At 71.7% G+C, this 57671-nt stretch carries 46 protein-coding genes (2 of these 46 running past the window's edge); 29 read left to right on the forward strand and 17 right to left on the reverse strand.

Annotation, left to right across the window (positions count from 1 at the left end; all coding sequences use genetic code 11):
- Window positions 1–635, forward strand: partial view of a methyltransferase gene (locus ACWCV9_RS11020; protein WP_450785601.1) — the 3' portion only. The gene continues 193 nt to the left of window position 1, outside the view; 635 of the gene's 828 nt are visible here — the last part of the coding sequence; its start codon lies beyond the left edge, outside the window; it ends in the stop codon at window positions 633–635.
- A gap of 287 nt (window positions 636–922) precedes the next feature.
- Window positions 923–1306, forward strand: coding sequence for a DUF3040 domain-containing protein (locus tag ACWCV9_RS11025; RefSeq protein ID WP_385843968.1), 384 nt, complete (start codon window positions 923–925; stop codon window positions 1304–1306).
- A gap of 92 nt (window positions 1307–1398) precedes the next feature.
- Here ACWCV9_RS11025 and ACWCV9_RS11030 read toward each other — a convergent pair whose 3' ends face one another.
- The 4 genes from ACWCV9_RS11030 to ACWCV9_RS11045 form a co-directional block, all read right to left on the reverse strand.
- On the reverse strand, window positions 1399–3780 hold the full coding sequence (locus ACWCV9_RS11030; RefSeq protein ID WP_450785603.1) for a transglutaminase TgpA family protein: 2382 nt from the start codon (window positions 3778–3780) through the stop codon (window positions 1399–1401).
- Window positions 3777–5138 carry a DUF58 domain-containing protein gene (locus ACWCV9_RS11035; protein ID WP_450785605.1) on the reverse strand — a complete coding sequence of 454 codons (1362 nt, stop codon included), beginning with the start codon at window positions 5136–5138 and terminating at the stop codon, window positions 3777–3779. The genes ACWCV9_RS11030 and ACWCV9_RS11035 overlap by 4 nt, the downstream gene beginning before the upstream one ends.
- Window positions 5138–6178, reverse strand: coding sequence for an AAA family ATPase (locus ACWCV9_RS11040; protein ID WP_450785607.1), 1041 nt, complete (start codon window positions 6176–6178; stop codon window positions 5138–5140). Before ACWCV9_RS11040 ends, ACWCV9_RS11035 begins: the two co-directional genes overlap by 1 nt.
- A 246-nt stretch (window positions 6179–6424) precedes the next feature.
- Window positions 6425–6973: a beta-class carbonic anhydrase gene (locus ACWCV9_RS11045; protein WP_385843962.1), complete on the reverse strand. Its 549-nt coding sequence runs from the start codon at window positions 6971–6973 to the stop codon at window positions 6425–6427.
- A gap of 419 nt (window positions 6974–7392) precedes the next feature.
- Here ACWCV9_RS11045 and rsmH point away from each other — a divergent pair, with 419 nt between their 5' ends.
- The 16 genes from rsmH (at window position 7393) to ACWCV9_RS11125 (ending at window position 25147) form a co-directional block, all read left to right on the forward strand.
- Window positions 7393–8349 (forward strand): 16S rRNA (cytosine(1402)-N(4))-methyltransferase RsmH, encoded by a 957-nt coding sequence (rsmH, locus tag ACWCV9_RS11050; RefSeq protein WP_385843961.1) that lies wholly within the window; start codon window positions 7393–7395, stop codon window positions 8347–8349.
- 73 nt (window positions 8350–8422) lie between these two features.
- Complete coding sequence (locus tag ACWCV9_RS11055; RefSeq protein ID WP_385843960.1) at window positions 8423–8980, forward strand: septum formation initiator family protein; 558 nt, start codon at window positions 8423–8425, stop codon at window positions 8978–8980.
- Between the two features lie 5 nt (window positions 8981–8985).
- Window positions 8986–10950 (forward strand): peptidoglycan D,D-transpeptidase FtsI family protein, encoded by a 1965-nt coding sequence (locus tag ACWCV9_RS11060; protein ID WP_450785610.1) that lies wholly within the window; start codon window positions 8986–8988, stop codon window positions 10948–10950.
- Window positions 10951–11142: 192 nt separating this feature from the next.
- A complete protein-coding gene (locus ACWCV9_RS11065) occupies window positions 11143–12663 on the forward strand; it encodes a UDP-N-acetylmuramoyl-L-alanyl-D-glutamate--2,6-diaminopimelate ligase (RefSeq protein WP_450785612.1) in 1521 nt (506 codons plus the stop codon).
- A 4-nt stretch (window positions 12664–12667) separates the two neighbouring features.
- Window positions 12668–14074, forward strand: coding sequence for a UDP-N-acetylmuramoyl-tripeptide--D-alanyl-D-alanine ligase (locus ACWCV9_RS11070; RefSeq protein WP_450785614.1), 1407 nt, complete (start codon window positions 12668–12670; stop codon window positions 14072–14074).
- Window positions 14071–15144, forward strand: coding sequence for a phospho-N-acetylmuramoyl-pentapeptide-transferase (gene mraY / locus ACWCV9_RS11075; protein ID WP_385843955.1), 1074 nt, complete (start codon window positions 14071–14073; stop codon window positions 15142–15144). Before ACWCV9_RS11070 ends, mraY begins: the two co-directional genes overlap by 4 nt.
- Window positions 15126–16556 (forward strand): UDP-N-acetylmuramoyl-L-alanine--D-glutamate ligase, encoded by a 1431-nt coding sequence (gene murD / locus ACWCV9_RS11080; RefSeq protein WP_385843954.1) that lies wholly within the window; start codon window positions 15126–15128, stop codon window positions 16554–16556. The genes mraY and murD overlap by 19 nt, the downstream gene beginning before the upstream one ends.
- Before the next feature lie 68 nt (window positions 16557–16624).
- On the forward strand, window positions 16625–17983 hold the full coding sequence (gene ftsW, locus ACWCV9_RS11085; protein WP_385843952.1) for a putative lipid II flippase FtsW: 1359 nt from the start codon (window positions 16625–16627) through the stop codon (window positions 17981–17983).
- Between the two features lie 6 nt (window positions 17984–17989).
- Complete coding sequence (murG, locus tag ACWCV9_RS11090) at window positions 17990–19078, forward strand: undecaprenyldiphospho-muramoylpentapeptide beta-N-acetylglucosaminyltransferase (RefSeq protein WP_385843951.1); 1089 nt, start codon at window positions 17990–17992, stop codon at window positions 19076–19078.
- Window positions 19079–19106: 28 nt separating this feature from the next.
- Complete coding sequence (locus ACWCV9_RS11095; RefSeq protein WP_450785616.1) at window positions 19107–19898, forward strand: cell division protein FtsQ/DivIB; 792 nt, start codon at window positions 19107–19109, stop codon at window positions 19896–19898.
- A gap of 279 nt (window positions 19899–20177) precedes the next feature.
- A complete protein-coding gene (gene ftsZ / locus ACWCV9_RS11100; RefSeq protein WP_385843948.1) occupies window positions 20178–21389 on the forward strand; it encodes a cell division protein FtsZ in 1212 nt (403 codons plus the stop codon).
- The gene (gene pgeF / locus ACWCV9_RS11105) at window positions 21386–22117 is read left to right on the forward strand and encodes a peptidoglycan editing factor PgeF (protein ID WP_385843947.1); all 732 of its coding nucleotides are present in this window, start codon (window positions 21386–21388) and stop codon (window positions 22115–22117) included. Before ftsZ ends, pgeF begins: the two co-directional genes overlap by 4 nt.
- Before the next feature lie 6 nt (window positions 22118–22123).
- Window positions 22124–22843: a YggS family pyridoxal phosphate-dependent enzyme gene (locus tag ACWCV9_RS11110; RefSeq protein WP_450785618.1), complete on the forward strand. Its 720-nt coding sequence runs from the start codon at window positions 22124–22126 to the stop codon at window positions 22841–22843.
- A gap of 128 nt (window positions 22844–22971) precedes the next feature.
- Window positions 22972–23613, forward strand: a complete 642-nt coding sequence (locus ACWCV9_RS11115; protein WP_450785620.1) for a cell division protein SepF — start codon at window positions 22972–22974, stop codon at window positions 23611–23613.
- A 61-nt stretch (window positions 23614–23674) separates the two neighbouring features.
- Window positions 23675–23965: a YggT family protein gene (locus ACWCV9_RS11120; protein WP_450785621.1), complete on the forward strand. Its 291-nt coding sequence runs from the start codon at window positions 23675–23677 to the stop codon at window positions 23963–23965.
- A 54-nt stretch (window positions 23966–24019) separates the two neighbouring features.
- Window positions 24020–25147: a DivIVA domain-containing protein gene (locus tag ACWCV9_RS11125; RefSeq protein ID WP_450785623.1), complete on the forward strand. Its 1128-nt coding sequence runs from the start codon at window positions 24020–24022 to the stop codon at window positions 25145–25147.
- A 208-nt stretch (window positions 25148–25355) separates the two neighbouring features.
- Here ACWCV9_RS11125 and ileS read toward each other — a convergent pair whose 3' ends face one another.
- Entirely contained in the window at window positions 25356–28499 is a 3144-nt protein-coding gene (ileS, locus tag ACWCV9_RS11130; RefSeq protein WP_450785625.1) for an isoleucine--tRNA ligase, read from the reverse strand.
- Window positions 28500–29091: 592 nt separating this feature from the next.
- Between ileS and ACWCV9_RS11135 the strand changes: the two genes are divergently transcribed.
- From ACWCV9_RS11135 to ACWCV9_RS11150, 4 genes are all read left to right on the forward strand, one after another.
- Window positions 29092–30054, forward strand: coding sequence for a TraR/DksA family transcriptional regulator (locus ACWCV9_RS11135; protein ID WP_450785627.1), 963 nt, complete (start codon window positions 29092–29094; stop codon window positions 30052–30054).
- 67 nt (window positions 30055–30121) lie between these two features.
- On the forward strand, window positions 30122–30691 hold the full coding sequence (gene lspA / locus ACWCV9_RS11140; RefSeq protein ID WP_450785628.1) for a signal peptidase II: 570 nt from the start codon (window positions 30122–30124) through the stop codon (window positions 30689–30691).
- 73 nt (window positions 30692–30764) lie between these two features.
- The gene (locus ACWCV9_RS11145; RefSeq protein WP_450785630.1) at window positions 30765–31709 is read left to right on the forward strand and encodes an RluA family pseudouridine synthase; all 945 of its coding nucleotides are present in this window, start codon (window positions 30765–30767) and stop codon (window positions 31707–31709) included.
- Window positions 31706–32173 carry a GNAT family N-acetyltransferase gene (locus tag ACWCV9_RS11150; protein ID WP_450785631.1) on the forward strand — a complete coding sequence of 156 codons (468 nt, stop codon included), beginning with the start codon at window positions 31706–31708 and terminating at the stop codon, window positions 32171–32173. Before ACWCV9_RS11145 ends, ACWCV9_RS11150 begins: the two co-directional genes overlap by 4 nt.
- Before the next feature lie 34 nt (window positions 32174–32207).
- Here ACWCV9_RS11150 and ACWCV9_RS11155 read toward each other — a convergent pair whose 3' ends face one another.
- Both ACWCV9_RS11155 and ACWCV9_RS11160 read right to left on the reverse strand, forming a co-directional pair.
- Window positions 32208–37475, reverse strand: coding sequence for a trypsin-like peptidase domain-containing protein (locus tag ACWCV9_RS11155; RefSeq protein ID WP_450785633.1), 5268 nt, complete (start codon window positions 37473–37475; stop codon window positions 32208–32210).
- Between the two features lie 11 nt (window positions 37476–37486).
- On the reverse strand, window positions 37487–37798 hold the full coding sequence (locus ACWCV9_RS11160; protein ID WP_450785634.1) for a trypco2 family protein: 312 nt from the start codon (window positions 37796–37798) through the stop codon (window positions 37487–37489).
- 246 nt (window positions 37799–38044) lie between these two features.
- Here ACWCV9_RS11160 and ACWCV9_RS11165 point away from each other — a divergent pair, with 246 nt between their 5' ends.
- Complete coding sequence (locus tag ACWCV9_RS11165; protein WP_450785636.1) at window positions 38045–39631, forward strand: Na+/H+ antiporter; 1587 nt, start codon at window positions 38045–38047, stop codon at window positions 39629–39631.
- A gap of 25 nt (window positions 39632–39656) precedes the next feature.
- Here the strand turns inward: ACWCV9_RS11165 and ACWCV9_RS11170 are convergent, their stop codons facing one another.
- Window positions 39657–40751, reverse strand: a complete 1095-nt coding sequence (locus tag ACWCV9_RS11170) for a mechanosensitive ion channel family protein (protein WP_450785638.1) — start codon at window positions 40749–40751, stop codon at window positions 39657–39659.
- 105 nt (window positions 40752–40856) lie between these two features.
- On the opposite strand from ACWCV9_RS11170, the gene ACWCV9_RS11175 reads away from it, so the two are divergent.
- Complete coding sequence (locus tag ACWCV9_RS11175; RefSeq protein WP_450785640.1) at window positions 40857–41435, forward strand: dienelactone hydrolase family protein; 579 nt, start codon at window positions 40857–40859, stop codon at window positions 41433–41435.
- Window positions 41436–41472: 37 nt separating this feature from the next.
- Here the strand turns inward: ACWCV9_RS11175 and ACWCV9_RS11180 are convergent, their stop codons facing one another.
- The 4 genes from ACWCV9_RS11180 to ACWCV9_RS11195 form a co-directional block, all read right to left on the reverse strand.
- Entirely contained in the window at window positions 41473–43143 is a 1671-nt protein-coding gene (locus tag ACWCV9_RS11180; protein WP_450785641.1) for an alkaline phosphatase D family protein, read from the reverse strand.
- Window positions 43144–43233: 90 nt separating this feature from the next.
- On the reverse strand, window positions 43234–44043 hold the full coding sequence (locus ACWCV9_RS11185) for a DsbA family protein (RefSeq protein WP_450785643.1): 810 nt from the start codon (window positions 44041–44043) through the stop codon (window positions 43234–43236).
- Window positions 44044–44109: 66 nt separating this feature from the next.
- A complete protein-coding gene (locus ACWCV9_RS11190; RefSeq protein ID WP_450785644.1) occupies window positions 44110–44790 on the reverse strand; it encodes a hypothetical protein in 681 nt (226 codons plus the stop codon).
- 67 nt (window positions 44791–44857) lie between these two features.
- A complete protein-coding gene (locus ACWCV9_RS11195; protein ID WP_450785646.1) occupies window positions 44858–46183 on the reverse strand; it encodes a DUF2252 domain-containing protein in 1326 nt (441 codons plus the stop codon).
- A gap of 177 nt (window positions 46184–46360) precedes the next feature.
- On the opposite strand from ACWCV9_RS11195, the gene dnaE reads away from it, so the two are divergent.
- The gene (dnaE, locus tag ACWCV9_RS11200; RefSeq protein WP_450785648.1) at window positions 46361–49900 is read left to right on the forward strand and encodes a DNA polymerase III subunit alpha; all 3540 of its coding nucleotides are present in this window, start codon (window positions 46361–46363) and stop codon (window positions 49898–49900) included.
- Window positions 49901–49979: 79 nt separating this feature from the next.
- On the opposite strand, the gene ACWCV9_RS11205 is transcribed toward dnaE, so the two are convergent.
- Window positions 49980–50156, reverse strand: a complete 177-nt coding sequence (locus ACWCV9_RS11205) for a hypothetical protein (RefSeq protein ID WP_450785650.1) — start codon at window positions 50154–50156, stop codon at window positions 49980–49982.
- Between the two features lie 226 nt (window positions 50157–50382).
- Here ACWCV9_RS11205 and ACWCV9_RS11210 point away from each other — a divergent pair, with 226 nt between their 5' ends.
- The 4 genes from ACWCV9_RS11210 (at window position 50383) to ACWCV9_RS11225 (ending at window position 54332) form a co-directional block, all read left to right on the forward strand.
- Window positions 50383–51612 carry an NYN domain-containing protein gene (locus tag ACWCV9_RS11210; protein WP_450785652.1) on the forward strand — a complete coding sequence of 410 codons (1230 nt, stop codon included), beginning with the start codon at window positions 50383–50385 and terminating at the stop codon, window positions 51610–51612.
- Between the two features lie 120 nt (window positions 51613–51732).
- Entirely contained in the window at window positions 51733–52746 is a 1014-nt protein-coding gene (locus ACWCV9_RS11215; protein ID WP_450785654.1) for an ABC transporter ATP-binding protein, read from the forward strand.
- Between the two features lie 64 nt (window positions 52747–52810).
- A complete protein-coding gene (locus ACWCV9_RS11220; RefSeq protein ID WP_450785656.1) occupies window positions 52811–53638 on the forward strand; it encodes an ABC transporter permease in 828 nt (275 codons plus the stop codon).
- A 34-nt stretch (window positions 53639–53672) separates the two neighbouring features.
- Entirely contained in the window at window positions 53673–54332 is a 660-nt protein-coding gene (locus ACWCV9_RS11225) for an AAA family ATPase (RefSeq protein ID WP_450785658.1), read from the forward strand.
- 317 nt (window positions 54333–54649) lie between these two features.
- Here ACWCV9_RS11225 and ybaK read toward each other — a convergent pair whose 3' ends face one another.
- The 4 genes from ybaK to ACWCV9_RS11245 all read right to left on the reverse strand — a co-directional run.
- Entirely contained in the window at window positions 54650–55153 is a 504-nt protein-coding gene (ybaK, locus tag ACWCV9_RS11230; RefSeq protein ID WP_450785660.1) for a Cys-tRNA(Pro) deacylase, read from the reverse strand.
- A gap of 18 nt (window positions 55154–55171) precedes the next feature.
- The gene (locus tag ACWCV9_RS11235; protein WP_450785661.1) at window positions 55172–55912 is read right to left on the reverse strand and encodes an LON peptidase substrate-binding domain-containing protein; all 741 of its coding nucleotides are present in this window, start codon (window positions 55910–55912) and stop codon (window positions 55172–55174) included.
- A complete protein-coding gene (locus ACWCV9_RS11240) occupies window positions 55909–56997 on the reverse strand; it encodes a hypothetical protein (RefSeq protein WP_450785663.1) in 1089 nt (362 codons plus the stop codon). The genes ACWCV9_RS11235 and ACWCV9_RS11240 overlap by 4 nt, the downstream gene beginning before the upstream one ends.
- Before the next feature lie 138 nt (window positions 56998–57135).
- A protein-coding gene (locus ACWCV9_RS11245) for an oxidoreductase (RefSeq protein WP_450785665.1) crosses the window boundary here: on the reverse strand, window positions 57136–57671 show its final stretch. Its footprint extends 1054 nt past the window's final position; only the last 536 of its 1590 coding nucleotides appear in the window; its start codon lies beyond the right edge, outside the window; it ends in the stop codon at window positions 57136–57138.

Consider the following 57671-nt stretch of genomic DNA (forward strand, 5'->3'; position numbering starts at 1 on the left):
GCAACTTCGCCGTGCCCGTCGCCCGGCTCGGCCACCGTGTCACCGTGGTCGACCCCAGCCCCAACGCCCTCTTCGCGCTGGAGCGCCGCGCCGCCGAGGCCGGCGTCGCCGACCGGGTCACGGGCGTGCAGGGCGACGCCCACGGCCTGTTCGACGTGGTCGAGCGCGGCGGCTACGACGTCGTGCTGTGCCACGGTGTCCTGGAGTACGTCGACGACCCGGCCGAGGGCGTGCGCAACGCGGTCGCCGCGCTGCGCCCCGAGGGTGTCCTCAGCCTGCTCGCCGCCGGCCTCGGCGGTGCGGTGCTCGCCCGCGCCCTCGCCGGCCACTTCACCGAGGCCCGGCGGGCGCTCCAGGACCCCGAGGGCCGCTGGGGTACCGGCGACCCGATGCCCCGCCGGTTCACCGCCGAGCAGCTCACCGCGCTGGTCGAGGACGCGGGCCTCACGGTCGGCGCGGTGCACGGCGTGCGGGTCTTCGCCGACCTGGTGCCCGGCGTCCTGGTGGACACCGAGCCCGGCGCCCTGGACGCGCTGCTCCAGCTGGAGGCCGCGGCGGCCGAGTTGCCCGCCTTCCGCTCCGTGGCCACCCAGCTCCATGTGCTCGGCGAGACGCCGGGTGGCGCGGAGGCCTGAACGCATCGCCGGTGCGCCTTCCGTACCCGGCGCTGATCAGGGGCTCGGCAGCGGATGCAGTACGCCACAAGCCCCCCGAACGAGCGGTTTGCGCCGTATGATCGAGGTACACCACCCGGCATGACGGGTCGGCCGCCGGGGAATGGAAGCCTCAGCGAGCCGGATGGCCACCCCGGACTGTGGATGGTCAATTGGCGTAGAGGGGCGGGTTTCACGGGGGCGATTCCCTGCCTATCCTGAAGGGACCCCCCGGGTCGCCCCGGCGACTGCACGATGAGGAGGACTCCGTGCCGCTCTCGGAGCACGAGCAGCGCATGCTCGAGCAGATGGAGCGAGCGCTGTACGCCGAAGATCCCAAGTTCGCGTCAGCGCTTGAGGGAAGCGGGCTGCGTACGTACACCCGGCGGCGGGTCTACCAGGCGGTCGCGGGCTTCCTCGTGGGTATCGCGCTCCTCATGACCGGAATGGTCATGCAGCTGATCTGGGTCAGCGTGGTGGGTTTCCTCGTCATGCTGGGCTGTGCCGTGCTCGCCGTCACCGGCTGGCGCAAGGCGCCGAAGCCCGGTGAGCACCCGGTGGGCGCCGTGCGCCGTCAGGCCCGGCCGAAGCGCTCCATGATGGACCGGATCGAGCAGCGCTGGCAGCGCCGCCGGGACGAACACGGCCGCTAGCGGTCACACGGCCCGTACAGAGACTCCGTGAGGGGCGACCACCACCCGGTGGCCGCCCCTCACGCATGTGCAGGCGCCCTCGCGCCCCCGTGCTAGCCCCGCTGCTCCGAGGCCCTGCGCAGGGCCGGGCGGGGCATGCGGAGGCGGGAGCGCAGGGCCGACCAGCGGGCGGATGCCGCCCACAGCAGCCGTGCCGAGGAGCGGGGCAGGAACCGCGCCCGCAGCCGCACCCCCGTGCTCACCGTGGCACGCAGGGCCGCGATCACCCGGTGCACATCCTCCGCCGCCCCGGTCGCCGGACGCGGCCGGGGCGCGTACAGCACCTGCTCCACCGCGCCCGCCAGCCGGTGCACCGCGTCCCCGGACGCCGGGTCCAGGCGGCCCAGCCGGACGATCCGCTCGGCGGCCCGGCGCGGGGTCAGCGACTCGTCCGGGGCGATGCCGTGGTCCCAGGCGCTGTCCGTCAGCTCCTGCCAGGCCGCCAGGGTGTGGGCCGCCGCCCCCTCCTCGGTCCGCGCGTGCCCGCCGAGCCGTGCGGAGCGCACCCGCGCCCGCCACAGCATCGGCGACAGCGGCACCGCCAGGACCAGCAGTGCGGCCAGCCCGATCAGCAGCGGCCACCAGGGGCCCGTACCGCTGCCGCCGCCGGCCGGAGCCGCCGCGGCCGAGGCGCTGGAGCAGCCGTCCAGCTTCTTGAGCTGACCGGTGCAGCTCTCGCTCGGCGAGGCCGCCGCCGAGGGCGCCGAGGAGGCGTTCCGGGACGGCAGGGCCGGGTCCGGCAGCGAGGTGCCGGGGCTGCTCGACTGGGTGTACGACGGCATGGTGCCGCGGGTGGGAGTGGGCTCGAAGCGGGTCCAGCCCACACCCTCGAAGTACAGCTCGGGCCAGGCGTGCGCGTCCTTCAGATTGACCGCGACCGTGCCGTCGGCCTGCGGGGTGCCGGGCGCGAAGCCCACCGCGACCCGGGCCGGGATGCCCAGGGTGCGGGCCATCGCCGCCATCGCGAAGGAGAAGTGGACGCAGAAGCCCTCCTTCTTCTTCAGGAAGTTGGCGATCGCGTTCGGCCCGCGGCCGACCGCCACCTGGGTGTCGTACTGGAAGCCGCCGCTGACCGCGAAGTAGTCCTGGAGCTTGACCGCTTCCTCGTAGTGGTTCGCCGCGCCCGCGGTGACCTGCTGGGCGGTGCGGGCCACCACCTGCGGCAGCGACGCGGGCACCTTGGTGTACTCGCGTTCCAGGGCCGCCGGCGGCTCCGGCGCGGAGGCCAGCTGCTGGGCCGTCGGCCGCACGTCCAGGCTGGTCACCTGGTAGTGCGCGCTGCGGGTGTTCTGGCCGTGGTCGCCGACGAGGGTCATGCCGACCGGCTCGTACCGCCAGTTGCCGTCGATCCGGACCGAGCTGGGCGGGTACGGCATCGGCAGCCAGTCCTGGGCGTACCAGTCCGCCGTCGTGACGTTCGTCCGCACCGTGCTGCGCTTGATGTCCGGGCCCAGCCCGATGGGCGTGGGGAAGGTGTCGGGTACGCCGACGATGCGCCGCTGGGCCGGCTTCCAGGTGGTGCCGTCGAAGTCGTCCAGCGAGACGATCCGCAGATACAGGTCCGAGATGTCGTTCGCGGTGGTGCGCACGGACAGCACCTCGCGGTCGTTGTCCGTGTTCAGGCTGTCGCGCAGGGACACCAGGGGGTTGACCGCGGAGATCGTGCCGCCGTCGCCGCTGCCCCCGCCCACCCCGGTGCCGGCGGCGGCCAGCAGGCCGCCCTGCATGCCGGGCAGGGCGAGCGGCACGATCAGCGCCACCCCGAGCGCGACCGCGCCGATCCGGCGTCCGGTGCGCACCGGTGCCACGGCGCCTTCGGGACCGCCCGTGGAGCGGGGGCCGCCGCCGAAGACCCGGCCCCACTGTGCGAGCCGCTCCCGGCTCTCCGCGAGCAGCAGCATCAGATAGCCGCCCGCCGCCACCAGGAACCACAGCCAGTCGGCGCCCCCGTCCGACAGGCCCGCGGCCACCGAGTACAGGGCGAGCAGCGGCAGCCCGGCCGGAGCCGCGCTGCGGTAGGTCACCGCGAGACTGTCCACCAGCAGACCGATCAGCAGCACCCCGCCGATCAGCATCAGCCGGATGCCGTCGGTGAGCGGTGCCGGTATCGCGTACTGGTTGACGTCCTGCGCGCCCTGCCGGAACAGCTCGGCGAAGAACCGGAAGGTGTCCGGACCCGGGATCAGCCCGAGGAGCGCGTGCTGACGGGCGAAGACCAGGGTCAGCAGGATCAGCATGGTGAGCGCCTGCGCCGCCACGGTCAGCGGCCGGGCCAGCGGCACCCGCCGGGCCGCGGCGCCCACCCCGGTCTGCACGGCCACCAGCGGCACCAGTTCCAGCAGCCAGGTCGGCCGGTCCACCAGGGGCAGCAGCGCGGTCGACGCCATCAGCGTGGCCGCGGCGGCGAACAGGGACAGTCGTGCCCGCCCGCTCATCGAGACGCCTCCCCGCTCAGGGCGGCCAGGCCGGAGCGTTCCCGCTCGGCCTGCCGCCACAGGTCGTCCAGCGCGGCACCGCGCGGCACGCTCAGCGCCGTCCAGCCCGCCTCGCGCAGCAGGCGCAGCCGCTCGCCGTGCCGGTCGCCCGGGCGCGGCACATCGATCGGCTCCCGCACCCAGGTGTCCGGGTCCAGCACGAAGGCGACGGCACCGCCGCTGCGCCGGCTCATCTTGGCGGCGGTCGCCGCCTGTCCCTCGTCCAGGTCGCCGAAGAAGGCGATCAGCAGGCCCTCGTTGCCGCCGCGCAGCACGTCGTACGCCCGGGACAGGCCGGTGCCGTCGGAGTGGTCGATCACCGCGAGCGTGTCCATCATCAGCCCGGCCGCGTCCGCGGTCTCCGGGCCGCTGCCCGCGAACCCGTCGGCGCCCTCGCCGGGCACCACGCTGCCGCTGTCCGTCAGCAGCCGTACCGAGAAGCCGCGTTCCAGCATGTGCACCAGCACCGAGGCGGCACCGGAGACGGCCCACTCGAAGGCCGAGTCGGGGCCCGCGCCCTCGTAGGCGCCGCCCCGGGTGTCGAGCAGCACGGTGCAGCGGGCGCGCCGGGGCTGCTCCTCGCGGCGCACCATCAGCTCGCCGTAGCGCGCGGTGGACCGCCAGTGCACCCGGCGCAGGTCGTCGCCGTAGCGGTAGCCGCGCGGGATCACGTCGTCCTCGCCGGCCAGGGCCAGCGCGCGCTGCCGCCCGTCGCCGTACCCCTGGGCCTCGCCGCCGAACCGGACCGGGGCCAGCGGCGCCACGTGCGGGACGACCGTCAGAGTGTCGAACGCCGAGAAGGAGCGCGTCAGTTCGCACATCCCGAACGGGTCCGTCAGCCGCAGCTGGAGCGGGCCCAGCGGATAGCGGCCGCGCAGATCGGAGCGGACCCGGTAGGAGACCTCGCGGCGGCCGCCCGGCTCCACGCGGTCCAGCACGAAGCGCGGGCGCGGTCCGAGGACGTAGGGCACACGGTCCTGGAGCATCAGCAGACCGGTGGGCAGCCGGGAGACGTTGTCCACCCGCAGATGCACCCGGGCCTCGCTGCCGGCGGGTACGCGCGCGGGGGACAGGCGGCGGGTGCCGGCCACCTGGTAGCGGGTGCGGTACAGCACCGTCGTGCAGATCAGCGGCAGCGCGGCGAGCAGCAGACCGACCCGCAGCAGATCGCTCTGGCCCAGCACATAGGCGCAAGAAGCGGCGGCGATACCGGCCGCCAGGAAGGAGCGGCCGCGGGTGGTGAGGCCCGCGAGGGCCGTCCGGACCCCGCCCGCCTCCCCGCGGTCCGGTTCGGCCGGCCCGGTCCCCCCGGCGCTCATCACAGACTCCGCGGGGGCTGCTGGGGATAGTCCGGCAGGTTCCGGCCGAGCACGCCGAACGCGTTCTGCTGTCCCGGGGTCGCGGGCACCGGCGTGTGCTGGAGGATCTCCTGGACGACCTGCTCGGCCGTACGGCGGTTCAGCTGGGCCTGGGCGGTGGGCAGCAGCCGGTGGGCGAGGACGGCGACGGTCAGCGCCTGGACGTCGTCCGGCAGCGCGAACTCCCGGCCGGCCAGGGCCGCGGACGCCTTCGCGGCGCGCAGCAGATGCAGGGTCGCGCGCGGGGAGGCACCGAGTCTCAGGTCGGGGTGGGTGCGGGTGGCGGCGACCAGCTCCACCGCGTACCGCCGGACGGCCTCGGAGACGTGGACCTCGCGCACCGCCTCGATCAGCTTCGCGATCTCGTGCGCGTGCGCCACCGGCTGGAGGTCCTCCAGGGGGCTCACCCCGCCGTGCACGTCCAGCATCTGGAGCTCGGCCTCGATGCTCGGATAGCCGACGGAGACCCGGGCCATGAAACGGTCGCGCTGCGCCTCGGGCAGCGGGTAGGTGCCCTCCATCTCGACCGGGTTCTGCGTGGCGACCACCATGAACGGCGTGGGCAGTTCGTAGCTGTGCCCGTCGATGGTGACCTGCCGCTCCTCCATGGACTCCAGCAGCGCGGACTGGGTCTTGGGGGAGGCGCGGTTGATCTCGTCGCCGATCACGATCTGGGCGAAGATGGCGCCCGGCTTGAACTCGAAGTCCCGGCGCTGCTGGTCCCAGATGGACACCCCGGTGATGTCCGAGGGCAGCAGGTCGGGCGTGAACTGGATGCGCCGCACCGAGCAGTCGATGGACCGCGCCAGCGTCTTGGCGAGCATCGTCTTGCCCACCCCGGGGACGTCCTCGATCAGCAGGTGGCCCTCGGCGAGCAGCACGGTCAGCGCGAGCCGTACGACCTCGGGCTTGCCCTCGATCACGCTCTCCACCGAACCGCGCACCCGTTCCACCGTGGCGGTCAGATCAGTGAGGCTCGCTCGATCGTCATAGGTCGTCACCCGGCCCTCCTCGGCCCTTTTTCCGGGCCGGCACGCTCGGTGCGCAGCCGGCCCACCCCGAAACACGGACACCACGCGGAAAAGGTTCCGCGTGCCGTCCCACCCGCATTCTTGCCGCCGTTACCGATTCGTGTCACTCGCCTGTGGACAACTGCCCGCACGATGTCGGTCTTACGACTTTTCGACCGCGTCATCGACGCGGTCGCCGCAGGGATGCCTCGGGGTGGCCCGCCGGTGCGGCCCGTCTCAGGCCGGGTCGACCTCGCGCAGCAGACCGGTGCGTACGTCGAAGACGAAGCCGCGCACATCGTCGGTGTGCAGCAGGAACGGCGAGGTGCGCACCCGCTGCATGGACTGGCGCACATCCTGGTCGACGTCCCGGAAGGCCTCCACCGCCCACGCCGGGCGCTGGCCGACCTCCATCTCCAGGTCGTGCCGGAACTCCTCGGTGATGGCCTCCATGCCGCATCCGGTGTGGTGGATGAGCACGATGCTGCGGGTGCCGAGCGCCCGCTGGCTGATCGTGAGGGAGCGGATCACGTCGTCGGTGACCACACCGCCGGCGTTGCGGATGGTGTGGCAGTCGCCGAGCTGGAGGCCGAGCGCGGCGTGCAGGTCGAGACGGGCGTCCATACAGGCCACGACCGCCACCTTGAGGACGGGCCGGGCGTCCATGCCGGGGTCGGTGAACTCTGCGGCGTACCGCTGGTTGGACTCCACCAGGCGGTCGGTGACACGGCGCTCGCCGGATATGGCGCCTTCGGATCCAGTGGGAACTGCTGCGGAAGTCGTCATACTCATGCACGTTACTGGTCGCCGACGGCCACGGCGCGCTGTGAGAGCGGACAAAGAACGCCATCATGGCTTGTTGTGGGCTACCCCACACGGAGGGCAAACCCGACCCGGACGGGTGAATCCGTTCGAACCCCGGTTCCGGCCGGGCGCCGGTGCGCGACGCGCAGGCCGGTTGATTGACCGCGAGACAGGGTGGACTAAAGTGACGCGAAGCGGGAGGCGTGGCTCTCCCTGCTGGTGAAAACCCCGGAGACCCGGCACCCGCCCGGACGTCTCCCCACGTGCGCGGCGCGTACGTACGGCTCGGCCTCCTCCCGCTCCCGGTCGGCTGACGCTTCCGGCGCCGGCGGACCGGACCGTCACGAGCTGGCGGGGACCCGGCGGTGCGTACGGCCCGCGCCGGATCCTGAGAGGCCCCCTTGAGCCAGAGTCGACACGTCCCGGTGATGCTCCAGCGGTGCCTGGACCTGCTGGCGCCCGCCCTGGAGCGCCCGGGAGCCGTGGTCGTCGACTGCACCCTCGGCCTCGGCGGGCACAGCGAGGCGCTGCTGACCCGGTTCCCCGAGGCCCGGCTGATCGGCCTGGACCGGGACAAGGAGGCGCTGCGGCTGTCCGGCGAGCGGCTGGCGCCCTTCGGCGAGCGGGCCACCCTGGTGCACGCCGTGTACGACGAGCTGCCCGACGTACTCCACCGGCTCGGCCTCGCGCGGGTGCAGGGCGTGCTCTTCGACCTCGGTGTCTCCTCCATGCAGCTGGACGAGGCCGACCGCGGCTTCGCCTACGCCCAGGACGCGCCGCTGGACATGCGCATGGACCAGACGACCGGCATCAGTGCCGCCGAGGTCCTCAACACCTATCCGGCGGGCGAGCTGGTGCGCATCCTGCGCGCGTACGGCGAGGAGAAGCAGGCCAAGCGGATCGTGGCCGCGATCGTCCGGGAGCGCGAGAAGGAGCCGTTCAGCAACAGCGCCCGGCTCGTGGAGCTGATCCGGGACGCCCTTCCGCAGGCCGCCAAGCGCACCGGCGGCAACCCGGCCAAGCGCACCTTCCAGGCGCTGCGCATCGAGGTCAACGGCGAGCTGTCCGTGCTGGAGCGGGCGATCCCGGCCGCCGTGAAGTCCCTCGCCGTGGGCGGACGGGTCGCCGTGCTGTCGTACCACTCGTTGGAGGACCGGCTGGTCAAGCAGGTCTTCGCGGCCGGTGCCGCGACCACCGCGCCGCCCGGGCTGCCCGTCGTACCCGAGCGGTACCAGCCGCGGCTCAAGCTGCTCACCCGCGGTGCCGAACTTCCCACCGAGGAGGAGATCGCCGAGAACCGCCGGGCCGCACCGGCCAGGCTGCGCGGTGCCGAGCGCATCAGGGAGGACGTCGAGTGAGGCCGGGTAAGCCGCCGGAGGGCCAGTGAACAGGAAACCCCAGCCGAGCAGGAAACCGGGGAAGAGGCCGGAGTTGCGGGGGAGGGCCGCGCGGCTCGCCCGGCTCCTGCCGGCCGGCCGCGCCCGGGCCGCCCGTACGCCGTTCGTCCTGCTCGTCGTCCTGCTGCTCGGCGGCGGCCTCATCGGGCTGCTGGTGCTGAACTCCGCGCTCAGCGCGGGCTCGTTCAGAATGAGCGACTTGCAGAAGCAGACGAAGAGCCTCACCGACGAGGAACAGGCCCTGCAACGGGACATCGACGCCTACTCCGCGCCCGACGCGCTCCAGCGCCGGGCCCGCCAACTCGGCATGGTCCCCGGCGGCGACCCGGCCTTCCTCAACCCCGACGGCACGGTCCGGGGCGTGCCCAGCCCCGCCTCGGCCGAGCCCGCCGCCCTCACCGCCCCGCTCGCCCCGGACCCCCTGACCCCGGCCGTCGGCCTCCCCGCCACCCCGGCCGCACCCGCCACGGCCCCGGCCACCCCCGCGAGCAGCCCCACCCCCACGGCCGCCCCCACAGCCGCGCCCCTCTCCGCCCCGGCCGCCCCGGCGGCCACCCCCCAGCCCGCCTCCACCCCGACCCCCGGCAGGTGACGGAAGTGTCCGACAGGGAACCGCCGCGCCGCCGTGTGCCCGGGCCCGCCAAGCCTCCCCGGTCGGGGAGTGCCGTGCGGCGGCAGGCCGGGCCCGGTGCCCGGCCGGCGCGCCGCCCGGGCGGTGCCCGGCCGCCGGCCCCGCGCCCGCTGAAGCTCGGCAGCCCCCGGCCCCGGCTGCGCATGGTCAGCCTCGCGCTGACGCTGGTGCTGATCGCCTTCGTCGTACGGCTGTTGCAGGTGCAGGCCGTGGACGCCAGTGCGTACGCCGCGCGGGCCGAGCAGAACCGGTATGTCGTGCATACGCTGACCGCCGAGCGCGGCGGGATCACCGACCGCAACGGCGTGGCCCTCGCCGTCAGCGAGGACGCCTACGACATCACCGCCGACCCGACGATGTTCACCAGGAAGCAGCTGAAGATCGGCGACGGCCCGGAACAGGCCGCCGCGCTGCTTGCGCCCATCCTCGGCCAGGACCAGGCCACGCTGGTGAAGAAGCTGCGGCCGGCGAACCGGAACTCCCGGTACGCCAAGCTCGCCGCCCGGCAGACCCCGCAGGTCTGGAAGCAGATCAAGGACCTGAAGGCGGCGCTCGCCAAGAAGGCCGAGACGGACAAGAACACCGTCAACGTGCTCGCCGGCGTCTTCGCCGACCCCAGCAGCCAGCGCGTGTACCCCAACGGCGACCTCGCCGCCGGGATACTGGGCTGGGTCAACGCCGACGGCCGCGGCGGCGGCGGCGTCGAGCAGGCGCTGGACAAGGAGCTGACCGGGAAGAACGGCACGCTCCGGTACGCCCAGTCGGGCGGGCGGGAGGTGCCGACCGTGGGCTCCACGGAGACGCCCGCCGTCCCCGGCAGCGACGTCGAGCTGACCATCGACCGCGACATCCAGTGGGCCGCGCAGAACGCCATCACCGAGCAGGTGCAGAAGTCCCGGGCCGACCGGGGCTATGTCATCGTCCAGGACACCCGCACCGGGCAGATCCTGGCCATGGCCAACTCACCCGGCTTCGACCCCAACGACCTGTCGAAGGCCGACGCGGAGGCCATGGGCAACGCGGCCGTCCAGGACGCCTACGAGCCCGGCTCCACCGCCAAGGTGATGTCCATGGCGGCCGTGATCCAGGAGAACGTGGCCACCCCGCTCACCCATGTCGTCGTACCCAACCGGCTGCACCGCGGCGACCGTCTCTTCCAGGACGACGTCGACCACGGCACCTGGTACCTCACGCTCAACGGCGTGCTCGCCAAGTCCAGCAACATCGGCACCATCCTCGCCACCGGCCAGCTCGGCAGGACCCAGCCGGAGGCCAACCGGGTCCTGTACTCCTACCTGCGCAAGTTCGGCATCGGCAGCTACACCGGACTCGGCTTCCCCGGCGAGACCCCGGGCATCCTCGCGCCGTACCAGAAGTGGTCCACCTCGCAGCAGTACACGATCCCCTTCGGCCAGGGGTTCTCCATCAACGCCCTGCAAGCCGCCTCCGTGTACTCGACCATCGCCAACGGCGGGGTGCGGATCCAGCCGACGCTGGTGCGCGGCACCAAGGGGGCCGACGGACGCTTCACGCCCGCGCCGAGGCCCAAGGAGACCCGGGTCGTCAGCGCCCGAACCGCCAGGGCCGTGGCCCAGATGCTGGAGTCCGTGGTGGACGACGAGCAGGGCACCGGCATCAAGGCGCGCATCCCGGGGTACCGCGTGGCCGGTAAGACCGGCACGGCCAACCGCGTGGATCCGGCCACCGGCAGGTACCGCGGCTACACCTCGTCCTTCGCCGGTTTCGCCCCCGCCGACAACCCCCGTATCACCGTGTACTGCGCCATCCAGAACGCCACCTCCGGCAGCTACTTCGGCGGCCAGATCTGCGGCCCCGTCTACAAGCAGGTGATGGAGTTCGCGCTGAAGACCCTCCAGGTCCCGCCGACCGGGGCACCACCCGCCAACCTGCCCGTCGACTACAAACCCTGACCAGTTTCGACCAGCCCTGATCAGCCCGAACAGCACCGGAAGACCAGGAACGCACCTGTGACAACGATCACCCCACACCCTGGGAACCACGACGGCCCGGAGTCCTCGCTTCGCCCCGGACCGGGTACGCCCGGTACGCTCACCGCCGTGCCACACGCTGATCAGTCCCAAACCACCCAGAAGGGCGCTTCCGTGACATATCCGGGACCGCCGCGACCGGTTCAGGTCTCCGCCACACCCCTCGCGGAACTGGCCGATCAGCTGGGTGCCGCCGCTCCGGACACCGCCGCCGAGGTCACGGGGATCACCCACGACTCGCGCGCCGTCCGCCCCGGCGACCTGTACGCCGCCCTCCCCGGCGCCCGTCTGCACGGCGCCGACTTCGTCACCCAGGCCGCCGGTCTCGGTGCGGTCGCCGTGCTCACCGACCCGACGGGCGCCGAGCGCGCCGCGGCGAGCGGACTGCCGGTCCTGGTCGTCGACGACCCGCGCGCGCGGATGGGCGAGCTGGCCGCGACGATCTACGGCCACCCCGGCCGGGACCTGCTCCAGATCGGCATCACCGGCACCTCCGGCAAGACCACCACCGCCTACCTGGTCGAGGGCGGCCTCAGGACCGCGAAGTCCACCGGTCTCGTCGGCACCGTCGAGATGCGCATCGGCGACGAGCGCATCAAGTCCGAGCGCACCACCCCCGAAGCCACCGACCTCCAGGCCCTGTTCGCCGTCATGCGCGAACGCGGGGTGGAGGCGGTCGCCATGGAGGTCTCCAGCCACGCGCTGGTGCTCGGCCGGGTCGACGGCTGCGTCTTCGACATCGCCGTCTTCACCAACCTCAGCCCGGAACACATGGAGTTCCACTCCGACATGGAGGACTACTTCCGGGCCAAGGCGCAGCTGTTCACGCCGGAGCGCAGCAGGCTCGGCGTCGTCAACGCCGACGACGAGTACGGCCGCCGGCTGGCCGAGGAGGCCACGGTCCCCGTGGTCACCTTCTCCGCCGAGGGCCACCCCGACGCCGACTGGCGGGCCGAGCACGTCCAGGTCGGCCCCATGGACTCGACGTTCACCGTCGTCGGCCCGAACGGCGTGCGCGTGCACGCCCGGTCGCCGCTGGCGGGCCCCTTCAACGTGGCGAACACCCTCGCCGCCATCGTCGCCCTCGCCGCGGCCGGCCTCGACCCGCAGGCCGCCGCCGACGGCATCGCCGCCGTCCCCGGCGTCCCCGGCCGCCTGGAGCGCGTCGACGCCGGGCAGCCCTACCTCGCGGTCGTGGACTACGCCCACAAGACCGACGCGGTCGAGTCGGTGCTCAAGGCGCTGCGCAAGGTCACCAAGGGCCGGCTGCACATCGTCCTCGGCTGCGGTGGCGACCGCGACCAGACCAAGCGGGCCCCGATGGGCGCCGCCGCGGCCCGGCTCGCCGACACGGCCGTACTGACCTCCGACAACCCCCGCTCCGAGGACCCCCTCGCGATCCTCGCGACCATGCTCCAGGGCGCGGCCTCCGTGCCCGCGCACGAGCGCGGCGAGGTGCTCCTCTTCGAGGACCGGGCCGCCGCGATCACCGCCGCCGTGGGCCGTGCCCAGGCCGGTGACACCGTGCTGGTCGCGGGCAAGGGTCACGAGCAGGGCCAGGACATCGCCGGCGTGGTCCGTCCCTTCGACGACCGCCAGGTGCTTCGCGAAGCTATCCAGAAGACCCAGGGATGAACTTGTGATCGCCCTCTCCCTCGCCGAGATCGCAGCAGTCGTCGGCGGGCAGACGCACGACATACCGGATCCGTCCGCAGCCGTCACCGGGCCGGTGGTCCGGGACTCCCGCGAGGTGGTGCCGGGCAGCCTGTTCGCCGCCTTCGTCGGCGAGCGGGTGGACGGCCACGACTACGCGGCGCAGGTCATCGAGGCGGGCGCGGTCGCCGTACTGGCGTCGCGCCCGGTCGGCGTGCCCGCGATCGTCGTGGACGACGTCCAGACCGCCCTCGGCGCCCTCGCCCGGCACGTCGTACGCCGGCTCGGCGCGACCCTCGTCGCCCTGACCGGCTCGGCGGGCAAGACCAGCACCAAGGACCTGATCGCCCAGGTGCTGCGGCGCAAGGCGCCGACGGTGTTCACGCCCGGCTCCCTCAACAACGAGATCGGGCTGCCGCTGACCGCGCTGACCGCCACCGAGGAGACCCGGTTCCTCGTGCTGGAGATGGGCGCCCGCGGCATCGGCCACATCCGCTACCTCACCGGCCTCACCCCGCCGAAGATCGGCCTGGTGCTCAACGTCGGCAGCGCCCACATCGGCGAGTTCGGCGGCCGTGAGCAGATCGCCCAGGCCAAGGGCGAACTCGTGGAGGCGCTGCCCGAGGACGGCGCGGCGATCCTCAACGCCGACGACCCGCTGGTCCGGGCCATGGCGTCCCGTACCAAGGCGAAGGTGCTCCTTTTCGGAGAGTCGGCCGAAGCGGACGTACGCGCCGAGAACGTACGACTCACGGACAGCGGACAGCCCTCCTTCAGGCTTCACACACCCTCCGGTGCAAGCGATGTGACCATGCGCCTGTACGGTGAGCACCACGTGTCGAACGCGCTCGCCGCGGCCGCCGTCGCCCATGAGCTGGGCATGTCCGCGGAAGAGATCGCCACCGCGCTCTCCGAGGCGGGCTCCCTCTCCCGCTGGCGCATGGAGGTCACCGAGCGCCCGGACGGCGTGACCATCGTCAACGACGCCTACAACGCCAACCCCGAGTCCATGCGGGCCGCCCTCAGGGCGCTCGCGGCCATGGGCAGGGGGCGGCGCACCTGGGCGGTGCTCGGCAAGATGGCCGAGCTGGGGGACGAGGCGCTCGCCGAGCACGACGCCGTCGGACGGCTCGCCGTCCGGCTCAACGTCAGCAAGCTCGTCGCCGTCGGGGGGAATGAGGCCTCCTGGCTGCAACTGGGCGCATATAACGAGGGTTCGTGGGGTGAGGAGTCGGTGCACGTGTCCGACGCACAGGCGGCGATCGACCTGTTGCGCAGCGAGTTGCGCCCGGGGGACGTCGTACTCGTGAAGGCGTCCCGTTCGGTGGGGCTCGAGAGCGTGGCCCAGGCGCTCATCGAGACCGGTGCCCAGGGTGAGGTTGCCGCCCGATGATGAACCAGATCCTGTTCTCGGGCGTCATCGGTCTCTTCCTGACGCTGGTCGGCACCCCGCTGCTGATCAAACTGCTCGCGCGCAAGGGCTACGGCCAGTACATCCGTGACGACGGCCCGCGCGAGCACGCCAGCAAGCGCGGTACGCCGACCATGGGCGGTATCGCGTTCATCCTGGCGACGGTCGCCGCCTACTTCCTGTCCAAGGTGATCACCGGCAAGCCGCCGACGTTCTCCGGCGTGCTGGTGCTCGGCCTGATGGTCGGCATGGGCCTGGTCGGCTTCCTGGACGACTACATCAAGATCGTCAAGCGGCGTTCGCTGGGTCTGCGGGCCAAGGCGAAGATGGCCGGCCAGCTGATCGTCGGTATCGCCTTCGCCGTGCTGTCGCTGATGTTCTCCGACGCGCGCGGCAACACCCCGGCCTCCACCAAGCTGTCGTTCATCACCGACTTCGGCTGGTCGATCGGCCCGGTGCTGTTCGTGATCTGGGCGCTGTTCATGATCCTCGCGATGTCGAACGGCGTGAACCTCACCGACGGTCTGGACGGTCTCGCCACCGGCGCCTCCGTGCTCGTCTTCGGCGCCTACACGTTCATCGGCGTCTGGCAGTACCAGGAGTCCTGCGCCAACGCGATGACGCTGACCAACCCGCACGCCTGCTACGAGGTGCGCGACCCGCTCGACCTCGCCGTGGTCGCCTCCGCCCTGATGGGCGCCTGCCTGGGCTTCCTGTGGTGGAACACCTCGCCGGCGAAGATCTTCATGGGCGACACCGGCTCGCTCGCCCTCGGCGGTGTCCTCACCGGCCTGGCCATCCTCTCCCGCACGGAGCTGCTGGTGGCCATCATGGGCGGCCTGTTCGTCCTCATCACCATGTCGGTCGTCATCCAGGTCGGCTCCTTCCGGCTCACCGGTAAGCGCGTCTTCCGGATGGCACCGCTCCAGCACCACTTCGAACTCAAGGGCTGGTCCGAGGTCCTGGTGGTGGTCCGGTTCTGGATCATCCAGGGCATCTGTGTGATCGTCGGACTGGGCCTCTTCTACGCAGGATGGGCAGCGGAAAAGTGACCTCCAGCTCGGAGCTCTTCCAGGGCAAGCACATCACCGTCGCCGGACTCGGTGTCTCCGGCGTCCCGGCGGCGAAGGTGCTGCACGCGCGCGGTGCGGTCGTCACGGTCGTCAACGACGGCGACGACGCACGCGCGCGCGAGCAGGCCGCGGAGCTGGAGGCGCTCGGCATCACCGTGCGCCTCGGCGACGGGGCGACCCTGCCGGAGGGCACCGAGCTGATCGTCACCGCGCCCGGCTGGAAGCCCGACAAGCCGCTGTTCCAGGCGGCCGCGCAGGCCGGTGTGCCGGTCTGGGGCGATGTCGAGCTGGCCTGGCGGCTGCGCGGCCCCGACGCGGCCCCCTGGCTCGCGGTCACCGGCACCAACGGCAAGACCACGACCGTGCAGATGCTCGCCTCCATCCTGACGGCGGCGGGCCTGCGCACGGCCGCCGTCGGCAACATCGGCGTCTCCCTGCTGGACGCCGTCCTCGGCGAGGAGCGCTACGACGTCCTCGCCGTCGAGCTGTCCAGCTACCAGCTGCACTGGGCGCCCTCCCTGCGCGCCCACTCCGCCGCCGTCCTCAACCTCGCGCCCGACCACCTCGACTGGCACGGCTCCATGGAGGCCTACGCCGCCGACAAGGGCCGCATCTACGAGGGCAACACCGTCGCCTGCGTCTACAACGTGGCCGACAAGGCCACCGAGGACCTGGTGCGCGAGGCCGACGTCGAAGAGGGCTGCCGCGCCATCGGGTTCACCCTGGGCGCCCCGGCCCCCTCCCAACTCGGCGTCGTGGACGGCATCCTGGTCGACCGCGCCTTCGTGGAGAACCGGCAGAAGAACGCGCAGGAGCTGGCCGAGGTCTCCGACGTCAACCCGCCGGCCCCGCACAACATCGCCAACGCCCTGGCCGCCGCCGCCCTCGCCCGCGCCTTCGGGGTGCCCGCCACGGCCGTACGGGACGGTCTGCGGGCCTTCCGCCCGGACGCCCACCGCATCGCGCACGTCGCCGACCTGGACGGCGTGGCGTACGTGGACGACTCCAAGGCGACCAACACCCATGCCGCGGAAGCGTCGTTGGCGGCATATGAGTCGATCGTATGGATTGCGGGCGGTCTGGCGAAGGGCGCGACCTTCGACGAGCTGGTCGCCGCGTCGGCGAAGCGGCTGCGCGGCGCCGTGCTGATCGGCGCGGACCGGGAGCTGATCCGCGAGGCCCTGGCGCGACACGCCCCGGAGGTCCCCGTGGTGGACCTCGACCGGACCGACACTGGGGCGATGCTCCAGGCGGTGACGGAAGCGAAGCGGCTTGCCCGGCCCGGGGACACGGTGCTCCTTGCCCCGGCCTGCGCCTCCATGGACATGTTCACCAACTACAACCAGCGCGGTGACGCGTTCGCGGCGGCGGTCCGCGAACTCCGCGCCTGACCCCGGCCGCCCGCCGGGCGGATCCTGGGAGGGACGCGTGGGACGGCCGACGTTCAGTGGAGGCGCCGATGCCCAGTAGCCGTACCGGTCGTCCGCCCGTGCAGCGGGCGTCCCGGCGTCCCGTCGTACCCCGGCCGCCGCGCGAGAACCCCGTGCAGCGGCTCTGCACCCGCGCGCGAAAGGCGTGGGACCGGCCGCTGACCGCCTACTACCTGATCGTCGGCGGCAGTGTGCTGATCATCGTGCTGGGCCTGGTGATGGTCTACTCGGCCTCCCAGATCACCGCGTTGCAGCTGTCCCTGCCCGGGTCGTTCTTCTTCCGCAAGCAGTTCCTCGCCGCGGCCATCGGCGGCGCGCTGCTCTTCGTGGCCTCCCGGATGCCGGTGAAGCTGCACCGGGCGCTGGCCTACCCGATCCTCGCGGGCGCCGTCTTCCTGATGGTCCTGGTGCAGATCCCCGGGATAGGGATGGCGGTCAACGGCAACCAGAACTGGATCTCCCTCGGCGGCTCCTTCCAGATCCAGCCCAGCGAGTTCGGCAAGCTCGCGCTGGTGCTGTGGGGCGCGGACCTGATCGCCCGCAAGCAGGAGAAGAAGCTGCTGAACCAGTGGAAGCACATGCTGGTGCCGCTGGTGCCGGTCGCCTTCCTGCTGCTCGGGCTGATCATGCTCGGCGGCGACATGGGTACGACGATCATCCTGACCGCGATCCTGTTCGGGCTGCTCTGGCTCGCCGGGGCGCCGACCCGGCTGTTCGCCGGGGTGCTGGGCGTGGCCGTGGTGCTCGGCGCCATCGCCATCGAGACCAGCCCGCACCGGATGGCCCGGCTCGACTGCATCGCGGCCACCGACCCCGGCCCCAACGACATGTGCTGGCAGGGCGCCCACGGCATCTATGCCCTCGCCTCCGGCGGATTCTTCGGCTCCGGGCTCGGCGCGAGTGTGGAAAAATGGGGTGAACTCCCGGAAGCGCACACCGACTTCATCTTCGCCGTGACCGGTGAGGAACTGGGCCTGGCGGGGACGCTGTCGGTGCTCGCCCTGTTCGCGGCTCTAGGCTATGCGGGTATCCGCGTGGCCGGACGCACGGAGGACCCCTTCGTGAGGTATGCCGCGGGAGGCGTGACCACCTGGATCACCGCCCAGGCGGTGATCAACATCGGTGCGGTGCTCGGCCTGCTGCCGATCGCCGGTGTCCCCCTCCCGCTGTTCTCCTACGGAGGGTCCGCCCTGCTGCCGACCATGTTCGCCATCGGGCTGCTGATCGCCTTCGCGCGCGACGAGCCCGCTGCGCGGGCAGCGCTTGCGATGCGGCAACCTCGCTTTGGTAGAAAGCGGGCGGGAGGCTCCGGTGCGGAGCGGGGGCCTCGGAGATGGAACACGATGCGACGGCGTGCCTCGGCGGCGCGTTCGTCCGGAGAGCGGTGAATTTCGGTGCATGTCGTACTCGCCGGTGGGGGGACCGCCGGCCACATCGAGCCCGCGCTCGCCCTCGCGGACGCCCTGCGCAGGCAGGACCCGACCGTGGGAATCACGGCCCTGGGCACGGAGCGCGGCCTGGAGACCCGGCTCGTCCCGGAGCGCGGCTACGAGCTGGCGCTGATCCCGGCGGTGCCGCTGCCCCGTAAGCCCACCCCCGAGCTGATCACCGTCCCGGGCCGGCTGCGCGGCACCATCAAGGCCGCCGAGCAGATCCTGGAGCGCACCAAGGCGGACGTCGTGGTCGGCTTCGGCGGCTATGTGGCGCTGCCCGGCTATCTCGCCGCCAAGCGGCTCGGCGTGCCCATCGTGATCCACGAGGCCAACGCCCGGCCCGGTCTGGCCAACAAGATCGGCTCGCGGTACGCGGCCCGGGTCGCCGTCTCCACGCCGGACAGCAAGCTGCGCGACGCCCGCTACATCGGCATCCCGCTGCGCCGCTCCATCGCCACCCTGGACCGCGCCGCCGTCCGCCCGGAGGCCCGCGCCGCGTTCGGGCTCGACCCGAACCTGCCGACGCTGCTCGTCACCGGCGGCTCGCAGGGTGCCCGGCGCCTCAACGAGGTCGTCCAGCAGGTCGCCCCCTGGCTCCAGCAGGCCGGTATCCAGATCCTGCACGCGGTCGGCCCGAAGAACGAACTGCCGCAGGTGCACCAGATGCCGGGGATGCCCCCCTACATCCCGGTAAGTTACCTGGACCGGATGGACCTCGCGTACGCCGCGGCCGACATGATGCTCTGCCGCGCCGGCGCGATGACCGTCGCCGAACTCTCCGCCGTCGGGCTCCCGGCCGCCTATGTCCCGCTGCCCATCGGCAACGGCGAACAGCGGCTCAACGCCCAGCCGGTGGTGAAGGCCGGCGGCGGACTCCTCGTCGACGACGCGGAACTCACGCCCGAGTGGGTGCAGCAGAACGTGCTGCCCGTGCTCGCCGACCCGCACCGGCTGTACGAGATGTCCCGCGCGGCAAGCGAGTTCGGTCGCCGGGACGCCGACGAACTGCTCGTCGGCATGGTGTACGAGGCGATCGCCTCGCGCCGTTAGGACCGTATGACGAAAGGGCAGTGAGAGCGTGGCCGGACCGACGACCGCCGAGCGCGGGGAACGCCAGCAGGAGTCGTCCGGCCCGCCGCCCGTCCGCCGGCTCGGCCGGGTCCGCCTTCGTGCGGTGGTCGTCCTGGCCGCGGCCGTCGTGTTCCTCGGCGCCGCTGTCTGGGTGCTGTACGGCTCCGAGTGGCTGCGGGTGGAACGCGTCACGGTGTCCGGCACCCGGGTGCTGACCCCGGCCGAGGTGCGCGAGGCGGCCGCCGTGCCGGTCGGGGCGCCGATGATTTCCGTCGACACGGATGCCATCGAGGCGCGTCTTCGCCGGAAATTGGCCCGAATTGACGCCGTTGATGTGGTTCGTTCCTGGCCGCATGGAATCGGCCTGAAAGTGATTGAGCGCACTCCGGTTCTCCTGGTGCCAAAGGGTGCGAAGTTCATCGAAGTCGACCACGAAGGTGTCCGTTTCGCCACGGTTTCCCAGGCACCGAAAGGCGTTCCGCTGCTGGAATTGTCCGCATCCCGTTCCGGTTCCGGCGCCGCCAGCTTCCGGCGCTTCGGCATCGACCGGCTGGACCGCGAGGCGGTGCGGATCGCGGCCGACCTGCCGGCCGCCGTCGCCAGGGCCACCAGGGCCGTCCAGGTGCGCTCCTACGACGACATCGTCGTGGAGTTGGGCGACGGGCGCACCGTGGCCTGGGGCAGCGACGAGAACGGCCGCGCCAAGGCAAGGGCCCTCACAGCTCTCATGAAAGCAGCTCCCGGCGCGCGGCACTTCGATGTCAGCGTTCCCACCGCCCCTGCGTCATCGGGGAGTTGACGCACATCAGCGCAGGCCAGCACCCTGGTTGGGCACTGCTATGGCTGATCACATAGGGTGAAAAGAAAAACGGGAGGTTCGGCGTGTTCGTTGAACGGGCGCCACTTGTCGACTTAGTGTCCTGTTCAGAAGACTCCAGGGAACAGACACACTGGTAACCCTAAACTTCAGGGTTAGGGTTCGGGTCGGCGCTACGGACCGTCCCATTCGGCATCCGTCGTCCCGGCGCGGGGCACCGCCCGGCGGCGACAACGTAATTCGAGGCGAGAGGCCTTCGACGTGGCAGCACCGCAGAACTACCTCGCAGTCATCAAGGTCATCGGTGTCGGCGGCGGTGGTGTCAATGCCATCAACCGGATGATCGAGGTCGGTCTCAAGGGCGTCGAGTTCATCGCCATCAACACCGACGCGCAGGCGCTGTTGATGAGCGACGCCGACGTCAAGCTCGACGTCGGCCGCGAACTCACCCGCGGACTCGGCGCCGGCGCCAACCCGGCCGTCGGCCGCAAGGCCGCCGAGGACCACCGCGAGGAGATCGAGGAGGTCCTCAAGGGGGCCGACATGGTCTTCGTGACGGCCGGTGAAGGCGGCGGCACCGGCACCGGCGGCGCGCCCGTCGTGGCCAACATCGCGCGCTCCCTGGGCGCCCTGACCATCGGCGTGGTCACGCGCCCGTTCACCTTCGAGGGACGGCGCCGCGCCAACCAGGCCGAGGACGGCATCGCCGAGCTGCGCGAAGAGGTCGACACCCTCATCGTCATCCCCAACGACCGGCTGCTGTCCATCTCGGACCGCCAGGTCTCGGTCCTGGACGCCTTCAAGTCCGCCGACCAGGTCCTGCTCTCCGGTGTCCAGGGCATCACCGACCTCATCACCACGCCCGGTCTGATCAACCTGGACTTCGCCGACGTCAAGTCGGTCATGTCCGAGGCCGGTTCGGCCCTCATGGGCATCGGCTCGGCCCGCGGCGACGACCGCGCGGTGGCCGCGGCCGAGATGGCGATCTCCTCGCCGCTGCTGGAGGCGTCCATCGACGGCGCCCGCGGGGTGCTGCTCTCCATCTCCGGCGGCTCCGACCTCGGTCTGTTCGAGATCAACGAGGCGGCCCAGCTGGTCAGCGAGGCGGCCCACCCCGAGGCCAACATCATCTTCGGCGCCGTCATCGACGACGCCCTCGGCGACGAGGTCCGGGTCACCGTGATCGCGGCCGGCTTCGACGGCGGCCAGCCCCCGGCCCGCCGGGACAACGTCCTCGGCTCGGCCTCGGCCTCGGCGCCCACCCGCCGCGAGGAGCCCGCTCCGGTACGGCAGTCCGAGCCCAGCCGTCCCTCCTTCGGCACGCTCGGCAGCGTCAAGCCCAAGGAGGAGCCGGAGCCGGTCGCCGAGCCGGTGGCCGACATCCCGGTCGCCCCGCCGGTGACCCCGGCGCCGCGCCCCTCCTACACGGACAGCGCGGCCGAGGAGCTGGACGTCCCGGACTTCCTCAAGTGATAGGACAGCAGGAAAGCGTGAGCGGCGCGCACTTCGCCTTCACCGACCGGTGGGGTGGGGTGAGCGCCGCTCCGTATGAGGAGCTCAACCTCGGCGGCGCGGTCGGCGACGACCCGGCGGCCGTACGGGCCAACCGGGACCTCGCCGCCGCATCCCTGGGCTTCGGCCCGGACCGGGTCGTCTGGATGAACCAGGTGCACGGCGCCGAGGTGGCCGTGGTGGACGAACCGTGGGGCGAGCGGCCGGTGGTGCCGGAGGCCGACGCGGTCGTCACCGCCCGGCGCGGACTCGCCCTCGCCGTGCTCACCGCGGACTGCGTGCCGGTCCTGCTGGCCGACCCCGTCGCCGGGGTCGCCGCCGCGGCCCACGCGGGCCGGCCCGGCATGGTCAAGGGGGTCGTCCCGGCCGCCGTACGGGCCATGATCGAACTCGGCGCCGTCCCCGGGCGGATCGTCGCCCGCACCGGACCGGCGGTGTGCGGCCGGTGCTACGAGGTGCCGGAGGCGATGCGCGCGGAGGTGGCCGCCGTCGAGCCGGCGGCGCACGCCGAAACCAGCTGGGGCACGCCGGCGGTCGATGTGAGCGCCGGGGTGCACGCACAGCTCGACCGGCTCGGGGTGTGCGACCGGGCGCAGTCGCCGGTGTGCACGCTGGAGTCGGGGGACCACTTCTCGTACCGCCGCGACCGCACCACGGGTCGGCTCGCGGGCTATGTCTGGCTGGACTGATGGGGCATGACGGACCGTAAGACCGAACTCGCCGCGAACCTGGCGAATGTGGAGGAACGCATCGGCGCCGCCTGTGCGGCGGCCGGGCGGGCGCGGGAGGAGGTGACCCTGATCGTGGTCACCAAGACCTACCCGGCGAGCGATGTGCGGATTCTGTCGGAACTCGGTGTGCGCCATGTCGCCGAGAACCGGGACCAGGACGCGGCACCGAAGGCCGCCGCATGTGCGGATCTGTCCTTGAAGTGGCATTTTGTCGGCCAGTTGCAGACCAACAAGGTCCGTTCCGTGGTCGGTTACGCGGATGTCGTGCAGTCCGTGGACCGTTCCAGGCTTGTCACGACTCTGTCGAAGGAGGCCGAGCGCGTCGGGCGCGAGGTGGGGTGCTGCATCCAGGTCGCGCTGGACGCGGGTGAGAGCGGCCGCGGTGAGCGCGGGGGCGTGGCTCCCGAGGGAATCGAAGAGTTGGCCGACCTTGTCGCCGCCTCGCCCGGGCTGCGGCTCGACGGACTGATGACCGTCGCCCCGCTCACCGGCGAGTACGCGGGACGCGAACAGGCGGCGTTCGAGCGGCTCATGGATTTGTCGACTGACCTGCGCCGAGCCCATCCGGCTGCAACCATGGTGTCAGCAGGGATGAGTGCGGACCTCGAACAGGCCGTGGCCGCCGGGGCGACACATGTACGCGTCGGCACCGCGGTACTCGGAGTCCGCCCGAGGCTCGGGTAACGTCGCCAGGAAGTCGGACCACAGCAGAAAATATGGTCAATGCCCGTGAAGGTGGGCGCAACGACCACGTGGATCGCGGGCACTTGGCAGTCGTCAGTCGATCCACCACAGAGCGGAGGACTCAGAGCATGGCCGGCGCGATGCGCAAGATGGCGGTCTACCTCGGCCTCGTGGAGGACGATGGGTACGACGGCCGCGGATTCGACCCCGACGACGACTTCGAGCCCGAACTGGACCCGGAGCCCGAGCGGGACCACCGACGGCACGAAGTGTCGCATCAGTCACATGGTGCACATCAGTCCCAAAGGGACGAAGAGGTGCGAATCATCCAACCGCCCGCGCCTCGCGAGCCGGTGGCCCGTGCGACCTCGCTCACCGCGGAATCCTCGCGTCCGGCGCGGATCGCGCCCGTGGCGTCCATCACACAAGAACGTCAGTCCCTGGAGAAGAACGCACCGGTGATCATGCCCAAGGTCGTGTCCGAACGAGAGCCGTACCGGATCACCACGCTTCACCCGCGGACCTACAACGAGGCCCGTACCATCGGGGAACACTTCCGTGAGGGCACCCCGGTGATCATGAATCTGACTGAGATGGATGACACAGACGCGAAGCGACTTGTCGACTTTGCGGCCGGTTTGGTGTTTGGTCTTCACGGCAGCATCGAGCGGGTGACGCAGAAGGTGTTCCTGTTGTCTCCTGCTAACGTCGATGTCACGGCGGAGGACAAGGCCCGCATCGCAGAGGGCGGGTTCTTCAACCAGAGCTGAGACGCAGACCGGACCGAAGCACGGAAGAGCACGGGAAACAGGGGAGAGGGAAGCGCAAGCCATGAGCGTGTTCGCGCAGGTGATCTACATCGCGCTGATGGTGTTCCTCGTCGTGCTGATCTTCCGGCTGGTCATGGACTACGTCTTCCAGTTCGCCCGCTCGTGGCAACCCGGCAAGGCGATGGTGGTGCTCCTGGAGGCCACCTACACTGTCACCGATCCACCGCTGAAGCTTCTGCGGCGGTTCATCCCGCCGCTGCGTCTCGGGGGCGTGGCGCTCGACCTGTCCTTCTTCGTACTGATGATCATCGTCTACATTCTCATCGCCATCGTGCAGAACTTCATGAGATGAGCGTGTGGACGACCCGGTCTTGCCGACTGCCGATGACTACGTTGAGGTGAAGAGATGCCGTTGACCCCCGAGGACGTGCGGAACAAGCAGTTCACGACCGTCCGCCTCCGAGAAGGCTATGACGAGGACGAGGTCGATGCCTTCCTCGACGAGGTCGAAGCCGAACTGACCCGTCTGCTCCGCGAGAACGAGGATCTGCGCGCCAAGCTGGCCGCCGCCACGCGCGCCGCCGCGCAGAACCAGCAGAACATGCGCAAGGGTCCGCCGGAGCAGGACCAGCAGCAGAACCCCCAGCAGCAGGGCATGCGAGGTCCCGGCGCGCCGGTGCCCGCCGGCATATCGGGCCCGCCGCAGCAGCAGATGGGTGGCCCCATGGGTGGCCCGCCCCAGCTGCCGAGCGGCGCCCCGCAGCTGCCCGCCGGTCCCGGCGGCCAGGGCGGCCCGCAGGGTCCCGGTCCGATGGGCCAGGGTCCGATGGGTCAGGGCCCGATGGGTGGACAGCCCCCCATGCAGCAGCAGATGGGCATGGGCGGCCCGATGGGCGGCCCCATGGGCGGCCCCGGCATGCCCGGTCAGGGCCCTGGTGGCGACAGCGCCGCCCGCGTCCTCTCGCTGGCCCAGCAGACCGCCGACCAGGCGATCGCCGAGGCCCGCTCCGAGGCCAACAAGATCGTCGGCGAGGCCCGCAGCCGCGCCGAGGGTCTGGAGCGTGACGCCCGGGCCAAGGCCGACGCCCTGGAGCGGGACGCGCAGGAGAAGCACCGCGTCGCGATGGGCTCCCTGGAGTCCGCCCGCGCCACGCTGGAGCGCAAGGTCGAGGACCTGCGCGGCTTCGAGCGCGAGTACCGCACGCGTCTGAAGTCGTACCTGGAGTCGCAGCTGCGCCAGTTGGAGACCCAGGCCGACGACTCCCTGGCCCCGCCGCGCACCCCGGCGACCGCCTCGCTGCCGCCGTCCCCGGCGCCCTCCATGGCCCCGGCCGGTGCGAGCAGCCCGTCGTACGGCGGCAACCAGACGATGGGCGGCAACCCCGGCCCGTCCGCCCCGTCCTACGGTGGCCAGCAGCAGATGACCCCCGCGATGACCCAGCCCATGGCCCCGGTCCGTCCGCAGGGTCCGTCCCCGATGGGCCAGGCGCCGTCGCCGATGCGCGGCTTCCTGATCGACGAGGACGACAACTGAGCACCCCACGGTGAGTAGTACGCCGTAGGCGTCGGCAACGCTCAATAGGGCGGGCCCCTGGACTCCGGTCCGGGGGCCCGCCCTTTTTACGCGTGTTGCGTGACAGAACCGCGTGTTGCGGGACGGAACCCGGAAGGGCCCGGCCTCCGCGGGGAGACCGGGCCCTTCTCGGTCAGCGCTCGGCGCGCTGTGCCTTACAGCGTGTGCCTTACGCCTTGTGCAGCCGGAACGTCAGGGACAGCCCCTCGTCGGTGAACGGCTCACCGAAGCTGTCGTCGCCCTCGCCCTGCTGGAAGTCCGTCGACAGGACCTCCTCGGCGATCAACTCGCTGTGCTCGGCCAGCGCGGCGGCCACCGCCGGGTCGGTCGACACCCACCGCAGCGCGATCCGGTCGGCCACGTCGAGACCGCTGTTCTTGCGAGCCTCCTGGATCAGCCGGATCGCGTCCCGGGCCAGACCCGCCTGCCGCAGCTCCTCCGTGATCTCCAGGTCCAGGGCGACCGTGGCACCCGAGTCGGAGGCCACCGACCAGCCCTCGCGCGGGGTCTCGGTGATGATCACCTCGTCCGGGGCGAGGGCGACGGTCTCCCCGTCGACCTCCACGGACGCCGTTCCCTCGCGCAGCGCCAGCGACAGCGCGGCCGCGTCGGCGCTCGCCACCGCCTTCGCCACGTCCTGCACCCGCTTGCCGAACCGCTTGCCCAGCGCACGGAAGTTGGCCTTGGCGGTGGTGTCCACCAGGCTGCCGCCGACCTCCGACAGGGACGCCAGCGAGGTGACGTTCAGCTCCTCGGTGATCTGGGTGTGCAGCTCCGGGTCCAGGGACTCGAAGCCGGTCGCGGCGATCAGCGCGCGGGACAGCGGCTGGCGCGTCTTGACGCCCGACTCCGCGCGCGTGGCCCGGCCCAGCTCCACCAGCCGGCGCACCAGGACCATCTGCCGCGACAGTTCCGGGTCGATCGAGGACGGGTCCGCCTGCGGCCAGGCGGCCAGATGCACCGACTCCGGGGCGCCCGGGGTCACCGGCACGACCAGGTCCTGCCACACCCGCTCGGTGATGAACGGCGTGATCGGCGCCATCAGCTTGGTGACCGTCTCCAGCACCTCGTGCAGCGTGCGCAGCGCGGCCTTGTCGCCCTGCCAGAAGCGGCGCCGCGAACGGCGGACGTACCAGTTGGACAGGTCGTCGACGAACGCGGACAGCAGCTTGCCGGCGCGCTGGGTGTCGTACGTCTCCAGCGCCTCGGTGACCTGGCCGACGAGGGCGTGCAGCTCGGACAGCAGCCAGCGGTCCAGCACCGGGCGCTCGGCCGGGGCCGGGTCGGCGGCGCTGGGCGCCCAGCTCGTCGTACGGGCGTACAGGGCCTGGAAGGCGACCGTGTTCCAGTAGGTCAGCAGCGTCTTGCGGACGACCTCCTGGATGGTGCCGTGACCGACCCGGCGGGCCGCCCACGGGGAGCCGCCGGCCGCCATGAACCAGCGCACCGCGTCCGCGCCGTGCTGGTCCATGAGCGGGATCGGCTGGAGGATGTTGCCCAGGTGCTTGGACATCTTGCGGCCGTCCTCGGCGAGGATGTGGCCGAGGCAGACGACGTTCTCGTACGACGACTTGTCGAAGACCAGGGTGCCGACCGCCATCAGCGTGTAGAACCAGCCGCGGGTCTGGTCGATCGCCTCGGAGATGAACTGCGCCGGGTAGCGGCTCTCGAACAGCTCCTTGTTCTTGTACGGGTAGCCCCACTGCGCGAACGGCATCGAGCCCGAGTCGTACCAGGCGTCGATGACCTCCGGCACGCGCGTGGCCGTCTTGCCGCAGCCGTCGTGGCGGCAGGCGAAGGTGACCTCGTCGATGTACGGCCGGTGCGGGTCGAGGCCCGACTGGTCGGTGCCGGTCAGCTCGGTCAGCTCCGCGCGGGAGCCGACGCAGGTGAGGTGGTCGTCCGCGCAGCGCCAGATCGGCAGCGGGGTGCCCCAGTAGCGGTTGCGGGAGAGCGCCCAGTCGATGTTGTTGTTCAGCCAGTCGCCGAAGCGGCCGTGCTTGACCGTCTCCGGGAACCAGTTGGTCTTCTCGTTCTCCTGGATGAGGCGGTCCTTGATCGCCGTCGTACGGATGTACCAGGAGGGCTGCGCGTAGTAGAGCAGCGCGGTGTGGCAGCGCCAGCAGTGCGGGTAGCTGTGCTCGTACGGGATGTGCTTGAAGAGGAGGCCGCGCTGGGACAGGTCCTCGGTGAGCTTTTCGTCCGCCTTCTTGAAGAAGACGCCGCCGACCATCGGCACGTCCTCCTCGAAGGTGCCGTCCGGGCGGACCGGGTTCACCACGGGCAGGCCGTAGGAGCGGCAGACCTTGAGGTCGTCCTCACCGAAGGCGGGGGACTGGTGGACCAGACCCGTACCGTCCTCGGTGGTGACGTAGTCGGCGTTGACGACGTAGTGCGCCGGCTCCGGGAACTCGACCAGCTCGAAGGGCCGCTGGTACGTCCAGCGCTCCATCTCGGCACCGGTGAAGGTCTGCCCGGTGGGCTCCCAGCCCTCGCCGAGGGCCTTGGCGAGCAGCGGCTCGGCGACGACGAGCTTCTCCGTGCCGTCGGTCGCGACGACATAGGTGACCTCGGGGTGCGCGGCGACCGCCGTGTTGGACACCAGGGTCCAGGGGGTCGTCGTCCAGACCACGAGCGCGGCCTCGCCGGCGAGCGGACCGGAGGTGAGCGGGAAGCGGACGTACACGGACGGGTCGACGACCGTCTCGTAGCCCTGCGCCAGCTCGTGGTCCGACAGGCCCGTGCCGCAGCGCGGGCACCAGGGGGCGACGCGGTGGTCCTGGACCAGCAGCCCCTTGGAGAAGATCTCCTTCAGCGACCACCAGACCGACTCCACGTACTCCGGGTCCATGGTGCGGTAGGCGTCGTCCAGGTCGACCCAGTAGCCCATGCGGGTCGTCAGCTCGGCGAAGGCGTCGGTGTGCCGGGTCACGGACTCACGGCACTTGGCGTTGAACTCGGCGATGCCGTACGCCTCGATGTCCTGCTTGCCGGAGAAGCCCAGCTCCTTCTCGACCGCCAGCTCCACGGGCAGGCCGTGGCAGTCCCAGCCGGCCTTGCGGGCCACGTGGTAGCCGCGCATGGTGCGGAAGCGAGGGAAGACGTCCTTGAAGACGCGGGCCTCGATGTGGTGGGCGCCGGGCATGCCGTTGGCGGTGGGCGGGCCTTCGTAGAACACCCATTCAGGGCGGCCCTCGGACTGCTCCAGGCTCTTGGCGAAGATCTTCTGCTCACGCCAGAAGTCGAGCACGGCGTGCTCAAGAGCGGGCAGGTCGACCTGTGCGGGCACCTGGCGGTACGTCGGCGCTGTCATCTGCGAGCATCCTCCAACGGACTTGCTGCCTTCCGTCGGAGGGACGAGAGCCTGCTGTTCAGCCTGCGCCGGTGCGGCGCGCTCCCGCGGTACCACCCTCCTTGGCCCGCCGCCGCGCCGTACGCGTCGGTGAGCCCGCTCATTGGCTCGCGAAGCCGGTTCTACCGGCCCACAGGGGGCTTTCTTCCGGCGGCTCCGGGGTGATCTTCACGACGCGCTCACCCCCGGGCTCACACCGTCCCCGGGTCGCTCTGGGCTGCGTACGCCGCTACTCGTCCCCATCCACGCTTTTCGCTCCGCCCAGTGTACGGCGCCGCGCGGACAGCGGCCGACCGTATTCCGGGGCGGCGCGGCGGAGGGCGCGGAAGGCGGCCGGATGACCCGAATGGCGAGGGGGCGGGGGGACGCGTCCGGCGAGCCCCGGCCCGGCGGATTACCCGGCGGGGAGCTGGGCACAACGGTTGCAGGCCCGCTGCGCGGGGGTGCGGGCGGGCGAATCGGGCGGTGTGCCCCGTTGCCGCGGGACTCGAGTCGATTTATCGTCCCAGCACGATTCGCGAGCAAGATCACAATATGTGAAGGGGCCGCGGCCATGGTGGCGAAAGAGACCGCCGTACAGCAGGGTGCCGCCTCCACGGGCCGGGCGGGACCGGTGAAGACGGCCGCCGGGAAGACGGCTGCCGGTAAGACGACCGCCGGTGCCGGGAAGACGACGACTGCCAGGAAGGCGACCGCGCAGAAGCCGGCCGCGAAGAAGACGGCGGCGAAGAAGACTGCCGTGAAGAAGACAGCCGTGAAGGAGCCGGCTGGGCAGAAGGCGGCCGCGCAGCAGACAGCGGCGAAGAAGACGGCCGCGAAGCAGACGGTGGCGAAGAAGACGGCCACGAAGCAGGCGGCGGCGAGGCGGACGGCGGCGAAGGACGCTGCCGTGAAGGAGCCGGTCGGGCAGCACGCTGTCGGCCGGCAGGCCGCCGAGAAGACGGCCGCCGGGACGACGGCCGTCGAGCGGGCCGCCGGAAAGAGCACGGCCAAGAAAGCGGGCGCGGCGCGGGCCGCGAAGCAGACGGGAGCCACGACAGTGGGTGCGAAGAAGACTCCTGGTACGGCCACGGCCGAACAGACCGCAGTGCCCAAGGCGCGGGCCTCCGCGGCGGACCCCGGCGAGCTGGCGGTACGCCCCGGAGAGGACCCCTGGACCGCACAGGAGGTCGAGGAGGCCCGTACGGAGCTCCAGTCGGAGATGACGCGGCTGCGCGAGGAGATCAGCTCCTCCGAGGCCTCCCTGGTCGGCCTGATGCGGGACTCCGGGGACGGCGCCGGCGACGACCAGGCCGACACCGGCACCAAGAACATCACGCGCGAGCACGAGCTGGCGCTGGCCGCCAACGCGCGCGAGATGCTGACCCAGACCGAGCGCGCCCTGGAGCGGCTGGACGCGGGCACCTACGGCCTCTGCGAGAACTGCGGCAACCCCATCGGCAAGGCGCGCATGCAGGCCTTCCCGCGGGCCACCCTGTGCGTGGAGTGCAAGCAGAAGCAGGAACGTCGCTCCTGAGCGTCCGGGGCCGTCGGACCGTGCCGTAGTCTCGTCCTCAGTCAGGCACCTAGGTCGAGGGACTCACGTGGCAGAGGCGGAGCGCATCATCGGTACGCCGGATACCCCGGACGACACAGAGCAGTCGGCGGCGGCCCAGCAGCGGACGGGCCGCCGGCGCCGGATCGGCGTGCTGTTCGCGGTGGCCGCGTTCGCCTACGCGCTCGACCTGGTCAGCAAGCTGCTCGTGGTCGCCAAGCTGGAGAAGCACGCGCCGATCCAGCTGCTCGGGCAGTGGCTGGAGCTGCACGCCCTGCGCAACCCGGGGGCCGCCTTCGGTTTCGGGGCGGCCTTCACGGTGATCTTCACGCTGATCGCCGCGGCCGTGATCGTCGTGATCATCCGGCTGGCCCGCAAGCTGTACAGCCTGCCCTGGGCGATCGCGCTCGGCCTGCTGCTCGGCGGCGCCCTCGGCAACCTCACCGACCGGATCTTCCGCTCGCCCGGCCTCTTCGAGGGCGAGGTCGTGGACTTCATCGCGCCCAAGGGCTTCGCGGTGTTCAACCTCGCCGACTCGGCGATCGTGTGCGGCGGCATCCTGATCGTGCTGCTGTCCTTCCGCGGCCTGGACCCGGACGGCACCGTCCACAAGGACTGAGGCCGAGGCCGTCCACAGGCGGTTTTCCACAGGCTCGTGCGGGCCGGTTCCGCCCGTCCGGCATACTCGACGGGTGAGCACGATTCCCGAGATCCGTACCCTGCCCGTGCCCGACGGCCTGGAGGGCGAGCGCGTCGACGCCGCCATCTCCCGCATGTTCGGCTTCTCCCGCACCAAGGCCGCGGAGCTGGCCGCGGCCGGCAAGGTCCAGGTCGACGGCGCGGTGGTCGGCAAGTCCGAGCGGGTGCACGGCGGCGCCTGGCTGGAGGTCGAGATGCCGCAGGCGCCCCAGCCGGTGCAGGTGGTCGCCGAGCCGGTCGAGGGCATGGACATCGTGCACGACGACGATGACGTGGTCGTGATCGTCAAGCCGGTCGGCGTGGCCGCGCACCCCTCCCCGGGCTGGACCGGCCCGACCGTCATCGGCGGTCTCGCCGCCGCCGGATACCGGATCTCCACCTCCGGCGCCGCCGAGCGCCAGGGCATCGTGCACCGGCTGGACGTCGGCACCTCCGGCCTGATGGTCGTCGCCAAGTCCGAGTACGCGTACACCTCGCTCAAGCGCCAGTTCAAGGAGCGCACGGTCGACAAGCGCTACCACACCCTGGTCCAGGGCCACCCGGACCCCACGAGCGGCACCATCGACGCCCCGATCGGCCGCCACCCGAACCACGACTACAAGTGGGCGGTCACCGCCGACGGCAAGCCCTCGGTGACCCACTACGACCTCGTCGAGGCGTTCCGCGCGGCCTCCCTGCTGGACGTGAAGCTGGAGACCGGCCGCACCCACCAGATCCGCGTCCACATGGCCGCCCACCGCCACCCCTGCGTCGGCGATCTCACCTACGGCGCCGACCCGACCCTCGCCAAGCGGCTGCGGCTCACCCGCCAGTGGCTGCACGCCGTACGCCTCGGTTTCGAGCACCCCGGGGACGGCAGCTGGGTGGAGTTCGAGAGCCACTACCCCGAGGACCTCCAGCGAGCCCTCGACCAGGTCCGCGAGGAGACCTACGCGTGAGCGTGCCGTACACCCTCCGGGTCGCCGAGGACCCCGCCGACCGCGAGGCCTGCTTCGCGGTCCGCAAGGAGGTCTTCGTCCACGAACAGGGCGTCGCCGAGGACATCGAGTACGACGCCTACGACGCCGTGGCCGTCCATGTGCTGGCGGTCCGGGCGGACGGGGTGCCGCTCGGCACCGGGCGGCTGCTGCACGGCGCCGCGGCCGCCGCCAAGACCGGCGGCGACCCGGAGGTGGGCTCCCTGGGGCGGCTCGCCGTCTCCCGGGAGGCCCGCGGGCTCGGCGTCGGCGTGGCCCTGGTGCGGGCCATCGAGGACGCGGCACGCGCCCGCGGCCTCACCGCGGTCGACCTGCACGCCCAGACCCACGCCCTCGGCTTCTACGAGCGGCTGGGCTACGCGGCGTACGGCCCGGAGTTCCCGGACGCCGGCATACCCCACCGGGCGATGCGCCGCGCGCTGTAGCGGCGCACCGCCGGGCCACCGGCCGGCCCCGCTGTCAGGCGGCCTGATCGAACACGGCCGCGAAGCGCCTGGCCTCGGCGGCCGTGTCCGCGCCGATGTCCGGGCGGGCGAGCAGCAGCTCCACGATCTCCCGCCCGGGGCGCTGCCCCGAGGTGGCCAGGATGATCTCCTGGTTCTCCCGGAGCCAGCGCAGCGCGTGCTCCTCGGCCGCCCGGAGCTGCTCCGCCGCCAGCAGGTCCAGCGGCAGCAGCGACCTCAGCACCAGCCGTGCCTTGAAGTGCGGCATGTGCAGCCCGAGCCACTGGAGGGACCAGCCCACCACCGAGCCGAGCCGCTCGGCCGGGAAGGTGCGGACCCGGAGCAGGGCGTCCAGGTAGAAGCAGATCTCGAAGCCCGTGGGGTCGGGGCGGACCTGGTCGTGGGTGAGCCCGGCCAGCGGTTCGGCGACATGCCAGGGGATGTCGCTGCGGGCCAGCAGGGACTTCAGCAGCCGGGGCGCGCTGACCTCCCCGAGATGGGTCGCGCTCCAGCGCACGGCGCAGCCCGCGATGGTCTCCATCTGCTCCGGTGTGAGGTCGGAGCGTTCGAGGAGGGGTTCCAGCACGAGCTGGACGTCATGCCCGGACCGTTCGTCGGTCACCCAGTCCCGGGAGTGGCCGACCAGCCGGGCGAGATCGGCCGCCGTGGGCCAGCGCGACGCGTTGAGCCGATGGAGCACGTCCGTCGCCTGCGGGGTGCCGCCGTGCAGCTCCAGCCAGCGCAGGGCGGTGCGTACCGTCTTCCGTCCCTCCTCCGGTGCCATGTGCCGCTTGAGCAGCGTCTTGAGGACGAACTGCGCCTCGTGCAGCAGGGCGTGACGCTGCATCCAGCGTTCGGTGTGCTCCAGCGCGGTCGCGGCCTGGGCCGGGCTGAGATCCTCGCGCATCAGCAGCCCGCGCAGCACCAGACGTGCCTGGGGCGTGTCCCCCTGCTGCCCGAGCCACCGTTCCGCCGTGGCGACGGCACGGCTGTGCATGGCGCCGGCGAGGCGGCGCCGGGTGAGGACCCGGTTGAGATGGTGCGCGCTGTCCGGATCGGTGAAGTGCGCGTCGACCCGGTCCAGCACGAGCGCGGCGAGCGAGTCGAACTCCTCCTGGGACAGGCCCTTCTGACTCAGCAGGGCGCCGACCAGGTCCAGGCTCGGAAGCCCGTCCCCGCTCTGCCGCAGATGCGCGACGGCGTCGGCGATCGAGTCCCCGGCCGCGGCGCTGCGCCCCTGCGCCCTGACCTTCGCGGCGTGGACGGCGGCGAGCTTGACGTGCCCGGGGTTCTTCTCCAGCCAGGTGGAGGCCGCTTCCAGGGTGATGGTCAGCTGCTCGTCGGTGATGTCGGGCCGCCCCAGCAGATCGGCCAGGAGCAGGCCGGCCAGGTGGTGCTCGCAGTGCGTGGCGCCCCAGACCGTGGCGAGCTCGACCGCGGTGCGGGTGTCGGTCTCGTTCAGGTCCTCGCGCCGCAGCAGGGCACGCACCGTGCGCTCCGAACGGTAGGTGTCCAGATGCTCCCGCGCCCAGGACAGCGCACGGCTCACCGCCTGTTCGACCTCCTGCTCGGTGAGGTCGTGGCGGAAGAGCAGGTTGCCGAGGATGCGGCTGGACAGCAGGACGTCGCTCTGGTGCTGCTCTATCCAGCCGAGGGAGAGGCCGAAGACGGTGCGCAGCTGCGGGCCGTCCATCTCCCAGCCGTTGAGCAGGTGTTGCAGGACGAAACCCGCCCCCTCCTCATCGCCGTGCCCGGTCAGCCAGCGCACCGCCTTGGCGACCGTCTGCGGGACGGCGGCCGCCGGCAGATCGGTCCGGGCGAGGAGCGCGGCGAGGACCCAGCTGCTGCCGGTCTCTGACTGGTGTCCGTCGAGCCAGGAGAGCGCGGTGGCGGACGCCCGGGCGACCGTGTCGGCGGTCAGCCCCTGGCGTTCGAGCAGCGCGCCGATGACATGGCTCGCCGAACTGCCGTCCCCGTGTGCCGCGAGCCAGTCGAGCGCCGCCGCGACATGCCGTTCGGCGTCCTGGGCGGACACGTCGCGCTGCCGCAGCAGCCGTACCAGGGCGTAGCTGTTGTCCTCGTCGTGGGGCTGGCCCTGGAGCCGCTGCTCCGCGTAGCCCGTCGCCATGCCGCGTTCGTCGGGGGTGAGGCCGTGGCACTCGAGCAGCGAGTTGATGAGGCGGTCGGCCTGGTGGGCCAGCGCGTGCAGCCCCAGCCAGTGGTCGGCGTGGGCCACGAAGCGCCGGGTCTCCGCCGGTGTCAGGTCCGGCCTTTCGATGACGACGCGGATGAAAAAGTCGGCGGCGGAGTCCGCTGCGTGCTGGTCCAGCCACTCGTCGGCGAGCCGGACCGCGCGGTCGCGTTCCGCCTCGGTGAGGTCCCGCCGTCTGAGCAGCACGTCCAGCACATAGGTCCAGTCGGACTCCTTGGGCTGCTCCTCGGTCCACAGGATGCCCCGCCGTACGGCGGAGCGAAGCTCCTCGCCGGCGAGGTCCTCGCGGGCGAGCAGCTTGCTGAGCACATGGCTGGCGTCCTGGCGGGTGCCGTACAGGTCGAGCCAGTCGTCGGCCCAGGCGAGGACCTTCCGGGTCTCCTCGGGGTTGGCTCCGGGCTGGCCGACCAGAGGGCTGATCACATGGCTCGCCTCGGGCGTGAGACCGTTCTTGTCGAGCCATTCCCCGGCCCGCAGGGCGGTCTGCCGCCGCACGGCGGGGACGAGGTCGTCGCGGGCGAGCAGCTTGGACAGCACATGGCTCGCCTCGTGCAGGGTGCCGTGTTCCCGCAGCCACGGGCCGGTGCGGCTGATGGCCAGGTGCGCGTCCTTCTGCGGCAACGTGGGGTGTTCGAGCAGCTTGCCGAGCACCTGCGCGGCCTCGCGCTTGCCGCCGTGGTACACCAGCCACCGGCCGGCGGCGGCGAAGACGCGCTGCTCCTGCTGCCGGGTCAGATCCCTGCGGGCCAGGATCCTGGTGAGCAGGACACCGGCCTCGGCGAGCTGGCAGTTGTTCTCCAGCCACTGCACGGCCGCCTGGATCACCTCGGCGAGGAACTCCGTGCTGACCTCCTCGCGGTCGAGGAGGATGCTCAGCACATAGCCGCCCTCGCGCCGCCGGCTGTAGGTCTCCAGCCACTGGAGCGCGGTGGGCACCAGGCGCCGGGCGGCGGCCACGGGCAGGTTCTTGATCCCGCGGCGCAGCACATGGCGGGCGTTGACGGTACCGCCGTACTCCTCCATCCAGGGGTCGACGATCGCCTGCCAGTGCTCCACCAGGGGGCCGGCCCACGGGGGTCCGGAGCAGATCGCGCCGAGCGCGTAGCCGCCGACGTCGGGGTCGCGCTGCATGACCTGGCCGATGGTGGACGCGTTCGCGGCGAACCAGTCCGAGAGACAGTCGCGGACCTCCGTGTCGCGTTTGCGGAGCGCGAGGTCGTTCAGCTGGCGGGCGAGGTTCGTCGAGTAGCGGCCGATGGTGCGGGGTTCCGTGAAACAGCCGGACAGCAGGTCGTAGGTGCGCCCTTGGTCGACCGTCATGCCGTCCGGCAGGATCACCGACTCGACCAGCTGGTCGCAGACGATGTCGTGCGCCACCTCCAGGTGCCCGTCCCCGTCGCCTTCCAGCCAGCCGAGGCCGACCAGGGCCGTCAGGACGGTCTCGGCGCGGGCGGCGCCGCCCGGCTGCGCGGCGAGCGCGGTGGCCGCCGCGTCCAGCACCGCGGGCCGGGCCTGCGGACAGGCGGCCGCGGCCGCAGCGGCGGCGACCAGCTCGTCCGAGGCGTGCACGCCGTCCAGGGAAGACTTGGCGGCGGGCACGGTGAGCGCGTCCTCGCGCAGCCGCGCATGGAGCCATCGGGCCAGCTCGGTGCCTTCCCGTACGCCCGCGAGATCGGGCTGGGGGATGCGGTCCCGGGCACGGCGTTCGAGTTCGCAGGCGATGAGCAGCGCGAGGATGGGGCGGCGCCCGCACAGCTGCCGCATGCGCTCCGGGCCGATGTCGGCCATGGCGGTCGGGGCGAGCTGGTGGAGGGCCTGGTCCGCGACCAGCCGCAGGAACTCCTCGTCCTGCCGCAGATGCACCTCGCCGAAGAAGGACCGCAGCCGCGCCCGGTGCTGTTGCAGCCAGCCCGGCCGCACCGACGCCAGGAAGACCACCGAGATGCCCTCGCGGGCGGCATCGGGCAGCAGGCGGCCCTTGACGGCCTCCAGGTCGAGCGGTGACTCCCCTTCCCGCTCGGCCAGGAACAGGTTCAGGTAGTCCAGTACGACGAGGACGTCCCGCGAGTCGGCCTGGACCGCCCGTGCGATGTCCTCGGTGAGGGACGGCGAGCCGCCCGGCCGGACGTGCAGCACCCGCCAGCCGGCCTCCTGGGCCAGCCGGCCCACCTCGATGCCGGTACGGGTCTTCCCGGTGCCCGCCTGCCCGACGAGCAGCAGGCCGTCGTCGTTGCCGTCCAGGATGCGGTCCCAGATCCGGCGGGGGTCGGCCTCGTGGTCGGTGCCGGGGAAGACGAAGGGCAGATGGTCGGAGATGAGGTTCTTCTTGAACCCGGTCAGACCGGCCAGCAGGTCGTCCTGGTCGACGACGGCGGCGAGGGGGTCGGTGTCGCCGGTGATGTTCCGTGGCTTGACCCTGACGCCGTCGCTCTTCAGGACGGCCGCGAACTCGGGGTCGTCTTCGCAGGCCCGGGCGATCGGCTCGGCGGTGAGGCTGCCCGGTCCGGCCGGGGTCTGGCGGTGGGTCTGGACCCCGACGAGCCAGCGCTCCTCCGCGGTGAAGAACGCGGCTCCCGACATGCCCTTCCAGGGATCGGGCCCGGTCAGAACGGGTGCGTCCGTGGTGGCGATGTCCAGGTGGCCGGACTTCAGGTTCGAGCCGAGCCGGACGACGCCGTGCACCTCGACGTTGCCGCGCCCGGGGAGACCGGGGATCTCCTCCCGGCGGGCGTGCCGGGGAAAGCCGTTGCCGAACACCTTCACCGTGCCGGGCCCCGAGGGGAGGCAGCCGAAGGTGACCGCCGGCAGGCCGGGCAGGGGATCACGCAGCCGGAGGAGCGCCAGGTCCTGTGTCTTCGAACGCCATGCCACGTCGGCGGGGAGCCGCTCCGCGGAGCCGCCGAGCATGACGCTGATGGTGCGCGGTCTTCCGGTGTCCGTCTTCCGGAGCAGATGCTCGGCCGTCAGCACCAGACTCTTGGTGATGAGGAACCCCGAGCCGTAGTCGCCGTCCCCGCCCTGCTGTACGAGGATCTCCGCGACGCGAGCCGTGTAGTCGATGCGACCCCCCATGTGCTGCTCCCCTACGCGAGCAGGTCGGAGACGTCGTCACCGGTGAGCACGGTGGTCGGCTGCCCGTGCTCGTCGTACGTCTCGGCGCTCAGCCGCAGCTTGATCACATGGGTGCGGGTGTTCTTGCTCCCGCCGGAGGCCTCCCCGGAGAGCACCCAGAACTTCACCCCGCCCTTGGCCTGCTTCGTCTTCTCGACGGCGACCTGGAGCTCCAGGTCGAGGGATTCGATGCGGAACCGTACGTCCTTGCCGTCGGCCTCGTCCCGGGCGGTCTCGATCTCGGATCGCAGGGACGCGAGAAGGTCGGAGAGTTCGATGTCCATGGTGGCCTCCAGGCATGCCGAGGGCGGTGACCGGCGCGGCGGGTTCGGCGGATGTCACTGACATTACGTCAATTCTCCGGAAAAGAGCGGAGGTTGGCGATGCTGCTCGTTCCGTCCGGGGTGGGCGTGCAGTGTATGCGAGCGTGCCAGGGGCATGAAAGTCCCTCATGCCTGACCCTTTCGTCGCAGGTCGCGGTGGCAGACTGGGAGGCCTGCCGTGTGATCGTCGACCCCCGGAGCGCCGGCGTGGATCAGTTGGCCCTGTTGTTCGTGCTGCTGCTCGGGGCGCTGGTGAGCGTCCCGGTGGGAGACCGGTTCGGGGTGCCGGCTCCGGTGCTGATGACGCTGTTCGGCGGGGTGCTGGCGGTGGCCGACTTCGTGCCCAACGTGGACATCCCGCCCGAGCTGATCCTGCCCGGGCTGCTGCCGCCGCTGCTCTACGCGGCCGTACGGCGCACCTCCTGGCGGCAGTTCACGGCAAACAAGCGTCCGATCTTCCTGCTGGCCGTCGCGCTGGTGTTCGTCACGACGGTGTGCGTGGCGGTCGTCGCCGCGGCGATCGTGCCGGGGCTGCCGATCGCCGCGGCCGTGGCGCTCGGCGCCCTGGTCGCTCCGCCCGACCCGGTCGCGGCGACCAGCGTCGCCGGTCAGCTCGGACTGCCGCGCCGCCTGGTGTCGATCCTGGAGGGCGAGGGGCTCTTCAACGACGTCACGGCCATCGTGCTGTACCACGTGGCGATCGCCGCCGTGGTGAGCGGCACCTTCTCGCCCTGGCGGGCCGGCCTGGACCTGGTGCTGTCCGCCGTCGTCGCGGTGGGCGTGGGGCTGGTGCTCGGCTGGGGCGCGAACCGGCTGATGAACCTGCTGGGCGATCCCACCCTCCAGATCGGCATGACGCTGCTGGTGCCGTACGCCTCCTATGTGCTCGCGGAGAAGCTGCACGGCTCCGGGGTGCTCGCCGTGCTCACCACGGCCCTCTTCCTCGCCGAGTACTCCAGCGACGCCGACGACGTGATGACCCGGCTGGCCGGGCACACCTTCTGGGACATCATCGACACCCTCGTCACGGGCGTCGCCTTCGGGCTGATCGGCCTGGAGCTGCACAACGCCGTCAACACGGCCCGGGGCCGCTGGGGCGAGCTGCTGGGGTGGGCGGCGACCGTGGTCGCGGTGGTGGTCGTCGTACGGCTGCTGTGGCTGCTGCCGGCCACCTGGCTGACCAAACGGCTGCACGCCCTGCGGGACTACGACGAGGAGATCCCGATGAGCTGGCGGGAGACCGTGGTGATGTGGTGGTCCGGGATGCGCGGGGTGGCGTCGGTGGCGCTGGCCCTGGCGATCCCGTTGCGGACCGACGCGGGTGCCCCCTTCCCGCAGCGGGACGTCCTCGTCTTCATCGCCTTCGGGGTGATCATCGCCACGCTGGTGCTCCAGGGGCTGACCCTGCCGTGGCTGGTGCGGCGGCTCGGGGTGCGGGCCGACTCCGAGCGGGAGAAGGAGTTCGAGAAGGAGCTGGCGGTGCGGGCCGCGAAGGCGGCGAAGCGCAGGCTGCGGGAGATCGAGCAGGTGGAGGAGTTGCCCGAGGACCTGTCCGAGCAGATGCTGCGGCGGGCCTACGACATCGGGATCCGGATCAGCCCGGACATGGGGGAGGAGGAGCGGCGGGACGCCCAGCACCAGCGGGCCAGGCGGCTGAAGCGGATCCGCCGCATCCAGGGGGAGATGCTGAGCGCGGCCCGGCACGAGGTGCTGGCGGCGCGCAGCGAGCCGGGGGCGGACCCGGAGATCGTGGACCGGGTGCTCCGCCATCTCGACGTGCGCTCGCTGCGGTGATCCGGACGGCGTCTCCCGTGGCCGGTCAGGAGGTGCGGCGGGCGCGGGGTATGTCCGCCCGCTTGTGCAGGGGGACCGTGTCCAAGGCCCGGTGGGGTACCGGGGTGGTGGTGACGCGGGGCAGGGCGTACGGGTGGTGTTCCGCCAGCCAGGTGATCATCTCCTCGCGGACCGTGACCCGTGCCGTCCAGATGTCGTCGGCGTCCTTGGCGGTCACCAGCGCGCGGACCTGGATGGTGGTCGGCGTGGTGTCCGTCACCACCAGGCCGTAGGCCCGTCCGTCCCAGGCCGGGCAGGAGCGCAGGATGTCGCGCAGCTTCTCGCGCATCGCCTCGATGGGCGCGCTGTGGTCGAGGTGCCAGTAGACGATGCCGGTCATCTGCGGGGTGCCCCGGGACCAGTTCTCGAAGGGCTTGGAGGTGAAGTACGACACCGGCATGGTGATCCGGCGCTCGTCCCAGGTCCGTACGGTCAGGAAGGTCAGGGTGATCTCCTCCACCGTGCCCCACTCGCCGTCCACGACGACCGTGTCGCCGATGCGGACCATGTCGCCGAAGGCGATCTGCAACCCCGCGAACAGGTTGGACAGCGTCGACTGGGCCGCGACACCGGCGACGATGCCGACGATGCCGGCGGAGGCCAGCAGCGAGGCACCGGCCGCGCGCATCTCCGGGAAGGTCAGCAGCATCGCGGCGATCGCGACGACGGCGACCGTCGCCGACACCACCCGCATGATCAGCTCCACCTGCGTGCGCACCCGGCGGACCCGGGCGGCGTCCCGGTGGGCGCGCGCATAACGGCTGTAGCTGGTCTCCACGACCGCCGCGGCGATCCGGATCACCAGCCAGGCGGCGGAACCGATCAGCACCAGGGTCAGCGACCGGCCGATGCCCGCCTGGTGCTGCTCCAGCAGCTTCGTCTGGTCGTAGGAGCCGCGCAGCATGGCGGCGCACAGGACCAGCTGGTACGGGATCCGGCCGCGGCGCAGCAGTCCCCACAACGGGGTGTCGGGGCGGGCCGCGTCGGCCTTGCGCAGCAGTCGGTCGGTGAGCCAGCCGACGGCCACGGTGATCAGCACCGAGCCGCCGAGGACGACGAGAGGTCGGAGCAGGTTCTCCATGTCTGCGCGTCTAACCCGCCTCCGCGGGGCATGAACATGTGACTTCGGCGGCGTGCGGGGTACGGCGGCACCGGCACTGTCGTACCCGGCTGGCACCATGGCCTCATGAACATCATGCTCTTTCACTCCACCTACGGACTCAGGCCCGCGGTGCGCGAGGCCGCCGACCTGTTGCGCCGGGCGGGCCACGAGGTGTGGACGCCCGACCTCTTCGAGGGGCGGACCTTCGACACGGTCGAGGACGGCATGGAGTTCAACAAGGGCATCGGCAAGGAGGAGCTGCTGAAGCGGGCGGTGCTGGCGGCGGCGCCCTACTCCGACCGCGGGCTGGTGTACGCGGGCTTCTCGCTCGGCGCCTCCATCGCGCAGACCCTCGCCCTCGGCGACGACAAGGCGCGCGGCCTGCTGCTTCTGCACGGCACGTCGGACATCGCCGAGACCGCGCAGGTGGACGGGCTGCCGGTGCAGCTGCATGTGGCCGAGCCGGACCCGTTCGAGACGGACGACTGGCTGACCGCCTGGTACCTCCAGATGGGCCGGATCGGCGCCGACGTGGAGATCCACCGGTACGCGGGCGCCGGCCACCTGTACACGGACCCCGGCCTGCCGGACTACGACCGCGAGGCCGCCGAGGCCACCTGGCGGGTGGCGCTCGGCTTCCTCGACGAACTCCGGTCGGCGTAGCGGCGGGCCGCCCTCGGGGGCCGTGCCCCGGCCGGGGCTACACCGGGTCGTAGCTCCGCTCGACCTTCTGCGTGCCGCTGCGGGTGCGGTAGGAACGCTCCCAGCGGGAGGTCGCGTTCGGGTCGGTGCGGTCGGACAGGACGTAGTAGTCCATCTGCACCCGGGCGGCGGTGACGTCCAGGACGCCGTAGCCGTGCCGGTCGGTGTCCACCCAGTGGACGTGCCGGTTGGCGGCCTCGATGAGCGGCGCGGCGACCGCGGAGACGGTGCCCTCCGGGACCTTCACCATGTCGTCGAGGTTGTCGGAGGTCACCGAGGTGATCACGAACTCGGTGGCCGCCGACGCCGACAGCGGATAGGTGCCCGCGTCCACCGGCACGTCGTTGGCCCAGGACATGTGGATGTCGCCGGTCAGGAAGACGGTGTTGCCGATGGCGTTCGAGCGCAGGTGGTCGAGGAGTTCGCGTCGGTCGTGGGTGTAGCCGTCCCACTGGTCGGTGTTGACGCCTATGCCGTCCTGCGGCAGGCCGAGCAGCTTGGCGAGCGGCTTGAGCAGGTCGGCGGAGAGGGAGCCGATGACGAACGGCGCGATCATCACCGAGTTGCCGACCAGCCGCCAGCTGGTGTCGGACGCCTTCAGGCCCGCCTTCAGCCAGTCGAGCTGGGCGCGGCCGGTCATCGTCCGGTTCGGGTCGTCCACCGAGCCGCTGCCCGTGGCCGCCTGCTGGGAGCGGAAGGAGCGCAGGTCCAGCAGGGAGAGGTCGGCGAGCTTGCCGAAGCGCAGCCGCCGGTAGGTGGTGCCCTCGATCGCCGGGCGGACCGGCATCCACTCGAAGTAGGCCTGCTTGGCGGCCGCCTGCCGGGCCGCCCAGGTGCCCTCGGCGCCCTCGGTGTGGTTGACCGCGCCGCCCGACCAGGCGTTGTCGGCGAACTCGTGGTCGTCCCAGATCGCGATGACCGGGGCCTTCAGATGCAGCGCCTGGAGATCGGGGTCGGTCTTGTGCTTGGCGTGCCGGATCCGGTAGTCGGCCAGTGTGATGATCTCGTTGGCGGGCTCGTGCGGCCGCACGACCGTGCCGCGGTGCGCGTACTCGCCGGACTTGTACTCGTAGATGTAGTCGCCGAGGTGCAGCCAGGCGTCCAGGTCATTGCGGGCGGCGAGGTGGCGGTAGGCGGAGAAGTAGCCCGCCTCCCAGTTGGCGCAGGTCGCCACGCCGAAGCGCAGGCCGGCCACGTCCGCGTCGGCCGCCGGAGCGGTGCGGGTGCGCCCCACCGGGGAGTCGGTTCCGCCGGCCGAGAAGCGGAACCAGTAGTCGGTGGCCGGCCGCAGGCCGCGGATGTCCGCCTTCACGGTGTGGTCGGCGGCGGCCGTCGCGGTGGTGGAGCCCTTGGCGACGATGTCCGTCAGCGCCTTGTCCCGGGCGACGACCCAGCTGACCTCGGTGTCCGGGCCGATCCCTGAGCCGGGGACCGCCTCCGGAACCGGGGTCACCCGGGTCCACAGCAGAATGCCGTCGGGCAGCGGATCGCCGGAGGCGACGCCGTGCAGGAAGGCCGGGGCGTCGGAGGCGGCGCGCGCCGGGAGCGCCGCGGCCAGCGGGCCGGCCAGGACAGCGGTCGCCGCCGCGGCCTTGACGACCGTACGGCGGCGGGGAAAGCGGGATCCGAGGGCCTCGGGCGCCTCGGATGATCTGTATCGACTGGTCACGAGTGATCAGGTTACTGATCAGTATGAACGAGAGCGGGCGAACATCGAAAGTTCGCCCGCTCTTCATCCGAGGGCCGGCTGCGGCCGGTGTCAGCCCTTGAGGGCCGCGTCCACCACCTGGCGGTACTTGTCCACCGTCAGCAGCGGCTTGCCGCCGTTGAGCTGCTTGCCGTCCATGACGAAGGTCGGGGTGCCGCTCACGCCGTCCTTGTTGTCGTCGAAGGTCTTGGACATGCGCATCGCCCAGGCGTCGTAGGTGCCCTTCTTGACCGCGTCCTGGAACTTCGCGTTGTTCTTGAGCGCGGGGACCGTGTCGGCGACCTTGAGCAGGTAGCTGTCGTCCTTGAACGTGTCCGTGGTCTCGTTCGGGTGCCACTTCGCCGAGTACAGGGCGCTCTTGTACTCCATGAACGCCTCCGGGCTGACGTTCAGCGCGGCGCCCAGGGCGCTCAGCGCGTTCTTCGAGCCCTCGCCGTTGTCGTGCAGGTCGATGAAGGTCGCGCCGACGTACTGGAACTTGTACTTGCCGTCGTCGATGTCCTTCTTCAGGGTCGACCCGACGGTCTGCTCGAACTGGGCGCACACCGGGCAGCGCGGGTCCTCGTAGATCTTGAGGGTCTTCTTGGCGCTCGCCTTGCCGATGACGACCGTGGTGCCGTTCTCGCCGGAGGTGTTGGCCGGCGCGACGACCTTGGCGGTCTTCATGCTCTCCCAGTAGGTGGGCTTGTTGGCCTGGAGGACGGCGTAGCCGATGCCGCCGGCCGCGGCGAGCACGGCCACGACCGAGGCGGCCACGATCACCTGCCGCTTCGTCTTGTCGCGCTTGGCCTGGCGCTCGCGCTCCTGGCGCAGCCGCTCCCGGGCCGCCGTCTTCGCCGTCTGGCTGTTCCGCTTGCTCATGGTGGTGATCTCCGTGTGGGACGCGCACATGCCGTACGCGGGATACGTGTGGGGACTTGGTCGTGCTCAGGCGAAGGCCGGTGAGCACGGCGGTCCCCGGCGTCCCAGGGAGTGCGCGAGGAGCCGGTCGCGGGCCACCGCCGGTCGCGGGGCCGGGCGGAGCGGCGGCCCCGCCGGAAGGCGCCGGACCCGAACCGCGGCGACCGCCAGCAGCAGTGGCCGGAAGGTGCCGGCGGCGACCGCCCGCAGCAGCTGGGCCAGCGCCCGCTCGCCCCGGCGCAGCCAGGCCGCGGCCAGCAGGCCCACCCCGACGTGCGCGGCGAGCAGCAGCCAGGCCGCGGCCGGGCCGCCCTGGGTCACCAGGGCGGTCGCGCGGTCCGTGCCGCCGGCCATCTGCGCCAGCGGGGTGCCCACCCGGCCCGCGCACAGCACGTCGAAGCCGAAGGCGTGCAGCGTCCCGGCGACCGGGCCGCCGGTACGGCCGTAGCAGGCCTGCTGGCCGGTGGTGAAGACGGTGTCGGCGGCCAGCTCCAGCGGCACCAGCAGGGCCGCGATCCGGCCGAAGCCGCGCTCGCGGCCGGCCAGCGCGTACGCGGTGCCGAAGACCCCCGCCGCCACCGCCGCCACCGTCACCAGCGGCAGCGGCGACCGGGACAGCAGCACGTGCGACGCGGTGCCGATGGTCACGACGAAGGCCGTGAACAGCGCCGCGCGCACGGCTCTGAGGTGGGTCCCGGATATGTCCATAGCGAGAGAAGAGTCTGTCACGGAGGCGGTTAACGACCCCTAAAGGGTGCCTATGAGACCGCGCAAATCACAGCCCCGGAATCCGGCCGTTGCGGAACAGGTCCACGAAGATGTGGTGGTCCGCACGCGCGCGTGCCCCGTAGCTGTGCGCGAAGTCCACCAGGAGCGGGGCGAAGCCGTCCTCGTCGGCGGCGATCGCCGCGTCGATGGCCCGCTCGGTGGAGAACGGCACCAGGGACTCGCCGGACTGGTCGTCCGCCGCCGCGTGCATGGTCGCCGTGGCCCGGCCCAGGTCGGCCACGACCTGCGCGATCTCCTCGGGGTCGTCGATGTCGCCCCAGTCCAGGTCCACCGCGTACGGCGAGACCTCGGCGACCAGCTGGCCGGCGCCGTCCAGCTCGGTCCAGCCCAGCCACGGGTCGGCGTGCGCCTGGAGGGCGCGCTGGGAGATCACCGTGCGGTGACCCTCGTGCTGGAAGTACCCCGCGATGGCCGGGTCCGTGATGTGCCGGGAGACGGCCGGGGTCTGGGCCTGCTTGATGTAGATCACGACGTCGTTCTCCAGGGCGTCGCTGTGCCCCTCCAGCAGGATGTTGTACGACGGCAGGCCCGCCGAGCCTATGCCCACGCCCCGGCGGCCCACGACGTCCTTCACCCGGTAGGAGTCGGGGCGGGCCAGCGAGGAGTCGGGCAGCGTCTCCAGATAGCCGTCGAAGGCCGCCAGGACCTTGTAGCGGGTCGCCGCGTCCAGCTCGACGGAGCCGCCGCCCGGCGCGAAGCGGCGCTCGAAGTCCCGGATCTCGGTCATCGAGTCCAGCAGCTCGAAACGGGTCAGCGAACGGGCGGTGCGCAGCGCGCCCAGCAGCGGGCCCTCGGCGGTGTCCAGCGTGAACGGCGGCAGCTCGTCGCTCTTGGCGCCGGTGGCCAGCGCGTGGATCCGCTCGCGGTACGCGCCCGCGTAGATCCGCACCAGCTCGGTGATCTGCTCGTCACTGAGCGCCTTCGCGTACCCCACCAGCGCGATCGAGGCCGAGAAGCGCTTCAGGTCCCAGGTGAACGGGCCGACGTAGGCCTCGTCGAAGTCGTTGACGTTGAAGACCAGGCGGCCGTCCGCGTCCATGTAGGTGCCGAAGTTCTCCGCGTGCAGGTCGCCGTGGATCCACACGCGCGAGGTGCGGTCGTCCAGGTACGGTCCGCCCCGCTTCTCCTGGTCGAGGTCGTGGTAGAAGAGGCACGCCGTGCCCCGGTAGAACGCGAACGCCGAGGCCGCCATCTTCCGGAACTTCACGCGGAACGCGGCCGGGTCGGCGGCCAGGAGCCGTCCGAAGGCGGTGTCGAAGACGGCGAGGATCTCCTCGCCGCGCTGCTCGTCGCTGAGCTGGGTGATCGACATCGCGGGGTGCCTCCTGGTGCATGTACGTGTACGACAGCGTTTCTGCCGTCTCCAACGGGCGACGCCGCTGGGGAGTGCCCGGTTCCCGTGGGACGGTACGTGTGGAAGCGCCGCGTGTGTCAGTGCCGAGGCATAGACTTCGACGCTGTCCACCCGTTCCCCCTGGAGGCCCGAACCGTGTCAAAGCCGCCCTTCACGCACCTGCACGTCCACACCCAGTACTCGCTGCTGGACGGTGCCGCGCGGCTCAAGGACATGTTCAACGCGTGCAACGAGATGGGCATGACGCACATCGCCATGTCCGACCACGGCAACCTGCACGGGGCGTATGACTTCTTTCACTCCGCGAAGAAGGCCGGGATCACCCCGATCATCGGGATCGAGGCGTATGTCGCCCCCGAGTCCCGGCGCAACAAGCGCAAGATCCTCTGGGGCCAGCCGCACCAGAAGCGCGACGACGTCTCCGGTTCCGGTGGTTACACCCACAAGACGATGTGGGCGGTGAACAGGACCGGCCTGCACAACCTCTTCCGGCTCTCCTCCGACGCCTACGCCGAGGGCTGGCTCCAGAAGTGGCCCCGGATGGACAAGGAGACCATCGCCCAGTGGTCCGAGGGCATCGTCGCCTCCACCGGCTGCCCCTCCGGCGAGGTGCAGACCCGGCTGCGCCTCGGCCACTTCGACGAGGCCCTCAAGGCCGCCGCCGAGTACCAGGACATCTTCGGCAAGGACAAGTACTTCCTGGAGCTGATGGACCACGGCATCGAGATCGAGCGCCGGGTCCGGGACGGCCTGCTGGAGATCGGCAAGAAGCTCGGCATCCCCCCGCTGGTCACCAACGACTCGCACTACACCTACGCGCACGAGGCGGGGGCGCACGACGCCCTGCTGTGCATCCAGACCGGCAAGAACCTCTCCGACCCGGACCGCTTCAAGTTCGACGGCACCGGCTACTACCTGAAGTCCACGGACGAGATGTACGCCATCGACTCCTCGGACGCCTGGCAGGAGGGCTGCGCCAACACGCTCCTCGTCGCCGAGATGGTCGACACCACCGGCATGTTCGAGAAGCGCGACCTCATGCCCAAGTTCGACATCCCGGAGGGCTACACCGAGGTCACCTGGTTCAAGGAGGAGGTCCGCCGCGGCATGGAGCGCCGCTACCCGGACGGCATCCCCGAGGACCGCCAGAAGCAGGCCGAGTACGAGATGGACACCATCATCTCGATGGGCTTCCCCGGCTACTTCCTCGTGGTCGCCGACTTCATCATGTGGGCCAAGAAGCAGGGCATCGCGGTCGGCCCCGGCCGAGGCTCCGCAGCCGGCTCGATCGTCGCCTACGCCCTGGGCATCACCGACCTCGACCCGATCCCGCACGGCCTGATCTTCGAGCGGTTCCTCAACCCCGAGCGCATCTCGATGCCCGATGTCGACATCGACTTCGACGAGCGCAGGCGCGTCGAGGTGATCCGGTACGTGACCGAGAAGTACGGCGCCGACAAGGTCGCCATGATCGGCACCTACGGCACCATCAAGGCCAAGAACGCGATCAAGGACTCGGCGCGCGTGCTGGGCTACCCGTACGCGATGGGCGACCGCATCACCAAGGCCATGCCCGCCGACGTCCTCGGCAAGGGCATCCCGCTGTCCGGCATCACCGACCCGAGCCACCCCCGCTACAGCGAGGCCGGCGAGGTCCGCGCGATGTACGAGAACGAGCCGGACGTGAAGAAGGTCATCGACACCGCGCGCGGTGTGGAGGGCCTGGTCCGGCAGATGGGCGTGCACGCCGCCGGCGTGATCATGTCCAGCGAGACCATCACCGAGCACGTCCCGGTCTGGGTCAGGCACACCGACGGGGTGACCATCACCCAGTGGGACTACCCGAGCTGTGAGTCGCTCGGCCTGCTGAAGATGGACTTCCTGGGCCTGCGCAACCTCACGATCATGGACGACGCCGTCAAGATGGTGAAGGCCAACAAGGGGATCGACATCGACCTCCTGGCCCTCCCGCTCGACGACCCCACGACCTTCGAGCTGCTCCAGCGCGGCGACACCCTCGGCGTCTTCCAGTTCGACGGCGGCCCGATGCGCTCGCTGCTGCGGCTGATGAAGCCGGACAACTTCGAAGACATCTCCGCCGTGTCGGCCCTGTACCGGCCGGGCCCGATGGGCATGAACTCCCACACGAACTACGCGCTGCGCAAGAACGGGCAGCAGGAGATCACGCCGATCCACCCGGAGCTGGAGGCGCCGCTCAAGGAGGTCCTGGACGTCACCTACGGCCTGATCGTCTACCAGGAGCAGGTGCAGAAGGCCGCCCAGATCATCGCGGGCTACTCGCTCGGCGAGGCCGACATCCTCCGCCGCGTGATGGGCAAGAAGAAGCCGGAGGAACTGGAGAAGAACTTCGTCATCTTCCAGGCCGGCGCACGCAAGAACGGCTACAGCGACGAGGCCATCCAGGCGCTGTGGGACGTGCTGGTCCCGTTCGCCGGCTACGCGTTCAACAAGGCGCACTCCGCCGCGTACGGCCTGGTCTCCTACTGGACCGCGTACCTCAAGGCGAACCACCCCGCCGAGTACATGGCCGCCCTGCTCACCTCCGTCAAGGACGACAAGGACAAGTCGGCGGTCTACCTCAACGAGTGCCGCCGCATGGGCATCCGGGTGCTCCCGCCGAACGTCAACGAGTCCGAGTCGAACTTCGCCGCCCAGGGCGACGACGTGATCCTCTTCGGCCTCTCCGCCGTCCGCAACGTCGGCACCAACGTCGTCGAGTCGATCATCAAGTGCCGCAAGGCCAAGGGGAAGTACACCTCCTTCCCGGACTACCTCGACAAGGTCGAGGCGGTGGTCTGCAACAAGCGCACCACGGAGTCGCTGATCAAGGCCGGCGCCTTCGACACCATGGGCCACACCCGCAAGGGGCTCATGGCGCAGTACGAGCCGATGATCGACAACGTGGTCGCGGTCAAGCGCAAGGAGGCCGAGGGCCAGTTCGACCTCTTCGGCGGCATGGGCGAGGAGAGCAGCGACGAGCCCGGCTTCGGACTCGACGTGCAGTTCACCGACGACGAGTGGGACAAGACCTATCTGCTCGCCCAGGAGCGGGAGATGCTCGGTCTGTACGTCTCCGACCACCCGCTCTTCGGCCTGGAGCACGTGCTGTCCGACAAGGCCGACGCCGGCATCGCCCAGCTCACCGGCGGCGAGCACGCCGACGGCGCGGTGGTCACCATCGGCGGCATCATCTCGGGCCTCCAGCGCAAGATGACCAAGCAGGGCAACGCCTGGGCGATCGCCACCGTCGAGGATCTCGCCGGCTCCATCGAGTGCATGTTCTTCCCGGCGACCTACCAGCTGGTCTCGACCCAACTGGTCGAGGACGCCGTGGTCTTCGTCAAGGGCCGGCTCGACAAGCGCGAGGACGTGCCGCGGCTCGTCGCCATGGAACTGATGGTCCCCGACCTGTCCAACGCGGGCACCAACGCGCCGGTGGTCCTCACCATCCCGGCGGTGAAGGTCACCCCGCCCATGGTCAGCCGGCTCGGGGAGATCCTCAGCCACCACAAGGGCGACAGCGAGGTCCGCATCAAGCTCCAGGGCCCGCGCAAGACCACCGTGCTGCGCCTGGACCGGCACCGGGTCAAGCCCGATCCGGCGCTCTTCGGCGATCTGAAGGTGCTGCTCGGCCCGTCCTGCCTCGCGGGCTGAAACCCCGGGTGAGATCAGGCAGAAGGGGCGCACCCGGTGCGGGTGCGCCCCTTCTGTGTGCCTGGGCTTCAACTGCCCTTTAGTTATGGCCGAAGCTCCGCTGCTTCTTGCGGGCGACATCCGAGGGGCTGCCCTGGATGTGCGACACCGCCGACTCGTGCGCCTCCGTCGAGCGCTGCGCGTGCTCCTGCGTGTGCTCGGTCTGCGACGCGCGGCTCTGCGGGCGATCCTGCTTGCGGTTCTTGTTCTTGGCCATGGTGATCTGCCTCCTGTGGGGGATCTAGGGGCCAGGACCGGGACCAGATTCACATACGCTGACATCAAGCGCATGTCGGATAATTACCGTGCGTCACAGGGGGCGTGGCCGCACCGGAACCCGCAAACGCCACGCCGAAGATCGAGTTCGGGCCGTGAACCCCAGCGCCGTCGGGCAGACTCGAAGGAAGTCCGAAGCAAAACCTCCCGGGAAGAGGGTGTGTCGCGTGGACCGCTGCATCGTCCTGGTGGATGCCGGCTATCTGCTGGGAGCCGCCGCCAGCCTCCTTGCCGGTGAGCCCTCGCGGTCCCGGATCACCGTCGACCACGCCGCGCTGATCCAGGCCCTGCGCGAACGCGCGGAGTCCGACACCGAGCGCCCGCTGCTGCGCATCTACTGGTTCGACGGCGCCCCCGACCGGGTCCCCCAACCGGAGCACCGGCGGCTGCGGGTGATGCCCCGGGTCACCGTGCGGCTCGGCGCCCTCACCCGCAGCGACGGCCGCTGGGCCCAGAAGGGTGTGGACGCGGCCATGCACGCCGAGCTGACCGAGCTGGCCCGCAACCGCGCCTGCTCCGATGTCGTGCTCGTCACCGGCGACGGCGATCTGCTGCCCGGCATGATGGCCGCCAAGGAGCACGGCGTCGCCGTCCACCTGTGGGCCGTCCAGGCCGCCGACGGCGACTACAACCAGTCCGAGGACCTGGTCGCCGAGGCCGACGAGCGGCGCGTGCTGGACCGGGCGTGGATCATCCAGGCCGTCCGCGCCAAGGAACTGACCGGTGTCTGCGCGCCGCCGCCCGCGCCCCGCCCGGAGATCGCCGCGATCCTGTCCGCGCCGCTGCCCGAGTCGGCGCTCAGTGCGGCACCGGAGCGGCCCGCCGAGCCGGTCGCCCGCCCCTCCGCTGCGGCCACGGCGGAGAACGGCGCCCAGGAGCGGGTGCCCGCTGCCAAGGGCGTACCGACCCCCAAGGACCTCGCCGCGCTGCGCGCGCCCGGCGCCCAGCCCGTGCAGCACCCGGCCACCGCGACCCTGCGCTGGTCCTCCGACAAGGGCTGGGTGGACCGGCCGCCCACCGCCGCGGAGCCGCCCGAGATCGCCTCCATGCCGACGCTGGCCCAGCTCACCACGGCCGAGCAGCGCTGGGCGGACCGGGAGGAGGACATCACCACCGTCGGCGGCGACCCCTACGAGGTGGGGCAGGTCTTCGCCCGCCGCTGGATCTCCCGGCTCGGCGACCAGAGCCAGCTGGCGAAGCTGTCGCAGATGTACCCGCGCATCCCGCACCGCATCGACGGGGAGCTGCTGCGGTACGCGGCCCGCTTCGGGCTGCTGGCCCACAAGGACGACCAGATCGACGAGCACGACCGGTACGCCATCCGGGCGGGCTTCTGGCGGGAGGTCGACGTCCCGGCGGCGGCCGAGCCGGCCGGTCCGGCGAGCGCGGGGGAGTGACGGCGCGCGCCGTCGCGGCGGGGCTCACCGGGCGGCGCCTGCCGGGACGACCGCGGGAGCGTCCCCCGGATACGGCCCCAAAGGCGAGTAAAGGGCTCCGACCCCGTACTCTCGTCCCTTGTGAGTACGCGCGCGGGACAGGCACTACGGCATGACGAGGTCGTACGCGTGCGCGGGCTCAGGAAGACCTATCCGGCCGTGAAGGGGCGCCGCGGCGCCCCCGGCACGCCGGAGGTGCGGGCCACCGACGGCGTCGACCTGGTGGTGCGGCGCGGGGAGATCTTCGGGCTGCTCGGGCCGAACGGCGCCGGCAAGTCCACTCTCGTACGGCAGCTCACCGGGCTGCTGCGGCCGGACGCCGGCAGCGTCGAGATCCTCGGCCACGACATCGTGAGGCACCCCGAGCGGGCCGCGCGGCTCCTCGCCTACCTCGGGCAGGAGTCCTCCGCGCTGGACGAGCTGACCGTGGCCCTCGCCGCCGAGACCACCGGGCGGCTGCGCGGTCTGGACGCACGGCGGGCCCGCGCCGAGCGGGACGCCGTGCTGGAGGAGCTGGGCCTCACCCCGATCGCCGGGCGGGCCTTGAAGAAGCTGTCCGGCGGCCAGCGCCGGCTCGCCTGCTTCGCCGCCGCCCTCGTCGGCGAGCGGCCGCTGCTGGTGCTGGACGAGCCGACCACCGGCATGGACCCGGTGGCCCGGCGCGCGGTCTGGGCGGCCGTCGACCGGCGGCGCGCCGAGCGCGGTACGACCGTGCTGCTGGTCACCCACAACGTCATCGAGGCCGAGACCGTCCTCGACCGGGTCGCCGTCGTCGACCAGGGCCGGGTCATCGCCTGCGACACCCCGGCCGGGCTGAAGGCGCAGGTCGCCGGCGAGGTACGGGTGGAGCTGGTGTGGCGGGAACGCGCGCCGCTGGACGTGCCCGAGGTCGCCGTCCTGCGCGAGCGCGCGGTGGAGTCCGGGCGGCGCTGGACGCTGCGCCTTGCGCCCGAGGAGGCCCGGGCCGCCGTCGCCACGGTGACCGGCGGGGCCGCGTTCGCCGCCCTGGACGACTTCACGCTCGCCACGCCCAGCCTGGAGGACGTCTATCTGGCGCTGGGCGGGGCGGCCCGGCAGGGGCTGGTGAAGGCATGAGCACACGGGCCGTGGAACGCGTACGGGTGGGCGGGAGTGCCGTGGGGAAGAGGAGCAGCTCGTCGTGAGTGTCGTACCCGCCGAGGTTCTGCCGGGCGGTGCCCGGACCGTGCCGGAGAGGGCGCCGGGCGCGGGCGCGGCCGAACTGGGGCCGCCGGCGCGGCTGTGGCCGTCCCTGGTGGCCGTCTACCGGGCGCAGCTGTCCCGCGCGCGCGTGGCGCGGATCCCGCTGCTGTTCGTGGCGACCTTCCAGTCCGTCGGCATCGCCGTGATGATGCGCGGTGTCGTCGACAACACCGGTGAGGCCCGGTCCGTGGTGGCGGGCTCCTCGGTGCTCGTCGTGGCCTATGTGGCGCTGAACCTGCTGTCGCAGTACTTCGGGCAGCTGCGGGCCAGCGGCGGGCTCGACCACTACGCCACGCTGCCGGTGCCGCCGGCCGCGGTGGTGCTGGGCGCGGCGGGGGCGTACGCCTCCTTCACGGTGCCGGGCACCCTGGTGACCGCCGTCTTCGGCTGCGTGCTGTTCGGGCTGCCGCTGTCAAACCTGTGGATCCTGGTCGCCGTCATCCCGCTCGCGGGTGCCGCGCTGTCCGGGCTCGGCGCGGCCTGCGGGCTGCTCGCGCCCCGGCCCGAGCTGGCCACGCTCCTCGGTCAGCTGGGCATGTCGGCGGCGCTGCTGCTGGGCGTGCTGCCCGCCGACCGGATGCCCGAACCCATCCGGCTGGCCAGGGATCTGCTGCCCTCGACGTACGGCGTGGAGGCCTACGCACGGACCTTCGGAGCGCATCCGGACTGGGCCGCCGTCCTCGCTGACCTGGGGGTGTGCGCGGGCGTGGGCGTGGTCTCGCTGGCCGTGGCGACCCGGGCCTACCGCAGGGCCGCCGTCCGGTGACGCGGCCCACAGGCCGACCTGGCACGATGTCAGGGTGACCGCACCGCTGACTCCGCCACCGCACGACCACTCCGCGCCCGACGTCCGGCAGGCGCCGCCGCCCGTGACGGCGCCGGGCACGGGCGGGTACGAACAGGACGGCCCCGGGATGAAGACCGAACTGCGAGACGCCGCCGTGATCACCGTGGCGGTGGCGCTGGGCGGGGTGCTGCTCGGGCTGCTGTGGTGGTGGCTCGCGCCGCACATACCGCTGGTCGGGGACGAGGTCGACAAGAGCTGGGTGGTCTACCTCAAGGACGGCGAGGGGGAGCAGGCGATCGGGGTGGACGGAACGTTCACCCTGCTGGCGCTGGGCTTCGGGTTCGTCAGCGCGGTCGTCGTGTTCCTGCTGAAGCGGCGCGGGGGTGTGCCGGCCGTGGTGGCCCTGGCCCTCGGCGGGCTGCTGGCCTCGGTGCTGGCGTGGCGGCTCGGGGTCTGGCTGGGCCCGGAGAAGGACGTACTGGCCCACGCCAGGGCCGTGGGCAAGGGCGTCACCTTCCCGGCCCCGCTGAAGCTCTCGGCAAAGGGGGCACTGCTGGCCTGGCCGATCGCCGCACTGCTGACACACCTCGCCCTGACCGCCCTGTTCACCCCCCGCGACCCCGAAGCCCCCTACCCGACCCCCCAGAGCCCCTACGGGACACCGCCGGCATAACCCGGATCCCGGCGCCGGGGCGGATGCGCCGGGATCCGGAGCCCATGGCTCCGGCCACGGTTCGACGGGCGGCCGGCCCGGGCGGACGCGCCGGTCCTGAGCCGCTGGGTCCACCCTCGGGGCCGACGTGCCGGCCCACGCCCCCCCGCTCGGCGTTCGGTGTGCCGGCCCGAGCCGATGCGCCAGCCTGGGGCCGCTGCCGGCCCCGGGATCAGCCCCGGCCGCCTTCGATGCGCCGGCCTGGGCCCATGCCCCACTCCGAGCCCATAACCGGCCCCGGCCCAGGCCCCGGACGGGGTTATGTGACGGTGTCTGGGTCAGGCGCGGCCGATGGGGGCGAGTACGGCGTCCGTCAGGGTCGCCAGGGTGGCCGGGGACAGTTCCACTTCCAGGCCTCGGCGGCCCGCCGACACGCAGATCGTCGGGTGGGCCTTCGCGGAGTCGTCCAGGACCGTTCTGAGCTTCTTGCGCTGGCCCAGCGGGGAGATGCCGCCGCGGACGTAGCCCGTGGTGCGTTCGGCGAGGGCGGGGTCGGCCATCGCCGCCCGCTTGCCGCCGACCGCCGCCGCGAGGGCCTTCAGATCGAGCGTGCCGGCCACCGGGACCACGCCGACCACCAGGGCGCCGTCCACCTCGGCCACCAGGGTCTTGAAGACCCGGTCGGGGGAGACGCCCATGGCCTCGGCGGCCTCCTCGCCGTAGGAGGGGTGGGACGGGTCGTGGTCGTAGGAGTGGACCGTGAAGTCCACGCCGGCCGCGGTCAGTGCCACGGTCGCGGGCGTGCCGCCGGACTGCTGCTGCTTCTTCGACTTCTTCGCCATCGGTGCGCGCGCGTTCCCTCAGTTCAGACTGGTCGGCGTCCGCGTCAGCTCGAACGCGGGCAGTGACGGCAGGGTACGGATGATCGACGTCTCGGCGCGCAGGAGTTTCAGCTCGTCCCGGAGCCGGGAGGCGGTGTCCGGCGCCTGGAGCAGCCGCTGCTTGGTCGGGATGTCGTGCACCATCGCCGCGGCCACCAGATACGACACCACGCTCGGGTCGTCGGGCAGCTCCGCACTGGTGGACAGCGACCGCTCCCGGGCGCCCGCCAGCCGCTTCTGGTACTGGCGGAAGGCCCGCAGCACCCCCTCGGCCAGCGCGCCCGCCTCGTCGCCCGGCTCCTCCGGCAGCTCCTCCACCTCCGCGGTCAGGAACGGGCCCGACGCGTCCACGGACCGCAGCCGCACCCGGGTGGTGCCGGTCGCCAGCACCTCGAAGGTGCCGCCAGTGCGTTCCCGGATGGTCGCCGCGTCCGCCACACACCCCACCCCGTGGAAGGCCTTGAGGGGGTCGGGCCCGAAACCGGCCGTCGGGCCCAGCTCGGGCTGGGCCGTGGGGTCCGGCATGCCGGGCGCGCTGGGTGCCACCTCGTGGCCGTCGCGGATGGCCACGACGGCGAACCGGCGCGGCTCGTCCTCGGGGGTCTTCAGCAGCTCGCGCATCATGGCGCGATAACGCTCCTCGAAGATGTTGAGCGGCAGCACGAGCCCGGGGAACAGCACCGAGTTCAGCGGAAAGAGCGGGAGGCGGGCGGTGGTCACGGCGCCCCAGCGTAGTCGGCACCGGCACCGGCGTGTCCGCCGCGCTCCCCGAGCGGACCGGAGCACACCGGGACGAGCCCGGGCGGAGCGGGCACGGAGGGCGCCGTCAGCAGATGTTCGCGCAGCCGCAGGAAGTGGCCGAGCGGGTCGTCGGAGAACCGGCCCCAGGGGAAGGACGTGGCGTACGGGCCGATCAGGCACAGCTGGCTGCGGGCCTCCAGCGGGCGGTCCAGGCGCAACAGGACGTAGAGCAGCTTGTTGCGGATCTCGGCCAGCCAGGGATCGGCCGCCGCGAACCGCCCGGACAGCTCGATCGCCCGGTCGGCCGCCGCGTGCAGCCGGGCGGACGGCACCCCCGGGTCGCGGCCGCCCGCGTGGCCGTCGGTCAGGCAGCCGAACGCCGCCCGGGCCGGCAGCGCCTGGACGAGCGAGTCGGCGGGCGCGTCCTGGGCGGCGCGCTCGGCGAAGTCCAGGCAGGCCCCGTGCGCACCGTGCGGGAAGGCGGCCAGGTAGCGCAGGGCGGCCACATGGCAGCCGTAATGGTGCGGGGCACGGCGTACGGCCGCCTCCCACAGCTCTTCGAAGTACCGGTGCCCGGCCCGCGAGCCACGCGCGTGGTCCAGCGCGATCCGCCAGGGCACCGGGTCCCGCTCGTCGGCGCGGGCGGCGTCGGTGATCAGCGGGCTCACCTCGCGCAGCAGCTCGGCCCGGGCCGGCGAGGACCAGACCCGGTCCACCGCGAGCTGGGCCGCGACCAGCAGCCCGCCGGGGTCGTCCGGGGCGGCGGCGCGCCAGTCCTGGAACCACTCCGGGCGCGAGCCGGCGAAGCCGGCCAGGCGGCGGACGTAGCGGTCGTGGTGCTCCCAGTCGGCGGCGGCGCGGGTCGCGGCCAGCAGCCGGGCCGCGGCGGCGTACTCGCCCTGGCCGGCCGCGACCAGGGCGGGTGAGAGGCGGTCGTCGGGTGCGTCGAGTACGACGTCGGGCGCGCCGGACCCGGACCGGTCCTCGGCCGGCGGCCGGCCGGTGGGACCTGCGGGGCGTTTGGCCATCCGAGTGGGGCGGATGAACGACGGGAGCAGTGCCATGGTGCCGACTATTGAAAGTCCGCAGGTCGGCGCTGCGCCAGAGGGTCCGGGCAAGTCGCGGAAAGTTGTAGGGGCCGCGGTAAAGGGGCGGTAAAAGGTGACTGTTCATCCTATGTGCCGCCGGGCGGTGCAAACCGGTCAGTTCCGGCGCAGCAGCCGGGTCGCGCCCGCCGCCACCGTCGTCGCCAGGATCCAGCCGAGCAGGATCATCGCGGTCGCCAGCCACTGCCAGCCGCCGCGCAGCTGCCACTGCCCGACCTGGCCCAGGTCGATCACCGGCAAAAGCAGGTCCAGCGTGAACAGGGCGGGGCTCCAGTCCGGGTGGCCGTCGTGGTTCACCGGCGGATGGTCGGCGTGCCCGAACGCCAGCGTGCCCGCCGCCCACAGCACCGCCATCCACACCGCGGCCCGGCCCGGCCGGTAGCCGTAGGCCACCGCCCAGTCCTGGACGTACCCCCAGAACTTGGCCGCCAGCGGCAGGGTCTCCCGGCGCCGGCGCTGCTTGGCGAGCAGCACCTCGCGGGCGTCCTCGTCCTCCCCGGCCGCCCGCAGCACCGCGGCCAGCCGCTCGTACGGCTCCGGGGCGTACTCGGCGGTGGCCGCCGCGACCCAGTCCAGCCGCCGGGTCAGCGGGAAGGGGCCCTGCGGGACCAGGTTCTCGTAGGCGAACCCGC

The organism is Streptomyces sp. NPDC001606, assembly GCF_053596835.1.

Excerpts from the sequence above, each read along its gene's own strand:
- ACWCV9_RS11155 (WP_450785633.1), bottom strand. The coding sequence starts at position 37,475 with ATGGGGGGTCGCATCGACTACACGGCTCGCGTCGCGGAGATCCTCGTA.
- ACWCV9_RS11170 (WP_450785638.1), bottom strand. The coding sequence starts at position 40,751 with ATGGAGAACCTGCTCCGACCTCTCGTCGTCCTCGGCGGCTCGGTGCTG.
- mraY (WP_385843955.1), top strand. The coding sequence starts at position 14,071 with ATGATGAACCAGATCCTGTTCTCGGGCGTCATCGGTCTCTTCCTGACG.
- ACWCV9_RS11175 (WP_450785640.1), top strand. The coding sequence starts at position 40,857 with ATGAACATCATGCTCTTTCACTCCACCTACGGACTCAGGCCCGCGGTG.
- ybaK (WP_450785660.1), bottom strand. The coding sequence starts at position 55,153 with ATGGCGAAGAAGTCGAAGAAGCAGCAGCAGTCCGGCGGCACGCCCGCG.
- ACWCV9_RS11185 (WP_450785643.1), bottom strand. The coding sequence starts at position 44,043 with ATGAGCAAGCGGAACAGCCAGACGGCGAAGACGGCGGCCCGGGAGCGG.
- ACWCV9_RS11110 (WP_450785618.1), top strand. The coding sequence starts at position 22,124 with ATGACGGACCGTAAGACCGAACTCGCCGCGAACCTGGCGAATGTGGAG.
- ACWCV9_RS11125 (WP_450785623.1), top strand. The coding sequence starts at position 24,020 with ATGCCGTTGACCCCCGAGGACGTGCGGAACAAGCAGTTCACGACCGTC.
- ACWCV9_RS11035 (WP_450785605.1), bottom strand. The coding sequence starts at position 5,138 with ATGAGCGCCGGGGGGACCGGGCCGGCCGAACCGGACCGCGGGGAGGCG.
- ACWCV9_RS11115 (WP_450785620.1), top strand. The coding sequence starts at position 22,972 with ATGGCCGGCGCGATGCGCAAGATGGCGGTCTACCTCGGCCTCGTGGAG.
- ACWCV9_RS11205 (WP_450785650.1), bottom strand. The coding sequence starts at position 50,156 with ATGGCCAAGAACAAGAACCGCAAGCAGGATCGCCCGCAGAGCCGCGCG.
- ACWCV9_RS11240 (WP_450785663.1), bottom strand. The coding sequence starts at position 56,997 with ATGGCACTGCTCCCGTCGTTCATCCGCCCCACTCGGATGGCCAAACGC.
- ACWCV9_RS11045 (WP_385843962.1), bottom strand. The coding sequence starts at position 6,973 with ATGACGACTTCCGCAGCAGTTCCCACTGGATCCGAAGGCGCCATATCC.
- ACWCV9_RS11195 (WP_450785646.1), bottom strand. The coding sequence starts at position 46,183 with ATGTCGATCACCCAGCTCAGCGACGAGCAGCGCGGCGAGGAGATCCTC.
- ACWCV9_RS11135 (WP_450785627.1), top strand. The coding sequence starts at position 29,092 with ATGGTGGCGAAAGAGACCGCCGTACAGCAGGGTGCCGCCTCCACGGGC.
- ACWCV9_RS11030 (WP_450785603.1), bottom strand. The coding sequence starts at position 3,780 with ATGAGCGGGCGGGCACGACTGTCCCTGTTCGCCGCCGCGGCCACGCTG.
- ileS (WP_450785625.1), bottom strand. The coding sequence starts at position 28,499 with ATGACAGCGCCGACGTACCGCCAGGTGCCCGCACAGGTCGACCTGCCC.
- murD (WP_385843954.1), top strand. The coding sequence starts at position 15,126 with ATGGGCAGCGGAAAAGTGACCTCCAGCTCGGAGCTCTTCCAGGGCAAG.
- ACWCV9_RS11190 (WP_450785644.1), bottom strand. The coding sequence starts at position 44,790 with ATGGACATATCCGGGACCCACCTCAGAGCCGTGCGCGCGGCGCTGTTC.
- ACWCV9_RS11120 (WP_450785621.1), top strand. The coding sequence starts at position 23,675 with ATGAGCGTGTTCGCGCAGGTGATCTACATCGCGCTGATGGTGTTCCTC.
- ACWCV9_RS11160 (WP_450785634.1), bottom strand. The coding sequence starts at position 37,798 with ATGGACATCGAACTCTCCGACCTTCTCGCGTCCCTGCGATCCGAGATC.
- ftsW (WP_385843952.1), top strand. The coding sequence starts at position 16,625 with ATGCCCAGTAGCCGTACCGGTCGTCCGCCCGTGCAGCGGGCGTCCCGG.